This is a genomic window from Limnoraphis robusta CS-951, assembly GCF_000972705.2.
The window spans coordinates 1-46,071 of sequence record NZ_LATL02000133.1 but is presented as its reverse complement, the minus strand read 5'-3'; the positions used below and the strand labels follow the sequence as shown (position 1 = coordinate 46,071).

The 46,071-nt window shown below is 40.9% G+C and carries 32 protein-coding genes and 1 pseudogene; 17 read left to right on the top strand and 16 right to left on the bottom strand.

Features of this window, described 5'->3' with window-relative positions; translation table 11 throughout:
• Window positions 1-17: 17 nt before the first annotated feature.
• The 5 genes from WN50_RS11855 to sufB all read right to left on the bottom strand — a co-directional run bounded on the left by WN50_RS11855 (window position 18) and on the right by sufB (window position 6,579).
• Window positions 18-1,292, bottom strand: a complete 1,275-nt coding sequence (locus WN50_RS11855) for an RNA-guided endonuclease InsQ/TnpB family protein (protein ID WP_046280170.1) — start codon at window positions 1,290-1,292, stop codon at window positions 18-20.
• Window positions 1,293-1,548: 256 nt separating this feature from the next.
• Entirely contained in the window at window positions 1,549-2,811 is a 1,263-nt protein-coding gene (locus tag WN50_RS11850) for a SufS family cysteine desulfurase (protein ID WP_046280385.1), read from the bottom strand.
• Window positions 2,812-2,887: 76 nt separating this feature from the next.
• Window positions 2,888-4,228 (bottom strand): Fe-S cluster assembly protein SufD, encoded by a 1,341-nt coding sequence (sufD, locus tag WN50_RS11845; protein WP_046280384.1) that lies wholly within the window; start codon window positions 4,226-4,228, stop codon window positions 2,888-2,890.
• Window positions 4,228-5,010 carry a Fe-S cluster assembly ATPase SufC gene (gene sufC, locus WN50_RS11840; protein WP_046280383.1) on the bottom strand — a complete coding sequence of 261 codons (783 nt, stop codon included), beginning with the start codon at window positions 5,008-5,010 and terminating at the stop codon, window positions 4,228-4,230. The genes sufD and sufC overlap by 1 nt, the downstream gene beginning before the upstream one ends.
• Before the next feature lie 132 nt (window positions 5,011-5,142).
• Window positions 5,143-6,579: a Fe-S cluster assembly protein SufB gene (sufB, locus tag WN50_RS11835; protein ID WP_046280382.1), complete on the bottom strand. Its 1,437-nt coding sequence runs from the start codon at window positions 6,577-6,579 to the stop codon at window positions 5,143-5,145.
• A gap of 222 nt (window positions 6,580-6,801) precedes the next feature.
• On the opposite strand from sufB, the gene sufR reads away from it, so the two are divergent.
• On the top strand, window positions 6,802-7,494 hold the full coding sequence (gene sufR / locus WN50_RS11830; RefSeq protein ID WP_046280381.1) for an iron-sulfur cluster biosynthesis transcriptional regulator SufR: 693 nt from the start codon (window positions 6,802-6,804) through the stop codon (window positions 7,492-7,494).
• 86 nt (window positions 7,495-7,580) lie between these two features.
• Window positions 7,581-7,949, top strand: a complete 369-nt coding sequence (locus tag WN50_RS11825; RefSeq protein ID WP_046280380.1) for a hypothetical protein — start codon at window positions 7,581-7,583, stop codon at window positions 7,947-7,949.
• Window positions 7,950-7,952: 3 nt separating this feature from the next.
• Here WN50_RS11825 and WN50_RS11820 read toward each other — a convergent pair whose 3' ends face one another.
• On the bottom strand, window positions 7,953-11,348 hold the full coding sequence (locus WN50_RS11820; RefSeq protein WP_072075575.1) for an EAL domain-containing protein: 3,396 nt from the start codon (window positions 11,346-11,348) through the stop codon (window positions 7,953-7,955).
• Window positions 11,349-11,697: 349 nt separating this feature from the next.
• On the opposite strand from WN50_RS11820, the gene WN50_RS11815 reads away from it, so the two are divergent.
• The 3 genes from WN50_RS11815 to WN50_RS37120 all read left to right on the top strand — a co-directional run bounded on the left by WN50_RS11815 (window position 11,698) and on the right by WN50_RS37120 (window position 19,250).
• A complete protein-coding gene (locus tag WN50_RS11815; RefSeq protein ID WP_046276865.1) occupies window positions 11,698-14,466 on the top strand; it encodes a tetratricopeptide repeat protein in 2,769 nt (922 codons plus the stop codon).
• Window positions 14,467-14,554: 88 nt separating this feature from the next.
• On the top strand, window positions 14,555-17,161 hold the full coding sequence (locus WN50_RS37125; RefSeq protein WP_342586752.1) for a tetratricopeptide repeat protein: 2,607 nt from the start codon (window positions 14,555-14,557) through the stop codon (window positions 17,159-17,161).
• A gap of 115 nt (window positions 17,162-17,276) precedes the next feature.
• Window positions 17,277-19,250 (top strand): glycosyltransferase family 2 protein, encoded by a 1,974-nt coding sequence (locus tag WN50_RS37120; RefSeq protein WP_342586751.1) that lies wholly within the window; start codon window positions 17,277-17,279, stop codon window positions 19,248-19,250.
• 8 nt (window positions 19,251-19,258) lie between these two features.
• Here the strand turns inward: WN50_RS37120 and WN50_RS11805 are convergent, their stop codons facing one another.
• Window positions 19,259-20,602 (bottom strand): sulfotransferase, encoded by a 1,344-nt coding sequence (locus tag WN50_RS11805; protein ID WP_053221496.1) that lies wholly within the window; start codon window positions 20,600-20,602, stop codon window positions 19,259-19,261.
• Between the two features lie 113 nt (window positions 20,603-20,715).
• Complete coding sequence (locus WN50_RS11800; RefSeq protein ID WP_235440932.1) at window positions 20,716-21,852, bottom strand: glycosyltransferase family protein; 1,137 nt, start codon at window positions 21,850-21,852, stop codon at window positions 20,716-20,718.
• Between WN50_RS11800 and WN50_RS11795 the strand changes: the two genes are divergently transcribed.
• Window positions 21,838-22,440: a tetratricopeptide repeat protein gene (locus WN50_RS11795; RefSeq protein ID WP_046276863.1), complete on the top strand. Its 603-nt coding sequence runs from the start codon at window positions 21,838-21,840 to the stop codon at window positions 22,438-22,440. The genes WN50_RS11800 and WN50_RS11795 overlap by 15 nt on opposite strands.
• Window positions 22,441-22,483: 43 nt before the next feature.
• On the opposite strand, the gene WN50_RS11790 is transcribed toward WN50_RS11795, so the two are convergent.
• Window positions 22,484-24,214: an FkbM family methyltransferase gene (locus WN50_RS11790; RefSeq protein WP_049559200.1), complete on the bottom strand. Its 1,731-nt coding sequence runs from the start codon at window positions 24,212-24,214 to the stop codon at window positions 22,484-22,486.
• Window positions 24,215-24,391: 177 nt separating this feature from the next.
• Between WN50_RS11790 and WN50_RS11785 the strand changes: the two genes are divergently transcribed.
• Window positions 24,392-25,018 (top strand): Uma2 family endonuclease, encoded by a 627-nt coding sequence (locus tag WN50_RS11785; protein ID WP_046276862.1) that lies wholly within the window; start codon window positions 24,392-24,394, stop codon window positions 25,016-25,018.
• Window positions 25,019-25,641: 623 nt separating this feature from the next.
• Entirely contained in the window at window positions 25,642-26,406 is a 765-nt protein-coding gene (locus WN50_RS36115) for a hypothetical protein (RefSeq protein WP_235440931.1), read from the top strand.
• A 209-nt stretch (window positions 26,407-26,615) separates the two neighbouring features.
• Here the strand turns inward: WN50_RS36115 and WN50_RS11770 are convergent, their stop codons facing one another.
• Entirely contained in the window at window positions 26,616-27,884 is a 1,269-nt protein-coding gene (locus tag WN50_RS11770) for an RNA-guided endonuclease InsQ/TnpB family protein (protein ID WP_049559197.1), read from the bottom strand.
• A 119-nt stretch (window positions 27,885-28,003) separates the two neighbouring features.
• Between WN50_RS11770 and WN50_RS11765 the strand changes: the two genes are divergently transcribed.
• The 6 genes from WN50_RS11765 to WN50_RS11740 all read left to right on the top strand — a co-directional run bounded on the left by WN50_RS11765 (window position 28,004) and on the right by WN50_RS11740 (window position 35,015).
• Complete coding sequence (locus WN50_RS11765; RefSeq protein ID WP_049559196.1) at window positions 28,004-29,836, top strand: putative capsular polysaccharide synthesis family protein; 1,833 nt, start codon at window positions 28,004-28,006, stop codon at window positions 29,834-29,836.
• Between the two features lie 128 nt (window positions 29,837-29,964).
• Window positions 29,965-31,296 (top strand): nucleotide sugar dehydrogenase, encoded by a 1,332-nt coding sequence (locus WN50_RS11760; RefSeq protein ID WP_046278678.1) that lies wholly within the window; start codon window positions 29,965-29,967, stop codon window positions 31,294-31,296.
• The gene (locus WN50_RS11755; protein ID WP_046278679.1) at window positions 31,293-32,237 is read left to right on the top strand and encodes a Gfo/Idh/MocA family protein; all 945 of its coding nucleotides are present in this window, start codon (window positions 31,293-31,295) and stop codon (window positions 32,235-32,237) included. The genes WN50_RS11760 and WN50_RS11755 overlap by 4 nt, the downstream gene beginning before the upstream one ends.
• Entirely contained in the window at window positions 32,230-32,808 is a 579-nt protein-coding gene (locus tag WN50_RS11750; RefSeq protein ID WP_046278680.1) for an acyltransferase, read from the top strand. The genes WN50_RS11755 and WN50_RS11750 overlap by 8 nt, the downstream gene beginning before the upstream one ends.
• Window positions 32,809-32,828: 20 nt before the next feature.
• Entirely contained in the window at window positions 32,829-34,001 is a 1,173-nt protein-coding gene (locus tag WN50_RS11745; RefSeq protein ID WP_046278681.1) for a DegT/DnrJ/EryC1/StrS family aminotransferase, read from the top strand.
• Window positions 34,002-34,013: 12 nt separating this feature from the next.
• Complete coding sequence (locus WN50_RS11740) at window positions 34,014-35,015, top strand: methyltransferase domain-containing protein (RefSeq protein WP_082172286.1); 1,002 nt, start codon at window positions 34,014-34,016, stop codon at window positions 35,013-35,015.
• A gap of 149 nt (window positions 35,016-35,164) precedes the next feature.
• Here WN50_RS11740 and WN50_RS11735 read toward each other — a convergent pair whose 3' ends face one another.
• The 4 genes from WN50_RS11735 to WN50_RS11720 all read right to left on the bottom strand — a co-directional run bounded on the left by WN50_RS11735 (window position 35,165) and on the right by WN50_RS11720 (window position 42,935).
• Window positions 35,165-36,475, bottom strand: coding sequence for a D-glucuronyl C5-epimerase family protein (locus WN50_RS11735; protein WP_160315343.1), 1,311 nt, complete (start codon window positions 36,473-36,475; stop codon window positions 35,165-35,167).
• 47 nt (window positions 36,476-36,522) lie between these two features.
• On the bottom strand, window positions 36,523-37,608 hold the full coding sequence (gene wecB, locus WN50_RS11730; RefSeq protein WP_046278684.1) for a non-hydrolyzing UDP-N-acetylglucosamine 2-epimerase: 1,086 nt from the start codon (window positions 37,606-37,608) through the stop codon (window positions 36,523-36,525).
• Between the two features lie 85 nt (window positions 37,609-37,693).
• The gene (locus WN50_RS11725; protein ID WP_046278685.1) at window positions 37,694-41,332 is read right to left on the bottom strand and encodes a glycosyltransferase family 4 protein; all 3,639 of its coding nucleotides are present in this window, start codon (window positions 41,330-41,332) and stop codon (window positions 37,694-37,696) included.
• A 76-nt stretch (window positions 41,333-41,408) separates the two neighbouring features.
• A complete protein-coding gene (locus WN50_RS11720; protein ID WP_046278686.1) occupies window positions 41,409-42,935 on the bottom strand; it encodes a tetratricopeptide repeat protein in 1,527 nt (508 codons plus the stop codon).
• A gap of 188 nt (window positions 42,936-43,123) precedes the next feature.
• Here WN50_RS11720 and WN50_RS11715 point away from each other — a divergent pair, with 188 nt between their 5' ends.
• Complete coding sequence (locus WN50_RS11715; RefSeq protein WP_281062880.1) at window positions 43,124-43,738, top strand: Uma2 family endonuclease; 615 nt, start codon at window positions 43,124-43,126, stop codon at window positions 43,736-43,738.
• A 194-nt stretch (window positions 43,739-43,932) separates the two neighbouring features.
• On the top strand, window positions 43,933-44,505 hold the full coding sequence (locus WN50_RS11710; protein WP_046278690.1) for a Uma2 family endonuclease: 573 nt from the start codon (window positions 43,933-43,935) through the stop codon (window positions 44,503-44,505).
• Window positions 44,506-44,529: 24 nt separating this feature from the next.
• On the opposite strand, the gene WN50_RS11705 is transcribed toward WN50_RS11710, so the two are convergent.
• Together WN50_RS11705 and WN50_RS11700 are read right to left on the bottom strand one after the other, a co-directional pair.
• Window positions 44,530-45,021: a PIN domain-containing protein gene (locus WN50_RS11705; protein WP_046278688.1), complete on the bottom strand. Its 492-nt coding sequence runs from the start codon at window positions 45,019-45,021 to the stop codon at window positions 44,530-44,532.
• Window positions 45,011-45,382, bottom strand: coding sequence for a UPF0175 family protein (locus WN50_RS11700; protein WP_235440930.1), 372 nt, complete (start codon window positions 45,380-45,382; stop codon window positions 45,011-45,013). The genes WN50_RS11705 and WN50_RS11700 overlap by 11 nt, the downstream gene beginning before the upstream one ends.
• A gap of 114 nt (window positions 45,383-45,496) precedes the next feature.
• Between WN50_RS11700 and WN50_RS11695 the strand changes: the two are divergent.
• Window positions 45,497-46,071, top strand: a pseudogene (locus WN50_RS11695) (glycosyltransferase family 2 protein); the annotation flags it as partial.

Sequence of the window (46,071 nt, the reverse complement as noted above, 5' to 3'; positions counted from 1 at the left end):
TTGACATACTCCCACCGTTAATTGCTAAAGCAATTCTTCCGGGGGATTCTTAGATTCACACCTAAAAGTTTCTGCTTCACAGACTCTTGGCTAGGCATTACTGCCCCCGCTAGATCGTCTCCACAGACATTTTCAGATACGCCATGCCCTAGCGCATATTCAATACCACGATTTCTGATCACCTGTGCGGCAGCCACATCCCTATTGGTTTTATATCCACATTCAGGACAATTATGTTCTCTTTCGGAGAGTAACTTTTTGCCCGTGTGGAACCCGCAGTTAGGACAGATTTGAGAAGTATAATTCTTGTCCACCTTGGCGACAAAAACATCCCGCTTCCATGCCACCCAATTAAGGATGGTGACAAACTGTCCAAAACTAGCATCTAAGGTATGTTTGCCCAACATTCCTTTTGCCCAAGTGATGAAGTTTATGTCTTCAATGAAGATGGCTTCGGCTTGGTCGCAAAGATGGTGAGCCAATTGAAAATGCCAGTCTTTTCTAGTATCAGAAATGCGTTGGTGTAACCTAGCAATCCGTTGGTTGAGCTTGTGACGATTGTTAGACCCTTTTTGCTTGTTCCTTAATCTACGTTGTAGCAATTTCAGCTCACGGTGTAGTTGGTTCAAGAATCGAGGTCTTGCAACAAGCTCCCCATCGGAGGTTGCTAAAAATTTATCTAACCCCAAGTCAATGCCCAAGGGATGCCCGTGGAATGGAACATCAGGGACACTGACATCCAATTGTAGAGAAAGCATCACGAAGTAACCTGATGCCCGTCGCACAATCCTCGCCTGTTTAACCTCGAAACCTTCGGGAATATCCCTGGACTTTCTAAATTTAATCCACCCCAATTGAGGGAGTTTGATCTGATTGCCCTGAACACAATCCTTGAGCATTTGAGGGTAAACAAAAGAGCGCAGTCGATATTTATTCTTGAAGCGAGGAAACCCTTTCTTCTTTGACTGCATATCGACAAAAGCCCTGTCCAACGACCTCAACACTTGCTGTAGCACTTGGGCGTTAACGCAGGACAACCTTTCATCCTTTTTCTTGGCTTCTGTCAAAGCTTTCGCTTGACTGTGATAACCAGGATAAGGGGTATCTGCCGGAATAATGTATTCCTTTTCCAGTGAGCAAGAGTTGACTGGGGATTTGCGAGAATTAATCCAGTCCTTTCTTTCCCTTAAAGCAAAATTCCAGACCGAACGACAAACATTCAAAGTATTTTCGATTACCTCGATTTGGCGTTGATCCGGAATCAGCTTAAATTCGTAAGTTAAGGACAGCATTGCTTTTCTTGGCGAAACCCATCTCAATATTAGCCTGTTCTACACAAGTATGCCAAGCCATGTAGGATTCGCTTCGCTCAGTTTTCTTTGTTGGTCAAAATTCATCTCGCCGTTAAGCCGAAGGCTCTAACGGGAGTCCTCTTTTGACATTTAAGATAGATCTTGATAATATCTACCCTAAATGAGAAATCCCCCATCCAATGACAGGGGATTTTGAACCGATGCTGAGACAACAGCGATAAAACCTTGTATAATCTCAAGAAAACATCTGAGCAAAAAAGGCGATCGCTTCTTTCAACTCGGTGATAAACACATCAACTTCTTCACGAGTATTGTAGAAATAAAAGCTAGCTCGTGCCGATGAATTGACGTTCAAATATTGATGCAAAGGTTGAGTGCAGTGATTTCCCGAACGAATGGCGACACCTGCATCATTTAGGAGTGTTGATAAATCATTCGCATGAACTTCACCAACTGAAAAACTCGCTAAAGCGGCTCGCCCTGAACCATCAGCCTGGGGTTGTGGCCCGTAAATTTTTAGATCGGGAATTTCTCGCAATTTACTAAACAAATAAGCGGTTAATTCCTGTTCATAAGCATGAATATTATCCATGCCTATTCCGGTTAAATAATCCACCGCCGCACCCAGAGCGATCGCTTCTCCAATGGCTGGGGTTCCCGCTTCAAATTTATGCGGTAATTCCCCAAAGGTAAACCGATCTAAATACACCTGATCAATCATTTCTCCCCCACCCATAAAAGGCGGCATTTCCTTCAGGATTTCGCGCTTACCATACAAAAATCCAATCCCCGTCGGAGCGCACATTTTATGACCTGAACCGACTAACCAATCACAGTCTATGGCTTGCACATCTACAGGCATATGAGGCAAACTCTGGCAAGCATCAATCAACACTTTGGCGCCATTTTCGTGAGCGATTTTGCAAATCTCCTCAACGGGATTAATGCAGCCTAAAACGTTAGAAACATGAACCACCGAAACGAGTTTTGTCCGGGGAGAAATTAACCGTTTAAACTGTTCTAAATCAAACTCTTGAGTCGCGGTTAGTTCGACAAATTTTAACACCGCTCCCGAGCGTTGGGCAAGCATCTGCCAAGGGACTAAATTACTGTGATGTTCCATCACCGAAAGGATGATTTCATCCCCGGCTTTAACATTATTCAACCCCCAAGAATAAGCCACTAAATTAATCGCTTCACTGGCATTGCGGGTATAAACAATTTCTTGATAAGAAGCTGCATTCACAAAGTTAGCCACTTTTTGACGAGCCGCTTCATATTCATCGGTGGCTTTTGCACTTAACGCATGAATACCCCGATGAACATTTGAGTTGTAACCTTCGTAATAGTTTCGTAACGCATTAATGACGGCTTTTGGTTTTTGAGAAGTCGCAGCGTTATCGAGATAGACTAAGGGATGACCATTAACTTCTTGATGTAAAATCGGAAACTCTGAACGAAGTTTATCGGCTAAGGTTTTTTCTTGAATTAGAGTCATTTTTTTGATCCTTTTTTGGCTGATCCTTAAAAATTAAGGGACTAAATAGCAGAGAACAGGTTACAGCAAACAACTGTTAACTTAATTCGGTGCGACAAGCCACACAGCGACTCAGTGTTTTTTGCAATGAGTCTAACGGTAACTTCTGTAAAATTTCAGACGCAAAAGCATCAATTAATAAATGACGACTGGTGCGATCATCTAAACCTCGACTCCGCAAATAGAAGATTTCATCATCTTCTAACTGACTGACCGTTGCACCATGAGAACATTTAACATCATCGGCGACAATTTCTAACTGGGGTTTAGTATTAATTCTCGCGTGCGATGAGAGTAACAAATTTTGACTCAGTTGATTGGCATTCGTTAATTGTGCGGCTTGCGACACGACAACACGGCCATTAAACACCCCTCTGGCGCGATCATCTAGAATACATTTATGCAGTTGATTGTAGATACCGTGAGGATGATTAAATAGCGTTGAACTGTGGGTATCCGCTAACTGTTCTTCTTTGATCAAAGTTAAGCCATTGAGTGTCGTTTCGGTTCCCTCTCCGGTTTGATCCACATCAAGAGTATGACGGGATAATTTAGCCCCTAAAGTCACTGCATTTAGAGTATAACGACTGTTGCGGGCTTGAGAAATTGCACTTCTGCCAATATGAAAGGCGATGGCGGCGTCGCGTTGGACTCTGGTATGTTTAACTTCGGCGTTTTCTTCAACCCAAATTTCCGTAACACTATTAACAAAATAGGGGTGATGGGTTGGCGTCGATGAACAGTCTTCTAAACTGGCATAATGTTCAATAAAGCTTAACGCACTCCCTGCTTCAGCGACTACTAACACCCGAGGTTGACTAAATCTTGGGGCTGACTCTGCGGTAGAAATCAAGAGTAAATGTAGAGGAGTTTCTACGACTTGATTTTTGGCAACCCAAATGATCGCAGCATCGGTTAAGGCTGCGGTATTTAGGGCGGTAAAAATCTCTGTGTTTCCGGGTGTTTTAGCGAGATAATTGTTAATTTTTTCGCTGAAAGATGCAGGTAAATTTCCTAAATTTCCGGCAAAAATTCCCGGTTCTTCTGTCCAGGTTGATAAATCCGGGGCATATTCACCATCAACAAACACTAAACAGCTTTGTTTAGCTTCAGGTAAAATGAGCGGTAAAATGTATTCTCTCTCGAGTTTAACAGGTTTTGCGGCTTGAAAGTTCACTTTTAACAAAGACGACAAATCCGTAAACTGCCAATCTTCATCTTTTTTCGTAGGAATTGCCATTTCCCCCAGCCAAGTTGTTGCCTGATCTCGAATTTCTTTGAGATCAAAATTATGCTCACCAACAATTGACTTCTGCGCTAAACTTAACAACTGTTTCAAATAAGAAACTTCGGCTTTTTCTTGAACTTGTGTAACCATTACACCCTCACTGTTGCTGCTTCAATCACTTCATCGTAGCCTTTTTCTTCGAGTTCTAAGGCTAATTCTTTGCTTCCGGTTTTGATAATTTGTCCGGCTTGCATCACATGAACAAAATCCGGCACAATATAGTCTAATAATCGTTGATAGTGAGTAATCACTAACATCGAATTATCAGCCGTTGCTAACTGATTCACCCCACCTGCAACAATTCTCAACGCATCAATATCTAAACCGGAATCTGTTTCATCCAAAATGGCGAGTTTCGGTTCTAATAATGCCATTTGTAAGATTTCATTGCGTTTTTTCTCGCCCCCCGAAAAGCCTTCATTAACGCTTCTTTCGAGAAATTCGGGCTTCATTTTCACGACGTCTAATTTCTCGTGAATCAGATCATCAAAATCAAAGGCATCGAGTTCTTCTAGTCCCCGAGACTTTTGACGAGCGTTATAAGCCGCCCGTAGAAAATCTAAGTTACTTAAACCGGGAATTTCTAAGGGATATTGGAAGGCTAAAAATACACCCAATAACGCCCGTTCATTGGCTTCGAGTTCTAACAGATTTTGACCTAAAAATGTCACTTCTCCGCCTGTCACTTCATAAGCCGGATGACCCGCTAACACTTTAGAAAAGGTGCTTTTACCGGAACCATTTTGACCCATAATGGCGTGAATTTCTCCGGCTTTTATTTCAAGGTTTAAACCTTTTAATATCTGATTTCCGTCAACATTTGCCGTTAAATTTTTGACCGACAGAATGACTTCGCTATTTTCTCGGATCATGTTGGTTGTTGGTTAATTTTGCTCAAGTGTATAAATAGGCTGTCAAGGAATACAATCAGGTTGAGTGTAGAGACGTTGTAGATAACATCTCTACTATTTGTAGGCTGAAGTTTGAGGTTGATTCCTCACCAATTAACCGACTGTTCCTTCTAATTTCAGACTGAGTAACTTATCGGCTTCGGCGGCAAATTCCATCGGGAGTTTATTGAAGACATCCTTACAGAACCCACTAATAATCAGAGAAACCGCATCTTCGGGAGAAATTCCCCGTTGAGTTAAATAAAACAGTTGATCTTCTCCAATTTTTGAAGTCGAGGCTTCATGTTCAACTCTGGCGGTGTTATTTTCCACTTGAATATAGGGAAAAGTATTCGCTTGACCTCTATCTCCAATTAACATTGAATCACATTGGGAATAGTTACGAGCGCCTTTTGCTTTCGGCCCCATTTTCACCAAACCGCGATAACTATTAGAAGAATTTCCGGCAGAAATCCCTTTAGAAATAATCGTGCTACGGGTATTTTTCCCAATATGCACCATTTTGGTTCCGGTGTCGGCTTGTTGTTTGTTATTCGTGAGGGCAACGGAGTAAAATTCTCCCACAGAATTGTCTCCAATTAACACACAACTGGGATATTTCCAAGTGATGGCTGAACCGGTTTCAACTTGGGTCCAAGAAATCTTGGAATTGACACCTTTACAGAGTCCGCGTTTGGTGACAAAGTTGTAAATTCCGCCTTTGCCGTTTTCGTCTCCAGCAAACCAGTTTTGAACGGTGGAATATTTGATTTCGGCGTTATCCAATGCCACTAATTCTACGACTGCGGCGTGTAACTGGTTGGTGTCAAACATCGGGGCGGTACAGCCTTCGAGATAGGTGACAGAACTGCCTTCTTCTGCGACGATTAACGTGCGTTCAAACTGGCCTGAGTCGCCGTTATTGATGCGGAAGTAGGTTGACAAGTCCATCGGGCATTTGACGCCTTTGGGGATGTACACGAAGGAACCATCGCTAAACACGGCGGAGTTGAGGGCGGCGAAGAAGTTATCCGCGACGGGAACAACGCTTCCGAGGTATTTTTCGATCAGTTCGGGATGTTCTTTGACGGCTTCGGAAATGGAACAGAAAATCACTCCGTCTTCGGCGAGTTTTTCTTTGAAGGTTGTCCCAATGGAAACGCTATCAAATACGGCATCAACGGCGACATTGGCTAAACGCTTCTGTTCTGAGAGGGGAATTCCCAATTTCTCGAAGGTGTCGAGTAACGTGGGGTCTACTTCGTCGAGGCTGCCTTTCTTTTCGTTTACTTTCGGCGCAGAATAGTAAACAATGTTTTGGTAATTGATGGCTGGATAGTGAATGTGCGGCCAAGTTGGTTCGCTCATTTTTATCCACTGTTGATAGGCTTTAAGCCGAAAGTTCAACATAAACTCCGGTTCGTTTTTCTTGGCGGAGATCAGACGCACGACGTCTTCATTGAGTCCAGCCGGGATAGAGTCGGACTCGATATCGGTGACGAAGCCGTACTTATAGGGCTGATTGACTAGGTTTTTAACTGAGGAAGTCATAGGCTTAGTTTGTTTAGTGTTCTTCTCAATAGTGGGTAATCGATTGCTGACTGATGGCAGATAGGTGAGGGAAGAGAGTTGTTCATGGCTTTGAGCCTTCTGTCCTCCGTCCCTGGGCTGCAAACTTAAACAACAGATTTGTTACTTAAGTCTATTTTAAGCTACATTAACAATAAGTGCATTGTCAAAGTCTAATTTTGTAAATTTTTATAAAAAACACCCATGACCACCACTCAGCAACATTCTACGAAGCAAGATATTGTCCAACAACTGATCAAGCGAGGTCAAGCCACAGCCCATGAGTTGGCCAAATTTCTCGATATTAGTCCCCAAGCGATTCGGCGTCATCTCAAAGACTTAGAAGCTGAAGGGGCTATCGAGTACGAGTCTGTCCAGGTGGGGATGGGAAGACCGCAGCATATATATCAGCTTACCAGCCAGGGGCGCGATCGCTTTCCGAAACGATATGATGAGTTTGCGATTTCGTTTTTGGATACGTTAACTGAAACCGTTGGATATGAACAAGTCAGTCAAATTTTACAAAAACAATGGCAGCGTAAAGCTTTAGAATACCGGGAAAAATTAGGTAACGGTTCGGTTAAAGAACGAGTGGCAAAGTTGGTGGAACTTCGCAAAGCCGAAGGCTATATGGCGGAATGGTATCCGGTAGAATCTCCGAGTGAAAAAACCGAACAGTATGTGTTAACAGAGCATAATTGCGCTATTTCTAATGTGGCTGAGTCGTTTCCCAGTGTTTGCGGCCATGAATTAGAGATGTTTAGTGCAGTTCTATTTGATTGTACTGTAGAACGAACTCACTGGATTGTTAATGGTGAACATCGGTGTGGATATTTAATTAGTAGTGGACCGGGAACAGGAAATAGTGACCAGTTAACAGTTAACAGTTATCAGTGACCAGTTAGGAGTTTAGAATGTTCTATTCCCGATTCCCGATTCCCTCTTACCTGTTACCTAATTTATAATTCATATATTGTCAAATGATGCAACCGACAATGGAATTTTTGACGACGGAAGAAGCCATTAAAGTGGATGCGGCTTTATTGTCTTCTAAAGATAAATTTTCAACTCGATTGGCGATTTATGCCTTAAGATGTTTAAAACAAATTGCGGAAGTACAAGAAATTTCTGTAGAACAGATTACACCCGCACAAATTACAGATTGGATTAAGCAAGATCAAAATATTCAACAACAGTTAGAAGTCGATAGCAACTTTGAGAGTTTTTTTACTCGTTTAGTATTGTCTTCGTTAAAACCTTTAACACAAATCGCCCAGTCTGAAGAGATCCCGATAGAAATGCTAACCGTTGAACAAGTGATCGCGGGGTTTGAAAAACAGGGTAAGATTTAGCGATTATTGCCTCTCAAACTGTTGTGATTGTAGCAATTGTTCGGCTTCTACGGCACTGACAGGTTTAGAAAAAAAATAACCCTGTCCATATTCACATCCTAAAGCCTGAAGAGGTTCTAAATGTTCGGCTGTTTCTACACCTTCGGCGATCACATCCATTCCTAAAGTGTGCGCTAAGGTAATAATGGCTTGGACGATAGCAGCATTTTCAGGGTCTAAATTCATTCGCAGAATAAAAGAGCGATCAATTTTTAGAGTATTGATCGGGAAGTTATGCAGATAGCTTAAGGAAGAATATCCCGTGCCAAAATCATCGAGACTTAAACGGATATTTAGGGCTTGAATTTGGTATAATTTAGCTTTGACAATATCAGGATTTTCCATTAACATACTTTCGGTAATTTCTAACTTAAGCGTTTGCGGATTAATTTTAGTTTGTGTAATAACTTTATGAATATTTTCAACAAAATCATGTTCTTGAATTTGGCGACCCGACAAATTAACGCTCATGCTTAATTCCTGCATTTGTATCCCCCCTACTTTTAAATGGGGGAAAAAGAGTTGATGCCAAGCGTGCAGTTGACTACAGGCGATTTGTAGCACCCAATAACCCAAATCAATAATTAATCCTGTTTCTTCAGCAATCGGAATAAATTGACTCGGTGAAATCCAACCTTTCGTCGGATGTTGCCAACGCATTAATGCTTCAAACCCGACAATTTGATGCGTTTGTAAACAGATGATCGGTTGATAATAAACTAAAAACTCTCGCTTTTCCCAAGCCCAACGGAGATCGGTTTCTAGTAGCAGTCGTTCCCGGCTTTTTTGGCGCATTTTTGAGTTAAAAAGAGCATAACAATTTTTTCCCCGTTGTTTAGCGGAATACATGGCAATATCTGCATCTCGCAACAGTTCTTCAGGATAGGTATAGTCTGAACTGATCAAGGCGATCCCCATACTGGCATTACTAAACAGTTGATGACCACTAAGATAAAATGGAAAGGCTAATTTCTGCTGAACTTTCTGCATGACGGCGACAGCCTGATCAATGTGTTGAATATCTTGTAGGAGAAAGGTAAATTCATCGCCTCCTAAACGAGCGAGAGTATCGCCGGGACGTAAACAACTTTCTAGACGACGAGCGATGGCAATTAACAATTGATCACCGATAATATGTCCCAAACTTTCATTCACAAACTTGAAGCCATCTAGATCTAAAAAGACCACCGCAAATAAAGTCTGATTTAAGCTTCTGGTTTGATAAATTGCTTGTTCCAACTGCTTCATAAATAAAGCTCGGTTGGGTAAGTTGGTCAGCGCGTCGTAAAAAGCACTGTGTCGGAGTTGTTCTTCGGTTTGCTTGCGTTCGGTAATATCTTCAGAAATACACAAAAAATACTCTAGTTCGTTCATGTTGCCATAGATAGGAACAACTAAAGTATGCAGTACACGTTCTCCCCAACGGGGAGTATTAATGGGTTCAGAGGGGATTTCTTGCAAACTTCCCGAAGCTAATGCTTCTCGATCGGCTTGCACAATTCGATTCGCTTGTTCAGGAGAAAAGACCTGATGAACTGTTTTTCCTATCACTTCTTCGGGGCTGAGTCCATAGAGTTTTTGACAGGTGGAATTCCACAGGTTAAACGTGCCTTCTATTCCCGTTTCTGAGTTAATTTTTCGGGAAAAAATAGCAACGGGAAGATGATCAATCAGGGTTTGGAGAAAGTTGCGAGTTTGTTGAATTTCATAGGTAATTTTATAACGTTCGCTGATATCTCGCAGGGAAACTAAAGTGGCTTGTTCTCCATCCCAGTCAATCTCAACCCCTCGCATTTCTGCAATAACTTGTTTCCCTTGTGGCTGTAAAATTGTTAATTCAGTCATGTTTTCATGGACGATAAAATTCCCGATCCAGTAACTAACAAGCACAGACTCAGAGCGACCAAATAAGACTTCAGCCGCCGGATTGATAAAACGAATCATCCCTTGTTGATTGACAACAACCAGTGCATCGGAAGTCGCCGAAATAATCGTTTTTAGACGGGCTTGAGACTCTTGGAGAGCGGCTTCTGATCGAATGCGATCAGTAATATCTTTTTGGATTCCGATGAAGTTGGTGAGTTTTCCCTCGGTGTTTAAAACAGGTGAAATAAACAGTTCATTCCAAAATAAAGTGCCATCTTTGCGATAGTTTCGTACAGTTACATGACATTCCTTTTGGGCGGCGATCGCGTCTCGAATGATGTTGAGTTCGGGTTGATTTCGATCTTTTCCTTGCAAGATACGACAGTTTTGACCGATGATTTCAGAGCCGGAATAACCTGTGTTATCCTCAACGGCAGAATTGGCATAAATAATCGGGTTGTCGGATTGATTTGCATCGGTGATAATAATGCCATTGTTAGCAGAATTGATCGCTCGTTCTAATAGGTACAAATGTTCTTCTGATCGGTGACGTTCTACAGCCATTGCTAGAATATTGGCGATCGCTTGCAGGAAATTGATGTCATCTGTGCTAAATTGACGTTGTTTGATACTGTGAACGGCTAAGACTCCGAAGGGTTTTTCTCTCGAACCAATAACCACGCTCATTCCACTCATAATCTGATGTTCAAGCAGCAAAGATGACCCATCAAAACGGGTTTCAGTTCGCAAGTCTTCGACAATTACAGGTTCACTTTTAAGTAAGGTATAACCCGCTTGTGTATTGTATTGGACATCAATCCTTGCGCTGTCAACTATATCTATTTCCCAACCTACGCTCGCTTTGATATAAAAGTTGTTTTGCTCAGGGATTAGTTGTAGAATTTTGCTATACTTAACTTCTAGAATATCGGCTATTATAATCACTGATTGCTCAAATAATTGGTTAATGAGAGAGGTTTCATTCACACCCATTGTTTTTTCTAAGGCGAGTTGACCGAGTTGAGCAACGGCTGCTTGTTGACGAATTCGCGCACACAGTTGAGCTTCGGTTTGTTTTTGAGCCGTTATATCACGACCGACTAAATAAGTTAAATTATTTTCCGGGTCGGGTATAGCAGTCCAAGATAACCATTTGTAAGAATTATCGTGACAGCTATAGCGATTTTCAAATTTAATGATAGACTTTTGATTGAGAAGCTGTTCAAAGGCTAGAAGTGTTGCGTTTTGATCTTCAGGATGAACAAATTCAATCCAGGGTTTTGCTAATAATTGCGTTGATGTGTAGCCTAATGTGGTTTCAAAGGCCGGGTTAACTTGCTTAAAATAACCATCAAACCCCCCTAGAGCTACTAAGTCAGGTGAGAGCATAAACAAGCGGTACAAGCTGTCATTCCTGACTTTTTTATTCGCAGCTATCAAATGATTTTTTCGATAGAGATTGAATATTTTTTGAAGAAAATTCCAGTGTCTCATCGTTTACCTATTTTGATTCAACACGATTCTAAATTGAAAAGCTTTGAATTGCCATTCTTCAGAGTTTAATTTGCCTAAGGAAAATTATTCCTTTGAATTTTACTTTGATTATTCTTTAAACTTGAGTTTTTTAGGCTATATATAGTGTATGATTTTTAGGTAAATAAAACGTAATTTATACAAAAATTAATGTTTTTTTAATTATTCTTAACAATTTCAGATAGGAAAATCAGAGATTGATGAATTCATCTAAAATGGTACAATTAGTCTGAGACATAAAATGTTTTTCTAAGCTTGTATTAATGTTTGAGCGTCCCATAACCTGTTGAGCATTCGTCTAGCCTTAAAAATGAAGATTGAACAACAACTTAAACTCGCTCTTTCCCATTTACAACAGGGACAAATTAAGAGTTCTGTGGAGATTTGTCAAGAAGTTCTCCGTCAATATCCCAACTGTGCGATCGCCTATCGCATTTTAGGCAATATCCGAGAAGCTCAAGAACAGTTAAAACAAGCAGCTTTAGCCTATACAAAAGCGATTGAACTGCAACCCGATGATGCGGTTGCCTATGCTCATCTAGCTCAATTATACCGCAAGGGCGGATGGATTGATGATGCAGTTCTGCTCTATCAAACGGCCCTTCAGTTACAAACAAATTGGATAGAACTCTATTATCATCTAGGGGAGGCTTTATATCAACAAGGAAATTTTGTTCAATCTATTTCTATCTACCAACAGGCGATCGCCCAAAACCCTAAATATGCACCGCCCTACATGGGTTTAGCCCTTGTTTTCAAAGCCCAATCTCAGCTTGAGGATGCGATCAAACTCATAAAAGAAGCTATTAGTATTGCTCCAAATTACACAGAAGCTTACAATGTATTGGGTTGTTTATTGATTGAAAGCAGTCAATTTTTAGAGGCGATTGAAATCTTCCAACAGGCAATGACTCAAAAACCTGAATGGGCAATCCTTTATAATAATATTGGGCAAGCTTGGTTAGCACAGGAAAACAAAAGAAAAGCCATTTCAGCTTATCATCGCGCTCTAGAACTCAAACCAGATTTAACCGTTGCTTATCTTAATTTAGCCCAACTTTACCAACAACACAATAATTATAAAATTGCGGTTGATTATTTTCAAAAAGCCATCCAACACAGCCCTGAAAATATTCAGGCTTATAGTGACTGTGGTTATTTATTCCAAAGACAAGGTAAATTTGATCAGGCGATGGCTTGTTATCAAAAAGCGATCGCGCTTGAACCCAAATTTGTTGAAGCTTATTGTCATCGGCTGGAGGCTATGGCGTTTTCCGACACAGAAATCGATGAATGGCAACTTGCTAAACAGGCTTGTGTTCGTTTTCTTCGCAGTTTACAACAATTTAACTTTAATTTGGGGAACTTTAGCGCCTGTGATCCGTCTACAGAATCGTCCAAAAATCTACCCCTCTATGATCATTTAATAGAGTTTCATGTACATTTAGGAAACGCTCTGAGACGATATGGTAAATTTGATCAAGCCGCGAGACATTATCAGAATGCCTTGCAAATTCAGCCCCATCGAGTAGAGATTTACGTGCGGTTAGCTGACTGTTTAATTCAACAACAACAGTGGAATCATGCGATCGCTATCTGTCATTTATCCCAAGCGATCAGTCAGAAAACTCAACAGTTTATTCCCGAAGTTGATCTGCTTTTAGGCTATATCGCCGAAAAACAACAACGTTGGGAAACGGCGATTCATTATTATTCAAAAGTCTTGAAAAATGGCATCTCCAACTCTCACCTGATCACGGGAATGGTTGACTTAGACAGTAAAATTCCGCCTCAACAACAACCCCCAAAAGAGGTTTGTCTGTCTACAAAAGATTGGCAAAAACAGTTAGCTGTTAGTAGTCAGGAGTTTTGTAGGGGCGGGTTCTACACAGACATATCTCTCTCACAAACCACCAATATAAATCCGCCCTGTTTACAGTCTTCCCCAACTTCTTCTCAAGACTGTGGCGGTTTGGAATGTCAACGCTGCTTAAAACAGATTTGTAAACAGTTGGAATTAACAAATTTAGGGCAGGGAATTTATAGAAATTCACCTGAAAAAGAAGTTCCGGTTCCTCACTTTGAAACCTTTGTGGCGATGATTCCAAATGGGCGGGCTTGGATTGTTCCTAAAGAAAATTATTGGATGGTTTGTAAAGCGATCGCAATTCTAACACCTGATCACCAATTATTAGCTGATGTTTCTCGGGAATATCCCGGCGAACTTCCGGGGTGTCAAGGTTATAATCCTCACCATCATCAAATTTTTCAACAGGAACAATTACCCCCTGTAAAATCAGTTAAAGGATCAGTAGCTGTATTATCTGGCTTATCAGGGCATATTTATTTTCATTGGATGGTAGATGTTTTACCCCGGATTGAACTGTTGCGTCAAAGTCAGATAAAATTAGAGGAAATTGACTGGTTTTTGGTGAATAGTTATCAGCTACCCTTTCAGCAAGAGACGTTGAATTTATTGGGAATACCGACGGAAAAAATATTAGAAAGTGATCGCTATTGTCATGTGCAAGCGGAACAGTTAATCGTGCCTTCCTTTGCGGGATATTTAGGATGGTTGCAGCCTTGGGCGATTGACTTTTTGCGAGAAACATTTCTGCCGTTAGCGGTTGAAAAAAAGGGGAATTATCCTGAACGAATTTACATCAGTCGGGCGAATGCTAGACATCGACAGGTAATGAATGAAGCCGAAGTCATGCAGGTGTTGCATCCTTTGGGCTTTGTAGAGGTTTTCCTGGAATCTTTGTCATTTTCTGAGCAAGTGCGTTTATTTGCCCAGGCGAAAGTAATTGTAGCGGCTCATGGAAGTGGTTTGACAAATATTGTTTTTTGTAGTAAAGAAGTTAAAGTGATAGAATTTTTATCCCCCCATTATGAGCGATATTATTACCGAGTAATCAGTCAATATATGGGGTTAGACCATTACTCGCTGACGGGAGAAGGATTCGTTTGCTATCCGATTCGGAGTCTGATGTATCCCAACCCCCTCATAGAAGATATTTGGGTGAATATTAGCACGCTCAAGCGGTTAATTCAGCAAGCGGGGCTAAATGAGAGATGAATCTCGGGACGAGGGGAAGTCTACCGCTTGCGAAAAAAATATTTTTTTTGTGACACCGGAAATACTACAATAAACAATAGGGAATTATATGAATGTGTCTAAACCCAATCAACCGATGCGAGCCGAAGAGATCCTGCGTAAAAGCGTTTTTTTCCTCCAGCAACAAGCTGAAGCCTATTTGAACCAAGGGCAGTTTGAAGATGCCCGCAAAGCAAGTGAGCAACTGTTAAAAATTCAGCCAAAACACGCCCCTGGGTATAAATTAATCGGGGATGTATTGTTGCGTCAAGGACAGCCAGAAGAAGCGCAACGTTATTATACTCAGGCGTTACAGTTGCAACCCGACTGGGCGGAAGTTCATGCAAATCTCGGCAGTATTCACGCTAAAGCGCAACAATGGCAACAGGCATTAGACTGTTATCAAAAAGCGATCGCGATCAAGCCGGATTTTGCAGGAGCTTATCGGAATTTAGCACGGGTTTGGACACAACTCAATCAACCCCAAAAAGTTAATCAATGTTTGTATCAGGCTTATACCCTCGAACCGCAACAGGTAACAGCAGCCGAACATTTACAGTTAGGAAAGGCGTTATTACAACAGGGTGAAGTCGAAGAAGCGATCGCTTGTTATCGCCATGCAATTCAACGCGATCCCAATTTATCATCAGCTTATCAAAGTTTAGCAGATGCGTTGAAACAACAGGGGAAAATGAAAGAGGCAGCCCCCTATTATCGCAAGGCAATTGAACTGAATGCTCAACAAAACATACAACAAAATATAACCGTTTTCAATACATCCGCAGATACATTAGCCGCCGCCCAAAAACCCCAAGATATCTCTCCTCAAGATACCTTAGCCGCAGCAGTCAGTTCAGCTTCAACTGAAAATGGCACGGCAGCTTCTGCTAAACCGCAACCCCAACCGCCTAAACCCGAAGAATTAATCACAAAAGCAACAGCATTTTGTGCCATTCAACAATGGGAAGCGGCAATTAACACTTGTCAAACGGCGTTAAAAATTAAACCAGATTTAGCCGTTGCTTATAAAATACAAGGCAATGCCCTACAAATGTTAGGGGAAATTTCTGCCTCAATTCGTTCCTATGAAAAAGCCTTAGCCATTCAGCCGCATTATCCTGAAGTTAATGCGAATTTAGGCAGTTTATACGCCCAGCAGGAACGCTTAGAAAAAGCCGTTTATTATTATCAACAAGCAATCACTCAAAAACCTGACTTTGCCGGGGCTTATCGCAATGTTGCGAAAATCTTTACTGAAATGGGAGATCATCAAAAAGCCTCTCACTGTTTAGAAAAAGCCTACGAGTTAGAACCCGAAAAAGCCACCGCAGAAGATCATCTCAAACTGGGAAATACTCGCCTCAAACAAGGGCAACTGCAAGCCGCAATGACTTGTTATCGCCATGCTTTGCGCTTAAACTCTCAGTTAGCCGTCGCTTATCACGGAATAGGCGAAATTCAACGCTTACAGGGAGATGCGGTGAACGCTTTGCAATCTTACCGGAAAGCGACAGAACTTGCACCCAAACAACCCGAATTTTATCAGAGTTTAGGTCAACTGTTAGCCCAGCAAGAACAAACTCAAGAAGCCTTAGAAATCTATAAAAAGCTATTAGAGTTAAACCCGAATAATGCTTTAGCTTATCATCAAGTTGGGGAGATTTTCAAACAACAATGGCAGTTAAAAGAAGCAACCGCAGCCTATCGAAAAGCCATTCAACTCAATCCCAATACTGCCCCGTCTTACTACAGTTTAGGAAAAGTATTAGCCAAACAAGAACAATGGCAAGAAGCAGCTTCTGTGTTGCGTCAGGCGATGCAGTTACAGGGGAATGGGGATGCAGAAGCCTATAAGTGTTTAGCTGATGCCCTCAGCCAAGCAGGAGAAACAGAAGAAGCGATTAACTATTATCAAAAAGCCACTGAGTTAGATTCTAACTTCGCAGAAGCTTATCAAAAACTCGCTAATTTATTACGCGATAAAGAACAGTTTGAAACAGCAATTATTGCTTATCATCGGGCGATTGAATTAAAATCAGATGTGTGGTGGGTGCATAACGGATTAGCCGAGGCTTTGTTTAAGTTAGAACGGTGGTCTGAAGCAATTGAATCTTACCAAAAATCGATTGAATTAAACCCGGAGTTTTCTTGGTCTCATAATAGTTTAGCCGATGCACTCGTTAAGTTAGAACGTTGGGAAGAAGCCGTTATTCCCTATCGCAAAGCCATTGAATTAAACCCAGAATTTCCTTGGACACACTACAATTTAGGGGAAGTTTTAGCCAAGTTAGAAAACTGGGAAGAAGCCGTTGTCGCCTATCGAAAAGCCCAAAAATTGCAGTCAGACTTACCTGCAATTGAGGAAAAGTTAGCCGATGCGTTGCGGGAACGGGCGATGATAGACTTAAACGAAGCGTTAGGGTATTATCGCCAAGTTATCCAACAAAATCCCGATCACGTTGCTCTCTATCACAAGGCGTTAGAAATTAAACCCGATGATGCTCAATTATACAGTCAATTAGCCGATACCTTAGTCCGATTTAATCAGTTAGACGGGGCGATCGTATTCTACCAGATGGCACAACAGTTAGAACCGGAGGATGCCAATATTACCTATCAGTTAGGTAAGGTTTTAGAAAAAAAAAATCCTCTTAAAACCTCAGTTACCACCGCTTGAAACTTCTGATTTATATCAAGAATGGCTTAAATACAATACTCCCACAGCAGACGATATAAAACAGATGTCTGAGGCGGTAGAAAGTTTCAGGTATAAGCCTATAATTAGTGTGATTATGCCTGTGTATAATACACCTGAACAGTTTCTGCGAGAAGCCATTCAATCTGTTATCGATCAAGTTTATCCCTACTGGGAACTTTGTATCGCTGATGATGCGTCAACCCGTTCGTCTATTCAACCTATATTAAAAGAATATCAAGAGAAAGATAGCCGGATCAAAGTTGTTTTTAGAACCCAAAACGGTCATATTTCTGAAGCTTCTAATTCGGCGTTAGAGTTGGCAACAGGAGAATTTATTGCGTTATTGGATCACGATGATGTATTAACACCGGATGCGTTGTATGAAATTGTAAGTTTATTAAATCAGCATCCCGAAGCGGATATGATTTATTCCGATGAGGATAAATTAGATGAAAAAGGTCAATTAGCCAATCCATTTTTCAAGCCAGATTGGTGTCCCGATTCATTTTTATCACGGATGTATACCTGTCATTTGGGTGTTTATCGGCGAGAATTAGTGAACCAAGTCGGTAATTTTAGAGTCGGTTATGAGGGAAGTCAAGATTACGATTTAGTTTTAAGAATTACTGAAAAAACAGATAATATTTTTCATATTCCTAAAGTTCTCTATCATTGGAGAATTCATTCAGAGTCGGCGGCTTCAGGTACAGAAGCTAAACCCTACGCTTATCAAGCTGCTGCAAAAGCATTACAGGATGCTATTGATAGACGAGGTGAAAAAGGAGTCGTTCAACAAGTTGAAGGGTTTCCTGGACATTATAGAGTTCGCTACGAAATTACAGATTATAAACAAGTTAGCATTATTATTCCCACCCGAGATTTAGGTGAAATTCTGGATAGATGTTTAGAATCAATTTTTACTAAGAGTACCTATCCAAACTATGAAGTCATTTTAATCGATAATGCTAGTGTTGAAGATTACACTCATCAAGTGATTACCAAATGGAAAGAGAAAGAATCCTCTCGATTTAACTGTTATAAATTAGATATTATTTTTAACTATTCTACGCTGAATAACTATGCGGTTAGTCAAGCAAAAGGGGATTATTTACTGTTTTTGAATAATGACACCGAGGTAATTACATCGGACTGGATAGAAGCAATGGTTGAACAAGCACAAAGACCTTCTATTGGTGCTGTAGGAGCTTTATTACTCTATCCAAATAATACCATTCAACACGCAGGTGTCGTGATGGGAATGAGAGATGTAGCAGCCCATAGCCACCAATATTTTGAAGCAAACCAACCGGGATATTATGGTCAAATTGCTTCTACGAATAATTATTTAGCAGTAACCGCAGCTTGTTTGATGTGTCGGCGAGAAGTATTTGAAAGAGTCGGTGGCTTTGATGAACAGTTGGCTATCGCTTATAACGATGTTGATTGCTGTCTAAAATTGGTACAGCAGGGCTACCGTAATCTCTATTTATCTCATGTTCTTTTGTATCACGATGAGTCAAAAAGTAGAGGTGATGAAGATACTCCCGAAAAGCTGTATCGCTATATGGAAGAAGTTAAATTGATCAGACAGCGATGGAGAAAGTTTATAGACAATGATCCTTGCTACAATCCGAATTTAACCCTTTCCCAGTTTGATTATAGCATTAAACAGTTTGCTAACATTGAAATTCAAGAAATTTCTAGTTTCAAAGCATCCTCTAATGCTATTGTTGATTTTGCTTTGGAAGTTCCCCAACCGGGAATTTTAGCCAAAATAACTGCGCTTCAGTTTATCGGTTGGGCGATCGCTAAAGACTCACCGATTGTTGCGATGCAACTGATTAATAGTAGAGATAAAGTGCTGAAAACATTTCCCTGCAATGGGTTTCGTCCCGATATTTTGAAACGATATCCTGATATAAAATCAGCAGAAAGTTGTGGTTTTTGTACAACAATAGAAATCAATCAAATTCAGGGTGAGGAGCTACTTTTACTGCAAGCGTTTCTGCCAAATGGACAATATGTTTCTTTTGGAATAGTCCGAATTAAATTGATGAATCCGGACTAAGCTTTCAATTACTTGCCATTTTGAGAAAACGCTAAATTCCTCACCATAGAACGGCGCATTAATTGTTGCCATTCTTCTGAGTTAACAAGGGTCTGAGTATCAAGCTGTTCGCCCTGTTCTGCTGAGAATCGGGTAAAACTCTCAATCCATTTTAGAACAGTTTCAGTCGGTGAAAACGGCTTATTTTTCAAAGATTGCTGAAGATATTTAGCCATTCCAACTTTGTCTTTATTCCGATAAGCTTGCCATGCACTCCACACTAACAACTCATGTTGATCATCACCTTTATAGGCAATCGTTTGTTGGAAACGAGCTTTTTCAACCTCTCCTTGAACCTGTCTAAATTGCAATTGAAACTGTTCCAATTCTTCTTGAACTTGGTGAAGTTGAGAATATCTTTGCTCTAGTTCTAATCGAGTTTTTTGTAATTCGTCTTGAGTTTGAGCGAGTTGCAGTTTAACTTCCTTTAACTCCTCAGTCACGACCTTATTTTTGGATTCAGCCTGTTTGAGATTTTTCCAGTCTAGAAATGCACAAACTCGATAAGGAGAAGACTTAATTTGATTCCGCCAGGAGAGATCTATTGATTCATTCGGTTGCCAAGCTCGGGCTTCGAGTTCCTGATACATTTCAATCGCTTCTGGAAAATAATGCTCAATCAAACTTGGTCGATTTCCTTGCAAATCTTGGGTTTTGAACAAGGTTGCATCGTAGAGATTTGAGGAGGGTTTTAACAGTTTAGTTTCAAATTTTTCATTGATCACATCAACATATTGCCCAGGTTCTTGAATAATCCCCTGGATATTGGCTAGCAGACAACGACGGGAAAAATAGTTGTAAAAATTAATAATTTTTTGGTTGTAATGTAGCCAGAATTTGACAGCCAGTTCCGGTTCTTGTTCAAACGTCTGATCGCTTCTACGATAGAGAGAATCCACAACATCCCAAGGGTTACGATAGATTAACAAAAAGTTGGCTTCTGGTAGCAAATTCGCCCAAAAGTCTAAGAACAGTGTAGTTCGGGGTTCTTTCCATCCCCAAATTGAACTCACCGCATTTTTGGCGACAATCTCTTTAGCTTGGGCGACATACTGTTCCTCAACGCTGATGTTTTCTTGTAACGTCCATCCTTCATGGGAAATTCCCTGCGATCGCAAAATTGCTTCGTGAAGTTTGAGAAAGTCTACATTTTCAAAATGACCTTTTTCATTTCCTCTATCCGAACCCAATAATTTCCGTCCAATGTGCAATCCTGAACTTTGTAGCAAGGATGTTATCAATGAACTTCCGGAACGGTGCATTCCTGCAATGACTAGAACTGATGATTTGGCTGTGGTTTTCGATTGGTTCATGGGTTGATTCTCTCAATACAAGTTTCCTAAACTCTAATCATGCCAGTAATTGGAAAAAAAGTGAAAACATTGCTCAAAACTTTCTCAGCGTCGAGTTGGAGTCTCCATTCTTTTTATGAAGATGAATGCCAGAGGTCTTCAATATTCTCTAGAATCTCTAAAAAGGCTTGTCGTTCTCTCGCTAGACTGTGCTGATTGGCTGTTTGTTGGGCGTTTGTGACCATGCGATGAATTTGAGGAATAGATAACTGTGAGGCTGCCTCAACAGCATTTAGAATACTTCTTATATTATAATCAGGACGGAAGCAATTATAACTCGGTAAACAAAAAGATCGATTGCCAATACAATCTGGACAAATCACGATTGATCCGAGTGCCATCCCTTCCAAAGCCGGGAGATAAAATCCTTCACCCTCGCTATAATTGGGTAAAAAGATTGCAATTTTAGCTGGGTTCAGTTGGCAAAGATAGTCCGATCTTGTTTGTTGAGTCATCAACAATTTGACTTTTTTTCCTTGGGCTTGGAGTTGTTGTTTTAACTGAAGTCCCAATCCGGGTTCTTTGAACGCTGAAATCAAAATTTCCTCTGTTTTTTCAGAGGTTGGTAAAGGTTGAGGTAAACTCCGCAAATTTAAGCCATTCGGAATCACAAATAACGGCCCATTGACTTGACTACATTTTAATAAGCTTTCTTTAATTTCCTGACTCACACAAATTCGGATAGCTTTTTTGTTCAGAAAAGCATAGCGAGGATCTTCGGGATAAGTATGACGAATTCCTTGGATTAAATTAAGAATTGGCACGGGCGAAGATTCTATAAACTTTTGTTCAAACTGAAGCCAGTCTAAGCCATCAATGAAGATCAAACCGGGATTTTCAAGGGGCTGAGATAAAATTAATCTCGGATCGGTTGTTAACCAAGGGTTGCTTTCATCCCAGCAGGTTTGCTGAGAATAGAAATAAATATAAGGAATAAACTTAGACGTGTAAAAAACATGATTAAAATAATCCCAAACTTTTAAATGTCCGCCACTCAAACCCGTAAAACTGCGGTAAAATAAGATCGATTTAGTCAATTTATCATCGATTTTATTCTCAATCTCTCTAAACTGACGAGAATCTATTTGGGGTTCTGCTAGGATTGATTTGAGTCTAACCAGAGAGACATTTAATTGAGTTTTAATTCGTTGAATTGGGGCGAGTTCATCATCCATGAATGAGTGAATTAAATTCAAATGAGTAGTTTTCAAATTGCCAATGAACTTTTAAGAGCTGGAAAACTAGACGAAGCAGTTGTTGCTTACCGCACAGCCATTGAAGAAAATCCTTGCTTTTCTTGGGCTTATCATAATCTCGCAGAAGCACTCACTCAACAAGGACGGTTTGAGGAAGCGATAGTTGCTTATCGTCAGGCGACTCAGTTAAACCCTCAATCCGCCTGGACTTATCATAACTTAGCAGTCGTTTTAACTCAACAAGGTTTATGGACAGAAGCGATCGCCGTTTATCAAAAAGCCACTGAAATCAATCCCGAATTCTCCTCTAAGGCTTTCTTTGCTGACCAGAATAAATTATCACAAGAACAGCAACAAGCCAAAATCATTGAATATCGCGATCGCATTCAAAAACACCCCGATCAAGCTGAATTTTATCATGTTCTGGGGCAACTTTTACAAGCAGTTGGACAATGGACAGAAGCAGTCACCTGTTTTCAACGGTACATTGAACTTCAGGGTGATGCTGTTCATCTAGAATTCTATCGCAATCTGGGAGAAGCTTTACTAGAAGAAACTCAGTTCCCAGAAGATAGACAGCAACAAATCAATAAGGTTTTCTAGAAGAATATCCTTTGTCTGAATGCTATTTAAAACAGCTTTATCTTTATAGGGTTTCTGCTAAAATTTTCGCCAAAGCTTTGACGTGTTCAGCATAATTAGTTTTCGGCTGATTTTGCAGTTCAACTTGAGCTTGTTGAAGTTTTGATGTAGTTTTTTCTAACTCTTGTTTGGTCTGATGAAGTTGAGATTGAGACTGTTCTAATTCGACTTGAATTTCATCAATTTGAAACTGAGTCAGTTCTAACTCTTCACGAGTTTGATGAAGTTCAGATCGAGATTGTTCGAGTTCTTTCTGAGTTTCTTGTTGCTGAGACTGAGTTTTTTTCAACTGTTCTTCAAGTTGTTTGAGTTGAGTTTGAGATTCTTCTAATTGAGTTTGCAGTTGTTGAGATTGAACTTGAGATTCTTCTAGTTCCGTTTGCAGTTGTTGAGATTGAACTTGGGATTCTTCTAGTTCCGTTTGCAGTTGTTGAGATTGAGATTGAGATTCTTCTAATTGAGTTTGCAGTTGTTGAGATTCAACTTGAGATTTTTCCAGTTTCGTTTGCAATTGTTGAGATTCAACTTGAGATTCTTCTAATTGAGTTTGCAATTGTTGAGATTCAACTTGAGATTCTTCTAATTGAGTTTGCAATTGTTGAGATTCAACTTGAGATTTTTCCAGTTTCGTTTGCAATTGTTGAGATTCAACTTGAGATTCTTCTAATTGAGTTTGCAGTTGTTTAACTTGAGATTGAGATTCTTCTAATTGAGTTTGCAGTTGTTTAACTTGAGATTGAGATTCTTCTAATTGAGTGTTAAGTTGTTGAGATTGAGATTGAGATTCTTCTAATTGAGTGTTAAGTTGTTGAGATTGAGATTGAGATTCTTCTAATTGAGTGTGAAGTTGTTGAGATTGAACTTGGGATTCTTCTAATTGAGTGTGCAGTTGTTGAGATTGAGATTGAGATTCTTCTAACTCCGTTTGAGTTTGTAGTTGTTGAAATTGAGAGCTTTCTAACTCTTTTTGTATTTGTTCGTAGCGAGACTGTAAATCTTCTAATTCCTGTTGAGTTTGCTGGAGTTGGGCTATAGTTACTGTCTTCTCAACTACTGGGGGAGTAGCTTCATCAGAATTAAGCTGAGGTTCGTCGCTACTTGGGGTTAGATATTCGCGGAGGTAGAAAACTTCACCCCAAGCGGGATGATAGGGGTTGGCTTCGGCGATACGAACAAAGTGATGTTCGGCGAGGAAAGCGTCAACTTGGTCAATGAGGGCGGCTCCCTCGAATAACTCCTCGTAGCTAACAGTCGTGTAAATCCCTTCGATGTATTCTAACAGTTGAGTGGCACCCTGGAGGGCGAGGAGTTCAGCGCCTTGGATGTCGAGATAGAGGAAGTTGAAGTCAGTCGGACATAGGTTTAGTTCGTTGAGGAGGGTATCGAGGCTGCGGGACTCTACGGTAATTTCTTGGGTAACTTTCAGGTTGGGGTAAATTTCCCGGTATCCGGTTAGGGGGAGGATAGAACTATTAGACTCGATAGAGGTGAGGTTGAGGGTAACGGGAGTGTTGTGATTGGCGATCGCACTGTGAGCAACAATAACATTAGGTTTATCGGCGAAGTTGGCTTGCAGGTGTTCAACGGCTGTGGGGTTGGCTTCTATCAGCAGTATTTTGGCGGTGTCGGGGGTGGGGTAGCGTTTCAGGTCTTTTCCTTCATAGGCACCGATATGAATGATACCGCGTGGGGTGAGGTTGTGTTGCTGAGTGAGGGTGTGGAGGTCGAGTTTCATGGGGTTAACAGGAGTGGAAGTCTTGAGCCTAGTATTTTATCTTAGTTGTATTGGGGTCAGTTTTTTAATATTAACCTCTCCCCCTGCCCCTCTCCTACGAGGAGAAGGGAGTGATTAACCTGACCTCTCTCCCAGTCTCTCTCAAGCCGTTATGATCAATGAAATCCGAGGTGAGATATGTTTACCCAGATAGAAGAACAGAAAATTTCATTGACTTTAGAGGAGTTTCTGGACTGGTATCCTGATGGTTATGAGGGTCGATTTGAATTGCATGATGGGGAGATCGTTCAAATGCAACCGACGGGAACTCACGAACAAGTTGCTGGTTTTCTTGCATCAAAACTATCAGTTTACATTGAGCGTCTGAATTTGCCGTTTTTTATTCCCAGGCAAGGGCTGATTAAAGCGATTGATTCCGACAAATCGGCTTATATTCCTGATGTGATGGTCTTGGATTATAATGCACTAGAAAACGAGTCTTTATGGAAAAAGCGATCGACGATTACTCAAGGTACGAGTATTAAATTAGCCATAGAAGTGGTCAGTACGAATTGGCGGGATGATTATTTAATGAAGCTCGGAGAATATGAGAAATTGGGAATCGCTGAATATTGGATTGTTGATTATTTGGGTTTGGGAGGTCGCCGTTATATTGGAGATCCGAAGCAACCGACAATTTTGGTTTATCATTTAGTGGAGGGAGAATATATGGTCAATTTATTTAGGGGTCAAGATATTCTGCGATCGCCAACTTTCCCCGAGTTAAACTTGACGGCAGAACAGATATTTTCAGTGGGGCAGTAATTCCGAAAATGCGATCGCATAGCGTCTGGGAGCGAGAATCGCTTGATTTGAGCGAGTAATAAGAATTAAAAATAATATTATTTGTCAAGTACGGATAACCGAATGCCTTACATCGGCAAACCGAATCTCTAAGTCGCTTTTGTTTGGTTTCTGAATCGGAGTCTGTAGGTTGGGTTAAGGAACGCAACCCAACATTCAATTTCTGGGTTAACCTCTCCCCCAACCCCTCTCCTACAAGGCGAGGGGAGTTGGCTTGTAGGAGAGGGGAGAGTCGCTGACTTGATCAGAGATTTGTTGTTGTCTATAATCTGTTTAGCCGCAATTCTAGCTGCATATGAACTATTCCTCTGCATTAGCTGTACTTCAAGAAAAATACCCGAATTTAGCTGTGATTGAGGTTTGGGAGAATGTTCTGTTTTTACGAATGAGTAGGGGTCGTTGTGTTTTCCACCGGAAAAAAGGGACGATTTTTGCGGGTTTGGAAGTTGGGACTTGGGTCTTGGCGGCCGATAATCAAGTTGAGGCTAGAAAGTTATATAAACAGATGGCAATTAAACTGCATCCTGATAAGCAGTCGGGGAGCCATGACAAGTTTATTAAGCTAAAAAATTGTTACGAAAATTATGAGACAATTAGAGCTAGACTTGGGGCCGGATTTTCTGAATACGATGACTACCCAGAAGACCCAAAATACTCAAAATCTTATTACTACAGAGAAAGACAAACAGACGAGTGGTTCAGGGAAACCTACAGCAGCTATCAAGCCTGGGTTAAAAGACGCAAGGAACAAGACGAGTACGTCAGAAGGCAAGTCGAAAAGTGGGGGTGTCCTTTTTGATGAAACGAGTCGCCGGGTTTTAGATAGAAGACCTCGCTTTGAGAAGGATTATCAGCAACAGTTGGTTTATTATTTGACTAAGGCTTGTCAGTATCTGCCTTGGCGTTTATATATAGAATTGGAGGTTGATTTTCAGGGAAAGCAGGGTTTTATCGACTTGGTTTTAAAAACCCAAAGCCCTCAACATATTTTGATGGAGTTGAAAAAAACCACGATAACTGTTGCTCAGGTTAATAATACTTTATCACGGCATTATATAGAAGGGTATAAGCAACGGACTAAACAGGGTAAATATCCGATGCTTTATATTATTGGTTCTCAATTTGAACCGGAGGCTGAAGATTACGCGGATCAGCTTAACGAGGAATGGAATTGGCAGTTTAAAAGGTATAAATATAAGCCTCAAGTCCAGGTCAGGAATTATGAGCAATTAATGGAGTTTTTTGACTCTAAGTTGAGCGGAACTGATATCGGTGGTTTTGAGTTGGACCGGGTGAGGCGGGATGTTCCTTTGTTGTATGAGTTGAAAACGGGGGATTATTTAACATAAAAACTAATATTTGTCAAGTACGAATAACCGAATGCTTTATTCAGGGAAACCGAATCTCTAAGTCGCTTTTGTTTGGTTTCTTAACTCATTCGGAGTCTGTAGGTTGGGTTAAGGATCGCAACCCAACATTCTATCTTTGACATACTCCCCATTTCTAAAGAAAGGGGATTCTTAGCTATTGCTAATTCTTGGTTCATCAACACCACTTATTAAGTCGGATGTCTCCTGATTAACAGAGGTGGAATCTCCCCAAGCGTTTCCTCGAACGAGGCAGTTTCCGAATGCCCTTCGGTACTATTATACTCAGCCCCTAAAATGCTCATGCCCTTCTTTAAAATATTTAATGCCGCATTAGTATCCCGACAGATTTCTGTCTGACATTTAGGGCATTTATGAGTGCGGGTGCTAAGTGATTTTTTCACCCGAAACCCACAGTTAGAACAATCGGCAGAAGTGAAATGTGGGCTAACAGAAATCACCGCTTTATCCCAAACTTTTCCAAAATAGTCTAACCATTGGGTGAATTGATACCAACTCGCGTCTGAAATCGACTTAGCTAAATGATGGTTCTTGACCATGTTTTGTATCTTGAGGTCTTCGTACACCACGACATCGTTAGATGTCACGACGCACCGGGCTAACTTCACAGCCCAGTCTTTACGTTGGCGTTGAACCTTCAAATGTGCTTTTCCTAGTCTTTTTCTTGCTTTGTGGTAGTTATTTGATTGAGGTTGGGAATCGACCCGTCCGCACGCACCTGATTCGCAATCTGGTGAACGGACTGGCTTTTTACCCTTCACAAACTTCCTAGATAGTCGTCGCTGTAGCTTTTTAATTCGCTTTTCAGATGACCTTAAATACTTGGGATAGATGGCTGCATTGTCGTTAGTGTCTTTGTAGAAATAGTTTAAACCCAAGTCTAAACCGACTACTTTTCCGGTATAGTTTCCCGGTTCAGACCGATTAGCATTAAAGCAGAATTGTGCATAATACCCATCGGCTCGTCTGACTACTCTCACTCGATTTATCTTCAATGTAAATAAATCCCTTCTAACATCTGAGTTGCAGAATAAAGAAAATTCACCTGCTTTAAACCCATCTGTGAAGTTAATTGATTTACAGTCGTCTGACAGTTTCCAGCCAGTGGTTTTGTACTCAACTGAGCGACAATGTTTTTTGAACTGAGGATAACCCTTTTTTTTGGCTCCCTCACGGCAACGACGATAGAAGCTAGATATTGAATTCCAAGCTCTTTCACCAGAAGCTTGACGTGCCATTGAGTTAAGTTTATTAGCAAAAGGGAATTCTTTCGCCAACTCTTTACAGAGGCGAGAAATACGAGATTTATCTACATCCCGTTCATCTCGCCATAGTCTAACTGCCTTGTTTCTGATGAATTGAGCAGTTCTTATGGCATCATCAAGTCTTGAGTATTGAGACTTGGAACCGTTTAATAACTTTGCTTCTCGTACAATCATGGTATAATTTTACAACACAACTCCCCGGATAACAATATTAATTGTTCGCTATCCATCCCCATGTCTAAAGACTGGGGCTTTCCGCTCAACTTCGGTAATGTACTGAACTGAGAACCGTTATGGAACTAAGAACACCTGTTGTTCTAATTATATTTAGGCGTCCAGATACTACGCAAAAAGTTTTTGAGGTGATCCGTCAAGTTAAGCCTTCTAAACTTTTCGTTATTGCTGATGGGCCACGTCTAGATAAACCAGGGGAAGCTGAAAAATGTATGGCCGCTCGAAAAATTATTGAGCAGGTAGACTGGAATTGTCAAGTCTTAACGAATTATTCTGATATTAATTTGGGCTGTAAAAAACGGGTATCTAGTGGGTTAGATTGGGTTTTTAGTTTGGTAGAAGAAGCGATTATCTTAGAGGATGATTGTGTACCTGACCCGACGTTTTTTTACTTTTGCCAGGAGTTGTTGGAACGATATCGGGATGAGACTCAGGTGATGCAGATTACTGGAGAAAATACGCACGGTTATCAGTGTACAGATTCTAGTTATTATTTTTCTCAGTATAGTTTTTATTGGGGATGGGCAACTTGGCGTAGAGCCTGGAAATTGTATGATGGCAGTCTGAAACTATGGCCCCAACTTCGAGACACAAAATGGTTAGATGATTTGCTGGTAAATGAACGGGCTGTTCAGTATTGGTCAAATATTTTTGACCTGGTTTATGAGGGGTTTAATTCTTGGGGATGGGCGTGGACTTTTACCTGTTTTTTACATCGGGGTTTGTGTCTGGGGTCAAATGTTAATTTAATTTCTAATCTTGGTTTTGGAGTTGATGCAGCCCATACAAATCAAGAGTTTGATGAAATTGCAAATATCCCTTTAGAAGCGGTTTCGTTCCCCTTAAATCATCCGACTAAATTGGTTCGTGATTCGGAAGCAGAGAGAGTAATAGATCATCATCGATTAAGTGGCAGACAGTATTTTCATGGGATTAGAAAGCAAGCTTTAGAGAAACTGAATACAGGTAAGAATATAGAAGCTTTTCAATTGTTTGAAGAGTGTATTGCTTTTCGTCCTGATCAAGTCGGGTTGTATTACGGAAAGGCTGTGAGTTTGGCGAGGCTGGGTAGAATAAATGATGCAATTACGGCTTTAAAAAGTTTAACAGATATTATTCCTCATCATCAAAAAGCCAATGTACTGCGTGGAGAAATGCGGAGCAATATATTGAGTATAAGCTCTAAAAATTCAGATCAAGAACGCTTACTATATCGGTACATTTCTCTGGAAGATGTAGTAACAGTTTGTTCGTCTATCCATAAGATTGAGATTAAGTTTTCAAATCAACAGTCTATCGGTCAAAACTTGAGTCAAGAAGATTATTGGGAAAATTTCTGGATATTCAATAACGGATCAAATCAAGACCTAAAAGTAATCTGTCTTGTCCGAAATCCTATTGAAGTGAATATTTTTGGTTTCTTTAACAATATAGAAAAACATTATCCCGCATTGACTAAGATGCAAATTAATGATATAGATATTAATGATATGATTGATAAGTTTCTCAGTCTTGATCCTGCTTTTTATTTAACTGAGGTTGATAAAAAGTTTCGAGATTGGTTTGGATTGGATATTTATGAGACATCCTTTTCTGCGCTCGGATGGAAAACATATATACACCAAAAATATCACATTTTAGTAATGCAATTTGAATTGCCAGATTCCGAAAAGAAAAATCTGATCAACAAGTTTTTTGATTTGAAACAAGTCCCATTTTTAAACAAAATTTTAAGTAGCGAAAAATGGTACAATCGTAAATATTTAAAATTTAGGAGTAAATTATCTGTAAGTCGTGAATATCTGGATAGATGTCTTGGCTCTCGATATACAAAACACTTTTACAGATGGGAACAAATCGATGAGTTTTATCAAGTCTATCAATCAAAATAACTCGCTAGGTATAGGCATTATTGAAAATAACAAACAAAAATTTACCGAAAACAATATCAATAGGATTGACGTTTTAACGATCAAGTTTTATGGTAATATAAATTGGGTTTTGAATAAATGTTAAAGCGATGATAGACAATCAAAAAGTTGTATTGAATCAACTGAAAAACAAAATTGAAAATCGGACAGCAATTATAGGAATTGTGGGGTTGGGATATGTGGGCTTACCTTTTGCTGTGGAAAAAACCAAAGTTGGTTTTCAGGTTTTAGGAGTGGAGCAGAACCCCCAGAGAACTGAACAGGTGAATCAAGCCCAAAATTATATCAGTGATGTCAAAGATGAGGAGCTAAAGCAAGCGGTTGAAAGTGGAAAGTTGCGGGCTTTTACCACGTTTGAACCGATTTCAGATGCAGATGTGATTGTGGTGTGTGTCCCCACCCCTTTAACGAAGAACCTGACACCGGATTTAAGCTATATTGAGAATGTAACAAATGAAATTGCTCATCATTTACGGCCGGGACAGTTAATTTCTTTGGAATCGACCACATACCCCGGAACCACCGACGAAGTAATGAAACCAATTTTGGAAGAAGTGAGTGGGCTAAAACAGGGAGAAGACTTTTTCCTAGCTCACTCTCCCGAACGGGTCGATCCGGGTAATAAAAGATATACCACAAAAAACACCAACAAAGTTGTGGGAGCTTCCGATGCCAATTCATTAGCGGTGGCTACTTTATTCTATGCCCAAACCATTGAACACGTTGTTCCGGTCAGCAGTGCGAAAGCGGCGGAGTTGGTTAAGGTTTTTGAAAATACCTTCAGGGCGGTTAATATTGCCTTGGTTAATGAGTTGGCAATGCTCTGTGATTGTATGAACCTGAACGTTTGGGAAGTATTAGATGCTGCTAATACTAAACCTTTTGGAATTATGCCCTTTTATCCTGGCCCTGGAGTGGGTGGACACTGTATTCCTTTAGACCCCCACTATTTGGAATGGAAAGCCAAAGAATTTAATTTCAGCACCCATTTTATCGCTTTGGCTGGGGAAATCAACAGAAAAATGCCCGAGTTTGTCCGCCAGAAAGCTTGGCGAGTTCTAAATCACAAGGGGATTGCACCCAGTCGAGCTAAAATTTTGGTGATGGGAGCGGCTTATAAGAAGGATTTAGGAGATTGGCGAGAGTCGCCAGCGATTGAAGTAATCAGCTATTTTTTAGAAGATGGAGTCAAAGTGATGTACCATGACCCCTATGTGCCGGAAATTCAAGTGGGAGATTGTACATTGTCCTCAGTTGAACTCACAGAAGCGACCCTAAAGGCTGTAGACTTAGTTGTGATTGCCACCGATCATAGCCAGATTGACTATGTTCATGTGGTTGAGAAGGCAAAGGCCGTTCTGGATACGCGGGGTGTCACTCGGCATTTAGACTGTAATCGGGAAAAGGTGACGTTGCTGTGAATCAAGTTATTGTCGTTGGGGCGGGAAATTGGGGCCGGAATTTGGTCAAAAACTTTTATCAGTTGGGCGCTTTGGCCGGAGTGGTAGAGGTTAACTCATCGTTACGAGAGCAAATTGCTCAAACTTATCTGGATGTTCCCACTTATGAAGAATATAACCAAGGGTTAGAAACCGATATACCCGCAGTGGTTTTAGCGACTCCCGCCCCAACTCATTATCAGTTGGCCCTGACTGCATTGGGGGCGGGTAAGGATGTGTTTGTTGAGAAGCCGATGACTTTACAAGCGTCTGAAGCCCGACACTTGGCGGAATATGCTGAGGAAAAGTCTCGGATATTGATGGTTGGTCATCTCCTGCTGTATCAACCTGCGATTAGCTGGATGCGGGACTATTTGGCGACGGGGAAAGCTGGAGAAGTGTTGCACGTCTCAACGCAACGGGTGAAATTGGGGAAAGTTCGGCGAGAAGAAAACGTTTGGTGGTCGTTTGCTCCCCATGATATCTCTGTAGTGTTGGACTTATTGGGACAGCCAGCGCTGACTCGGGTGAAAGCAAGCGGTCATGCGATGTTGCAGTCGGGAATAGAAGATAATGTTCATGTTGACTTGGAGTTTGAAGGCGGAAAAACGGCTCACATTCACTGTTCTTGGTACTGGCCTTTATTAACGAGAACGACGGTGGTAATTGCGGAAAAGCAAATGCTGGTTTATGATGAGGTCTTGCAAAAAATCACGGTTTATGATAAGGGCGTGGATGAGAATTTTAACAATCGGGATGAGGGAAGCTATGAGGTGGAAGTGGCAGATACTCAACCGTTGAAGATTGAATGTGAACATTTTTTAGACTGTGTTCAAACTCGAAAACGTCCCCGTTCTGATGGGTGGAATGGTGTGGCGGTGGTCAATATTTTAGAGAAAGCGACGGAGATGTTACATGGCTGAATATTTTGTCCATGAGTCAGCCTATGTCGATGATGGGGCTGAGGTGGGAGAAGGCACTAAGATTTGGCATTTTTGTCATGTGATGGGCAAAGCGAAAATTGGCAAAAACTGTTCTTTTGGGCAGAATGTTTTTGTCGCGAATAATGTTGTGATTGGGAATGGGTGCAAAATTCAGAATAACGTTTCTCTCTATGAGGGGGTTATTCTGGAGGATTATGTGTTTTGTGGCCCTAGTATGGTGTTTACTAATATTAAAACGCCTCGTTCTGAGTTTCCCCGCAATACCAGTGATGATTATTTAACGACTGTAATTAAACGGGGGGCGAGTATTGGGGCGAATGCCACGATTGTTTGCGGAATAACCCTGCATGAGTGCGCTTTTGTTGCTGCGGGGGCGGTGGTGACGAAGGATGTTCCAGCATTCGGAATGGTGGCGGGGGTTCCGGCTAAACTCATCGGTTGGATGAGTGCCTATGGGGATGTGTTGGAGTTTGATGCTGAGGGGTACGCCGTTGATTCGATTGGCGTGAAATATCGAAAGATTTCGGCTGTGGAAATTGAACAAGTTTAGAGTGAGGAGATTTGTTTAAAATGAGTCAGACTAAGATTCCGGTTTTGGATTTGAAGCCACAATACGACAGTATTAAAGGGGAGATTCAGGCGGCTATCAATCGGGTGATTGAGTCGAGTCAATTTATCATGGGGCCTGATGTTAAGGAGTTTGAACAGGAGGTGGCGGCTTATCTGGGGGTTAAGTATGCCATTGGGGTGAATTCGGGTACGGATGCTTTGGTGATTGGTTTGCGGGCTGCGGGAATTGGAGAAGGGGATGAGGTGATTACCACTCCTTTTTCTTTTTTTGCGACGGCGGAATCGATTAATAACGTCGGGGCGAAGGTGGTGTTTGCGGATATTGACGGGAGTACCTACAACATTGACCCCCAGCAGATTCGGGCCAAGATTACTCCCCGCACCAAGGCGATTATGCCTGTGCATTTGTATGGACAACCTGCCGCGATGGGACAAATTAGGGAGATTGCCCAGGAACATGGTTTAAAGGTGATTGAGGATTGCGCCCAGTCTTTTGGGGCGAGGTATGCGGGTCAGTGTCAGTTGGATTGTGTTTGTCAGGAACAGACACGGGAGGCGATTAGTGGCAAGGCGACGGGTACGATTGGTGATGTGGGGGCTTTTTCCTTTTTCCCGTCTAAGAATTTGGGGGGTTATGGTGATGGGGGGATGATTGTCACGGATGATGAGCAAATCGCTGAAGTCGCTGGGATGTTGCGGGTGCATGGAGCCAAGAAAAAGTATCACAATGAGGTTGTGGGATATAACTCCCGGTTGGATACGCTCCAAGCTGCGGTGTTGCGGGTGAAGCTGCAATATATTGATAAGTGGAATCAGGGTCGGCGTCGGGTGGCTGAGGTTTATAATCGGTTATTGGCGGATGTGGAGGGTGTGGTGACTCCGGGGTTAGTCGAGGGTCATGTGTTTCATCAGTACACGGTGCGGGTGACTGACGGAAAGCGCGATGGCTTGAAGGCGTATTTGGCAGAGCAGGGGATTGGGACTATGATCTATTATCCTGTGCCACAAGACCAGTTACCTGTTTATAAAGGGCAGTATGAGGCTTGTCCGGTGAGCGATTTGGCGGCTCAGGAGGTGTTGAGTTTACCGATTTGGCCGGAGTTGGAGGAAGATGTGATTGAGAGGGTGGTTGGTGAAATTCAGGTGAGCTTGTTATCCAGTAAAGTTCACTAAAGAATATCCATAATGTTTCAAACATTTAGATTATGCAAGGCTAAAACGATGGGGGAAGAGAAAGATCAGCATTTTTATAACAACATTTATAGTAGTTCTGAAAAGTACAAGAGACGACCTGAACAAATTAAATATTATTATGAAGTTTGGTGCGAAGGTATTAATCGAATCAAGAATTGTGTATCTCAAGAAAAACATATTATAGACTTGGGTTGTGGTCCTGGTCATTTTGCTTCTTTATTAGCTTTACATTTAGATACTCTGGAAAAGTATGAAGGTTATGATTTTTCAGAAGCAGCAATTAACATGGCTAAGTCTTTGGTTGGTAAAGATGATAGGTTTAAGTTCTACGAACAAAACTTACGAGATTTTGATTTTCCCAAAAAAAACAATTTAGTCGTAACTATGTATGAGTTTTTAGAACATATTTCATTTGATTTAGAATTAATTAGTAAAATTCCACCAGGCACATGGACTGTGTTTAGTGTTCCTTCTTATGATAGTGCGGGTCACGTCAGATGGTTCGATTCTTTGCAGGAGGTTAAAAATCGCTATGAGCGATTGATAAAAATAGAAAGTGTTTACACTTGCAAAGTCAAGAAAAATAAAATTTATTTGTGTATGGGCAGAAAAGTCGGCTTTGATCGGCCCGAAAAATTAATTCAAGTGGGTAATAAATATAAAAGAGAAAAGAAATTGGAAGTTGCTATACAAATCTATTATCAAAACTTGGAGTTCAATTCAAAGAGCTACTTATCCTACCAAGTGCTGGCTGAAGCTTTAGCAGAAAATGGTCAACTTTTAGAATCGTTAGCCTATTTTCATCAGGCTATAACATTAAATCAAAAATCGGCTATTTGCCATTTTTTGATAGGTAAAACATTGTTTAACTACAATCTGCATTATGAGGCTACTATTTACTTTAAAAAAGCTCTCACAATCCATCCTGGGTTAATTTTGGCATCTAATTATTTAGAGAAAGCCATGCTTAAATTAGGTAAAATAGAGAGTTGAATAAAAATAGGCTGTATAATTTTATTTTTATGTATATAGTGTTAATTGAGCTTGCCAAGGGCAACCAAAAACTCAGTAATGCCTGCTTTTGCATAAATTTTCTTTAATTCCACGTGTCTATTAGAACACAGCCGTGAGGCACATAAATATCAGATCTGCATAGTAGGAGGACACTTCAGCTCGATATTTTTATGTTGGTATATCTGCATAGACGGCCAATGTCGCGTATACTCAAACCACTTGTCAGCATAATTCTTAAATACCGAATCTCCAGTAATCTGATGCAGTTGCCGAAGGCTTTTGATGTGCATGAAGTGGTAGACATTGTAGTGTTTGCCAGCAATCTTTTTCTTGAAGTTCGTTGGATAAGCAGAAATCTCGTAGGGCTTTGACTTCAGCTTGAAGACGACGTTATTCGTACCAATAGCCAACGGGCTAATCCTCTGCCGCCTGAAGTCCTTATGGTATTGTGCGCCTCGTAACGGATTATAGCTGATCGGTGGAGCAAGGAATTCGATTGTCCCCTCATAATCGCTCTCGACTGTTAACTCAATCCGTGTCATCTTGAAAATAGAATCAATGGGAAAAACGAAGTTACCACTAATTTCTCCAGTCGTCTTGTCTAGCCCAATTGACCATCGTTCGGACGGCTTGCCAATCTCGAATGGAACACTAATTCCGTGCGGAGTAACAAGAAGTCCGCTTACAACACGAGCATTGTGGGAGAGTTGCAGCTTAAAAGGAACTGAACCTGCCAAGGCGTAGCGGGAGGTCTTGAACTTTGGCATATCATAATAGGGTAACAGTGTTTTCAAAAGGCTTATGCTGCTATGAAAGAGCTGCAAACCCTTCTTAGATTTCGCTTTTTTGGCAAAGCGATATATATTTTCAAGTATTGATAGCCAGCCGTTGAGAATAAAGGTAGGAACCGGATGAGGAGCCTCCTCGAAGCTGATGCCCTCTGGTCGGCGAACCATGACCCCGCCTTCTTCAATCGGGATCGTTAGGCTAGAAAAAGCAGCATCAGCCGCTGTCTTGAAGAGGTCATCCTTAGTAATTAAGTATAAACGCCAGAAAGTAGTAACGTATTTGACTTGAGTGAGTGCCGAATAGTAATCCCTATTCAGTCGATTGAAAGCCGAGTTTTGGGGGTAGATGAAGATTAAGGCTTCGCTGCGCCAATCCATCCGGTTGATGGCAGCGTAACCTGCTCGAACTGCTTGCTGCAAAAGCTGATTTTCACCTTGGGCTTCCCAGGCATCTAAAGACATACGAATCAGGTAGACACCATACAAAGGATGGGGCTGAACGGAGGCATTCGGTAAACCTAGACCTATCGGCGTAGCACCGGGGAACCCATCTGGTAGAAGCTGCATCCGGTAAAACCTAAACAATTCCTCACTTCCTGGAGGGACGATCAACTGTGTGTTCGCTGCTGAATTACCATCTAAATCTACCATGGGATTAATATCCATTATTAGAAAAGGTCTGTACTGTTTAATATACATCAGGAAGTTACGCTTATAAGGCGGGTCAATATTAGCTCTGCGCTGTTTCCAGAGCCATAAGGCTTTAGCCCAGACAACGGTGCTGATGATCCAGCTTCCTCGATTGCTGTGACTATGGCATCAGTGGAGTTAGGGTCAGCCAGACGATTCCATCCTAGATCCAGCAGTTCGACCCATTCGGTTTCTGGGCGAAGTGTCACACAAGGGACTTGGTGAAAAAACGCCTCTTTTTGTACACCACCTGAATCTGTAGCAATGACTACTGCATTTTTTTCGAGCATTACCATGTCTAAATATCCGACAGGATCTATCAACCGAAGACCAGGCTGAGGGGTGAAATTTATATGAGCCAGTTGCTTCCTAGTTCTGGGATGGAGCGGGACGACAACCTCCATATTCTGTCCAATCAAATTCAAGCTCTCCATAATACAGTTCAGTTTTCCAGGATCATCAGTATTTTCAGCTCGGTGTACTGTGGATAGAATAAACTGTTTTGGTTTCAGTTCTAATTTTTCCAGAATGCAGCTTTTTTCCTGAGCCTTGGATGCGTAAAAAAGTGCTGCGTCATACATGACATCTCCCACATTTTGCACCTTTGATCCGGAAATGCCCTCTTTGCGTAAATTATCCACTGCTGTCTGCGTCGGGGCAAAAAGTAAGCTGGCAACGTGATCTGTAAGAACCCGATTAATCTCTTCGGGCATACGCCGATTAAAGGATCGCAAGCCTGCCTCTATATGAACAACGGGAATGTGCAGCTTGACAGCCGCCAGAGTTCCCGCCAAGGTTGAATCGGTGTCTCCAAAAACTAGGACATAATCCGCCTTTTCCTTCAATAAGACTTTTTCAATCCCCTCAATCATGCGACCCGTGTTCTGACCATGACTCCCGCCACCAATGCCGAGATTGAAATCAGGTTTGGGAATCTCCAATTCATCGAAAAATACCTCACTCATATTTTGGTCAAAATGCTGCCCCGTGTGTACGAGTATCTCTCTAACTCCGGAGATTAGACGCAACTTGCGGGATACTGTGGCTACCTTAATAAATTGGGGACGAGCACCAACGATTGTTATCAGTTGCATTACACTACCTAATGTTAATTTTTAATAAATTAGCTAATAACCCTAGCAAAATTTATCCTTCGTTTTTTCTCTAGATCTTTTGCCCTCAACTACTGCGGATTATCAAATGACTTAAGTCCTTCAGTTGATCGACTGTTTTTTTGGGGAAATGCTGTTCTAAAAACAACCAAGGATCATTGATCTTCTCTACAGCATCAGCACTTGTAAGATAATTAGTTATTCGGCTTAAGTTACCTTTAGGATATTTGATGCCAACGGCGACTGCTCCTAGCTCTGCCATAGTTAAAGAAAGATGTCCGTAGTAATAAAACTTACCATCAATCTCAACAGGAATTTTATGTTGATATTTGACAGGAAGCATATCAATTTCGTTTAACTTATGCGTAACATGGATCTCTAGGTGTTTATTGATTTCTAGATCTTTCCATATTGAGTAATCTAGCATTTCTAGCAATTTCTTGGAAACTAACCTGCCAGTACCAATCGTTTCCCCAAGACGTTCCGGCATACCATTGTCTTTGATCTTAGCACCATAACCTTTCCAGTGAACAAGGGATTCGGTTGATTGAAGGTCAAAAAAATAGCTATCTGTAAGACCTGCAAAAAGAACACCTTCATTTAAAAATTGTATATAGTGCAAGATCAGCTGTTCATTAACAAAATCATCTGAACCCATAATAATGACTCCATCTGGGTTATAGCTTTTAGTTAATTGGAGAGCATATTCCCATTTATCGCTTATCGGATTATTAGGAAAGTTATAATACTCAAATCCATATTGTTCACAAAGCTGGCGAGATTTTTCACCTTCAGAGCCTACCGCAAGCATTGTTAAATCAACTTGGTCAAGCAGATTTTTCTTTAAACTCCGGTAATAATCAAGGAAAATTCTTGTAAGTTCAGGTCTAGCCCAAATGCAGGTTAGCAAGATAATTTTCTTGCGTTGTCTATTTGTGTTTATTAAACTATTGTTTAAGTGGCTAATTTTAATAGATGGCTTGAAAGCAGCTAATTTTGCACGCATCAGTTTACTTCGAGTAATACTTAAGCTGTCAAAAAGATGATATACACTGCCAGTTTTGCCAACATTAATTAATGCTTTGTGAAGAGCAGTTTTTAGTAAACTATCAAATTTAACGTTAACATAATTTTGGGTTGAATAATCAGCAATTTTAGAGATTAATAAAAAATTATTTGGATTTAATTCCAGGGATCGTTTATAGTGAGTAAACGCTGATTCAAAGTCATTTTTGGCAAGGCATTCATCTCCTTTTCTTTGATGAAAAAGATAAAATTCATCAAGATTGCTATCTGTTATACTATTAATTTGATTGTTGTTGATGTTATCTTTTTGATCGCCACCAGATTTTTTACCCATTTGAAACTCAATGAAATTGGCGACCGCCACAGGATCAATGGGCTGAATTGGCTGACGATAAATATCAATTAAATTTTTGGCGATGGTATCTGCATTATGGTATTCTCTAGAAAATTTTTGTCCCGCCTCACCATAGCTGGCAACAGCATCAGGATTTAACAAAAGATAGCGAAGGACATCAACAATATTTTCAGGATTGGCATAAGCTAGTGGTGGTGGATATGGTAAATAATGGCGCAAATCATTGCGTATATATGAAACAACTGCCTTTCCCATAGCCATTCCTTCTACAGCCAGCACTCCATACCAACCTATACGAAGCTGATCAACAATGATTGATGCCTTACGATAAACTGCCATAGCCTCCTCATGGGGCATATTTTGCACCAATGTGAATTCAAAGGAAAATCCTTCCTGTTTTAATTGTTCAATTGCATTAAGCACATATTGACTACCCTTGACCTCTGGCCGAGATGGGGCGTGTACTATTAATGGAATCGACCCTATGCTTTTCGGCTGTCCGCAAGCTAGTTGCATAATATCAATTGACCGAGGGACAATCAGCGAATTAGGAACATAGCATTGCACCTCTGGGTCATTAACAAATACGCGATCACACACTCCTAACACAAAATTACGAAATGCTCTTTGATCTGCCTCGTCAAAACAAAAAGGCATTGTTTCGTCAATACCGGATAACTGCTCATCGACGTAGTTGTATGGAGTAGCTTCTTTAAAAATTGAAGACAGGCGAATCTCTGAGCCACGGAAATGGTAAAAAACCCGTTTTCCCATTGCTTTCAATAGGAGTAAATCTAATCCGGCAGGATAATTAAAATATTTATCGTGTAAAAGTGTTCGAGTATGATAGTGGTATGTATTATATACGCTAAGTTCCTGTTTCTGAAAATAAGAACTAACTGCCAAGATAGAGTTTTTTTGGCTTGCAATAGAAACATCGTGTTTATATCGAAAATTGTTCTTACCTAATGCAGCATGTTTGGCCGTGAATCCAAGTTTGCTAATTGCTCTTGATATTGTCCCAGGTTGATTTGCTCCATGAATAGGCAAATGAAGTATTGGTTCAAGAGCATAAACAGGTATTCTCTCTGAGACTAGGCTATTTTTAGCAATTATTTGTTCATATAAATGAAAGATCACTTTTTCCTGTTCTTCCCAGCAATATTGTTGCGCTAATTTGGAGCCTTGTCCTGCATTCAGAAGACCTTTAGGATAGCGTAAGAGGGTTCTTTTTACAGCATCAGCAAAGCCTTCAACATCTCCAGCAGGGAATGTTACACCGCAATCATGCTTGGCTACAAAGTCTTTCATGGCTGTTGTCGCCGTACTTACAACTGGGACACCAGCATGGATATATTCAAAGACCTTATTAGGTAAGGCTAGGTCTGAGTTTTCATATATAGTTACAGGATTAATTCCCACAGTAACATCACGAATAAAAGATGTAACATCGTAGTGAGGAACAAAAGAATGGATATGAAGACGTTTTTCGCAACCATTATTTTTAGCAATGCTGAATAGCTCATCAATAAATTCGCCAGTAGAATTGGTTACAAGGGCAAGGTGTGCATCAGGTAAAAGAGGTAAAGCGTTTATTGCATATTGAACACCGCGTGGAGGTTTTACGCCACCGTTGTAAACTAGCAATGGAATTCTATCTTCAATGCTAAGTGCATGGCGAAGAGATTTAGGATAGAATTGGTCAAAATCACCCAAACGTGGGGTGTTCAAGACAAGGGATGGGGGATGCAGTTTGTATTTTGCGGAAATAATAGCTGACAAGATTGGAGAAACTGTTGTGAGTGCATCGGGCTTGACGATATGATCTTTTTCTTGCTCCCAAAGAAAAGCCCGTGTGTCTTCAGGAAGATTTGTACACCCTTCAACATACTCATGAAGGTCATGTATCCACCCTGTTTCTCCAATCTTGCACTTTTCTCGTAATTTAGCGCCTACTGGCAAACCATACATATCATGAGTATGCAGAAAGTCATAATGTTCTCCTTGGATAGCATCAAGGAAAGCTGCTACCATTCGATCAATAAAAAGAGAAATGTTGGGAGTATCTGGTGTAATCCACCAAACCCTCTCCTTTTTCATTCTAAATCTAGGGTTTGCTATCAATGTAATTTTGAAGGGATAGCCATCAATAATATGCGTTTCAGGAACGATATTTAAACCTAAAATATGCACCCGGTAGCCATGCTTGCTAAGGCTGAAAGCGGTTTTTAAAACCCTTGAATCGCCCTGAACTGCATTAGCAACAATCATAGCGATTGAATATCTTGAATTTCTTATGTATTTTTTGTCAAAAAAAACTGCCATTGCTTTTCCGTATCTTCTCTTAATAATTTAATTGGTTGAAATCAGATCATATTGTCCATCACTTGCAGAAGCAAAATCATGATAATTTTACATGATTTTTTAAGTTCTGGTATTTCAGATAATACTCTTCTAGCTCATCCTGAACTTCGCCGAGTTGATATAGAAGAAGTTCATTTTCCTGACGTAGTTCCGTTTCTACATCTACAACTGGAGAAGTTTGTGCTTTTTTGAAGTTTTCAGATGAGGTAGCCATCTGCTGTAACCCTTTAAATTCTTTGCACTCTTCTCCGTTCGTCTGACCCTTACTGGTTACAATAGCTAACTCTTTCAGTTGATCAATTATTTGATGAGGAAAGTATTTCCCAAAAATCATCCAAGGTTGGGGTTGAACAACTAGGGTATTTGCATCACGCTCAAAATATCTTTCAAGTGGTGTAATGTTTTCCGAAACCTTAATGTCAACTGCATAAGCTCCAATCTCCGCCATTTTAAATCCACAGTGACCTATTCTTAAAGTGTGATCGCCTATCTGAGCTATCACACAGTCATCATACTCCAAAAACTGCAAACCAAGTTGTACCAGTTTTCGAGTCATAGCACCATCAAGCCCACGATCTATATCTAATCCCCTCCATATACTAAACTCCAACTTATCTAGCAGCGTTCTAGATAAGCACCTTCCCATCCCAATAGTTTCCCCAACTCGTGTAGGATCAGCCCGAACATTGTATCCCGTCCATAAAATTAAGCTTTCATTGGCGAGGTCAAAAAAATATCCATCCTTCAACCCACAAAATACTAAATTTTCTTGAAGCTTAATATTATAAAATTCAATCAAACTCTGAGAAATTAGATCATCTGAACCGACTACAATTACTGCATCAGGATCGTAACTAGCACATTGGTTTAAACCGTACTCCCACTTGGCACTTAGAGGGGAGTTTGCGTACTCTACATAATCAAATCCACATTGCTTGCAAAGATGTCGAGAAGTCTTACCTTCAGAACCCACAGCTAGAAGCTCCAGTTTAATCTTACCGGCTAACTCTCTCTTCAAATGCGAATAATAAGATAAAACAATTTTGACTAACTCAGGTCGTTTCCAGACACAAGTTAAAATTACGATCGTATTAATACTTTTCCTTTTTGTTTTAGCAAAGTTTTCCTGAGATTGGCAAATATACGAATCTAGAATAAAATTAGGCTTCCATATTTTTTCTATAACTCGGGTTGCAACTAAGCGACGAATCTGCATTGAACCCTTAGCAACTTTATCCCCTGTCTTTTGAAGAAGAGAAGACTTCGGATTCAACTGTACTGCTTGCTGATAAGATGCGATCGCCTCTTCCGTCTTCCCCAGCTTCTCCAAAGCCTCACCCAGATTAAAATGAGACCAAGCCGCCGAAGGGTTCAACGCCACCGCCTTCCGATAAACCTCAGCCGCCTCATCCAACCGCCCCAACTTGCACAGCGTTTCCCCCAAGTTGTGATAAGACCAATAAAAATCGGGATTTTCAGCAATAGCCTGACGATAGGCAATGGCAGCTTCCTCTAGCTGACCGCTCCTTTGCAATTGGTTTGCTTCCTGAAACTTACTGACCATCACGCAACCTTTCGACTGAAAACTTTCGGGTAGATGCCCAACGCAGAAAATCCTACCACGTTCCGACACCACAATTTACTCAAAACCAGAAATTTGATTCCGATACCTCCACCCCGACGCATACCGTCCCCCAAAAGTTTCCGGTTAAAATCAACAACCTTCGCCCCGCCTAATGTATCGTGAAGTATATGATCCCGACTAAAACCATGACCGAAACCCTACTCGAAAATACCCCCATTATTCTCCAGATGCAACCGGTTTTGGAAATGACAGACGAACAATTTTTTCAATTCTGTCAACTCAACCGAGAGTACCATATTGAACGGACTGCTCACGGAGAATTAATCATTATGTCGCCCACCGGTTCGGAAACGGGAAACCGAAACTTTAAACTCTCCCAACAACTTGCCAACTGGACAGACGAAAATGGGACGGGAATAGGTTTCGATTCTTCCTCCGGTTTCAAGCTTCCCAACGGGGCAAATCGTTCACCGGATGCGGCTTGGATGACCTTAGAAAAATGGAATAAAATTCCTCCAGAACAACAAATCAAATTTGCTCCCGTTTGTCCAGATTTTGTTGTAGAACTTCGCTCTCCCAGCGATTCGTTACAACCTTTGCAAGATAAACTACAAGAATATATTGATAACGGCGCCTCTCTCGGATGGTTAATAGACCGGAAAAATCGCCAAGTTTACATCTATCGCCCTCAAACAAAAGTTGAATGTTTGGATAATCCGAAAACTCTGAGCGGCGATCGCATTTTACCCGGATTTTTGTTAAATCTAGAAAATATTTGGTAGCTCAAACGAACAAAACGATGAGCAAGTCGAGGGCAATCACCCCATCATTTAACACAAGCCACTAAATAGCTAATGTTCTATAGCAGTGTGATATGATTCGTAAAAATTTTATCCGCTCAAAGCCCCCAGAATTGGGGGTTTGGGGGCAAGATATTTTTCAAATGATTAATGAATTGCTATATAAGGAGATTGAGATGGGACTAACCTTAAATCTACCAACAACACTCAAATTAACTGAAGAACAGTTTAACGAACTAGCCCGGTTTAATCAAGATTTACGCTTGGAATTAACCGCAAAAGGGGATTTAGTTATTATGCCACCAACGGGGGGAGAAACAGGCGAACGTAACTTTGAAATTAGCGGACAGCTTTGGCAATGGAACCGCAAGAATCGTTTGGGTAAAGCCTTTGATTCTTCTACGGGGTTTCGTTTACCGAATGGGGCGACTCGTTCTCCTGATGTGAGTTGGATCAAACAAGAACGTTGGGAAGCACTAACCTCAGAACAACGGAAGAAATTTTTACCCCTCTGTCCAGATTTTATCGTCGAGTTGGTATCAGAAAGTGATGAGATAGAAGACACTCAGAAAAAAATGCAGGAATATATTGAAAATGGTTTGCAGTTGGGCTGGTTAATTAATCCCAAAACCCAAACCGTAGAGATTTATCGCCCTCAAAAAGATGTTGAATATTTGGATAATCCGAAAACTCTGAGCGGCGATCGCATTTTACCTGGATTTTTGCTAAACCTTGAAAATATTTGGTAGGAAAGGGAAAAAGTAGCGATAATCTTACAATTCTCCTGTTTGTCTGAGAAGCGACTGAACAAATTCATCGGCTAACCATAACCCTGCATCTCGTAAAGCTTGAATTGGAATTGTAACCGAAGGTATTAGACCTCTCTTTTTGGCAAGAAGTAGTATTCCCACGGTTCCTAAAACCGGAATCTCTAATGTTCGAGCAACTCGGCGGGCGGCTGCATCATCAATAATCGCTCGATAGTCAGGATTCTCCAAAGTCAGACTCAAAACCTCTGATTCTCCCGCATCTAATCCCCAACTGCTAATCCTTGGTGAAATCGTAGCAACACTAACTCGTTTCACCCAAGAAACGGTAGGAAGTTGTTTTGAAGCTGCATCTGTCTTACCCGCTTCGACCACTTCACACCACACCGCCTCTGGAACCCAAATCTCTGTAAACAGTCGTGGAAGAAGATCAATTAACTCACTTTTAAACAGTACAATCAAAGGAGAGGTATTAATGATCACTTTTTCAATCAACATTTTCAACTTCTTCAAAAACTTCTTTGACAGAATATTGAAAGGGTGACACCTGATAGCGGTACAAAATATTAATAAACTCCGCTCGGTTTAACCCCGCAAGTTCTGCTGCTTTCCCTTGAGAAATTTCTCCTAGTTCGTACCACTTCACTGCGGCTGCAACTTTCATTTCCTGAGCAAGTTCTACCGGATCTTTCCGCAGTGCTGAGAAAATTGTTTCTGGAACTTGAATTGAAAGATTTCTCATGGCATCAACACCTAATTGATCTAGAATCCAACTTGAGTATAAAATAAAATTAGCCGTTTGAATCCAAATTCCTGTTAAACCTGGAAAATATTGGGTATAATAGACAAACAAAGCCATGATCGAGCCAACTGCAATCACCCAAACCCTTAACCGTTTATCAAAAGTTGAGTCTCGGTTCAATCTCCGACGCACCTCAGATGAACGCTTTTTTACAGAATGATGGGAAAATCCATGACTGCTTCAGATAGAATTGCAATTAATCCCCAACTTAAACCCACTTTAAAAATTACCCTATTCGCCGTTCCCAAACCTTTTATCGGTCAGATTTCTACTCTACAACGCAATGCGATCGCCAGTTGGTTGAACCTCTCGCCCCAACCGGAAATTATCCTGTTTGGAAGCGATCAAGGTGTTCGGGAAGTCGCCCAAGAATTCGGGGTGAAACATATTCCTAATGTTCGTTGTACGCCTCAAGGTACGCCCCTACTCAATGATATTTTTGCCCAAGTTCACCAAATCGCCACCCATCCGATTTTAGCCTACGTTAACGCCGATATTATTCTCCTTAATGATTTCTTTCCCACCGTTCAACAGGTTAGCAGCAAAGAGCCAAAATTTTTAATCTTAGGACGGCGTTGGAATCTTGATATTAATCATCCTATTAATTTTACCACATCCGAAGTCGAAAAGCAACTTCGCGATCGCCTTCAACAAACCGCAATCTTTGGCGGAATTGGGGCGTTAGATTATTTCGTATTTCCCAAACCTTTATTTTCCAAATTACCCGAATTTGCAGTGGGAAGGGC

Coding starts and splice junctions, on each gene's coding strand:
- WN50_RS11855 (WP_046280170.1), bottom strand. CDS start 1,292: ATGCTGTCCTTAACTTACGAATTTAAGCTGATTCCGGATCAACGCCAA.
- WN50_RS11850 (WP_046280385.1), bottom strand. CDS start 2,811: ATGACTCTAATTCAAGAAAAAACCTTAGCCGATAAACTTCGTTCAGAG.
- sufD (WP_046280384.1), bottom strand. CDS start 4,228: ATGGTTACACAAGTTCAAGAAAAAGCCGAAGTTTCTTATTTGAAACAG.
- sufC (WP_046280383.1), bottom strand. CDS start 5,010: ATGATCCGAGAAAATAGCGAAGTCATTCTGTCGGTCAAAAATTTAACG.
- sufB (WP_046280382.1), bottom strand. CDS start 6,579: ATGACTTCCTCAGTTAAAAACCTAGTCAATCAGCCCTATAAGTACGGC.
- sufR (WP_046280381.1), top strand. CDS start 6,802: ATGACCACCACTCAGCAACATTCTACGAAGCAAGATATTGTCCAACAA.
- WN50_RS11825 (WP_046280380.1), top strand. CDS start 7,581: ATGCAACCGACAATGGAATTTTTGACGACGGAAGAAGCCATTAAAGTG.
- WN50_RS11820 (WP_072075575.1), bottom strand. CDS start 11,348: ATGAGACACTGGAATTTTCTTCAAAAAATATTCAATCTCTATCGAAAA.
- WN50_RS11815 (WP_046276865.1), top strand. CDS start 11,698: ATGAAGATTGAACAACAACTTAAACTCGCTCTTTCCCATTTACAACAG.
- WN50_RS37125 (WP_342586752.1), top strand. CDS start 14,555: ATGAATGTGTCTAAACCCAATCAACCGATGCGAGCCGAAGAGATCCTG.
- WN50_RS37120 (WP_342586751.1), top strand. CDS start 17,277: ATGCCTGTGTATAATACACCTGAACAGTTTCTGCGAGAAGCCATTCAA.
- WN50_RS11805 (WP_053221496.1), bottom strand. CDS start 20,602: ATGAACCAATCGAAAACCACAGCCAAATCATCAGTTCTAGTCATTGCA.
- WN50_RS11795 (WP_046276863.1), top strand. CDS start 21,838: ATGAGTAGTTTTCAAATTGCCAATGAACTTTTAAGAGCTGGAAAACTA.
- WN50_RS11790 (WP_049559200.1), bottom strand. CDS start 24,214: ATGAAACTCGACCTCCACACCCTCACTCAGCAACACAACCTCACCCCA.
- WN50_RS11785 (WP_046276862.1), top strand. CDS start 24,392: ATGTTTACCCAGATAGAAGAACAGAAAATTTCATTGACTTTAGAGGAG.
- WN50_RS36115 (WP_235440931.1), top strand. CDS start 25,642: ATGAGACAATTAGAGCTAGACTTGGGGCCGGATTTTCTGAATACGATG.
- WN50_RS11770 (WP_049559197.1), bottom strand. CDS start 27,884: ATGATTGTACGAGAAGCAAAGTTATTAAACGGTTCCAAGTCTCAATAC.
- WN50_RS11765 (WP_049559196.1), top strand. CDS start 28,004: ATGGAACTAAGAACACCTGTTGTTCTAATTATATTTAGGCGTCCAGAT.
- WN50_RS11760 (WP_046278678.1), top strand. CDS start 29,965: ATGATAGACAATCAAAAAGTTGTATTGAATCAACTGAAAAACAAAATT.
- WN50_RS11750 (WP_046278680.1), top strand. CDS start 32,230: ATGGCTGAATATTTTGTCCATGAGTCAGCCTATGTCGATGATGGGGCT.
- WN50_RS11745 (WP_046278681.1), top strand. CDS start 32,829: ATGAGTCAGACTAAGATTCCGGTTTTGGATTTGAAGCCACAATACGAC.
- WN50_RS11740 (WP_082172286.1), top strand. CDS start 34,014: ATGTTTCAAACATTTAGATTATGCAAGGCTAAAACGATGGGGGAAGAG.
- WN50_RS11735 (WP_160315343.1), bottom strand. CDS start 36,475: ATGGTAGATTTAGATGGTAATTCAGCAGCGAACACACAGTTGATCGTC.
- wecB (WP_046278684.1), bottom strand. CDS start 37,608: ATGCAACTGATAACAATCGTTGGTGCTCGTCCCCAATTTATTAAGGTA.
- WN50_RS11725 (WP_046278685.1), bottom strand. CDS start 41,332: ATGGCAGTTTTTTTTGACAAAAAATACATAAGAAATTCAAGATATTCA.
- WN50_RS11720 (WP_046278686.1), bottom strand. CDS start 42,935: ATGGTCAGTAAGTTTCAGGAAGCAAACCAATTGCAAAGGAGCGGTCAG.
- WN50_RS11715 (WP_281062880.1), top strand. CDS start 43,124: ATGATCCCGACTAAAACCATGACCGAAACCCTACTCGAAAATACCCCC.
- WN50_RS11710 (WP_046278690.1), top strand. CDS start 43,933: ATGGGACTAACCTTAAATCTACCAACAACACTCAAATTAACTGAAGAA.
- WN50_RS11705 (WP_046278688.1), bottom strand. CDS start 45,021: ATGTTGATTGAAAAAGTGATCATTAATACCTCTCCTTTGATTGTACTG.
- WN50_RS11700 (WP_235440930.1), bottom strand. CDS start 45,382: ATGGCTTTGTTTGTCTATTATACCCAATATTTTCCAGGTTTAACAGGA.